A 49,995-nucleotide genomic window follows, 5' to 3' on the forward strand; every position below is an offset into this window, starting at 1 on the left:
CGAGGGCCGGGCCGTCCGCGTGGAGCAGGGCGAGGGCCTGTTCGTCGGTGAGCTTCGTCGGGTCGTCGGCGGCCTGGCTCAGCGCGTGGCGTACGTCGGTGTCGATGCGGGAGGGCACCATGCCGGGGGCGGCGGCCTCGCGCAGCGCCTCCCAGTCGCCGTACACCTCGTCGAAGTCCTCGCGGCGGTCGCCGGTGCGGCCCTCGGTGTCGATGGTGCGGTGGAGGTCTGTGCGGCCGGACGCGCCGAACTGCTCGTCGGGCTCCTGCCAGGGCAGCCCGGCCGGTGTCGCGTCCTCGCGGGCGAGCCCGGTCTCCGGGTCGGCGAGCGCGCGTACGTGCGGCAGCAGCCGAGGGTCGAGCCAGGGTTCGCCGCGCTGGATGAACTCCGGGTAGATGGTGAGGCGTTCCCGGAGCGTGAAGCCGGATTCGGCGGTCCTGGCGGCGAGTTCGTCGATGTGCGGCCAGGGGCGCTCGGGGTTGACGTGGTCGGGGGTGAGCGGTGACACGCCGCCCCAGTCGTCGATGCCCGCGCCGATGAGGAGCGCGTATTCGGCGTCGACGAGGTTGGGCGGGGCCTGGATGCGGGCGGACGGGCCGAGGATGTGCCGGGCCACGGCGATCGCGGCGGCCAGCTCCTCCAGCTCGGCGTCGGGCATGCCGCGCATCGCGGTGTCCGGCTTGGCCCGGAAGTTCTGCACGATGACTTCCTGGATGCCGTGGTAGGCGCGGGCGGTGCGGCGGAGCTCGAAGAGCGAGTCGGCGCGCTCCTCGTACGTCTCCCCGATGCCGATCAGGATGCCGGTGGTGAACGGCACGTTGGACCGTCCGGCGTCCTCCAGCACCCGCAGCCGCACGGCCGGTTCCTTGTCCGGGGAGCCGTGGTGCGGGCCGCCGGGCTCGGACCAGAGCCGGGTCGCCGTCGTCTCCAGCATCATCCCCATGGACGGGGCGACGGGCTTGAGCCGCTGGAGGTCGGTCCAGGTCAGCACGCCGGGGTTGAGGTGCGGCAGCAGGCCGGTCTCCTCCAGGACCCGGATGGCCATGGCGCGTACGTAGGCGAGGGTGTCGTCGTACCCCTCGGCCTCCAGCCACTCCCGCGCCTCGGGCCAGCGGTCCTCGGGCCGGTCCCCGAGCGTGAACAGCGCTTCCTTGCAGCCCATGGCCGCGCCCTCGCGGGCGATGGCCAGCACCTCGTCGGGCGACAGGAACATGCCGTGTCCGGCGCGGCGGAGCTTGCCGGGGACGGTGACGAAGGTGCAGTAGTGGCACTTGTCGCGGCAGAGCCGGGTGAGCGGGATGAAGACCTTCCGGGAGTACGTGATGACGCCCGGCCGACCCGCCGCTTCAAGACCGGCGTCCCGGACCCGGGCGGCGGAGGCCGCGAGGTCCGTGAGGTCGTCGCCCCGCGCCTGGAGCAGCACGGCGGCCTCGGTCACGTCGAGGGCGACACCGTCGCGGGCCCGCTTGAGGGCGCGCCGCATGGCGTTGGTGGTCGGGCGTCCGTGCTGCTGATCCGTCATGGTCCCGAGCATACGAGCGGGGCGCGCCCCCCGGACCAGGGCCTCTGTGGCGTTCGGGGCCGCCTCGCCAAGGCGGAAGCGGCTGCCGTGCTTCGAAAACAGCGTCGTGGATGGCGGTGGTGTCGCGGCGGGCGACGGCGTCGTGGGCGGCGGTGGCGTCGTGGACCCGGTGAGCGGGCGGGGGGTCTTCGACGGTGTCGCGGGACCGGCGGGCCGCGCGGTGGGTCAGCGGGGCCGCCCCGTCCGTTCGCGCACAAAACCTCGGGGCTATGGTGTGTCGTTTCGTCGTCGGACGGTCGACCCCGCCAGGTCCGGTCCGGTCCGGCGGGACAGCGCCCACGGCCTTTCTCCGTACCGCTAGGGGGACGGGGGGTCGGACAGCCGGAGGAGAGGAACGTTTCATGCGCGCTCGGAGCATCGGTGCGGCGGCCGCGACGGCACTGGCGGTGGTCGCGGCCCGCGACCTCGTCCAGAAGAAGCACGCACTCCTCAGAAACTTCCCCGTCGTCGGGCACGCCCGCTACCTGCTGGAGACGATCGGGCCGGAGCTGCGGCAGTACGTCGTGACCTCCAACGAGGAGGAGCGCCCGTTCAGCCGTGACCAGCGCACCTGGATCTACGCGTCGGCGAAGGAGGAGAACAACTACTTCGGCTTCGGCACGGACGTGGACGTCGAGCATGTACAGGGGCACGCGTACATCAAGCAGCGCACGTTCGCCGACGCGCTGCCCGATCTCCACGACCCGCAGTCCCCGCTGCCCTCGGCCAAGGTCCTGGGCGGTCCGCGCGGGCGCGCCAAGGCGTTCCGTCCGGCGAGCGTCGTCAACATATCGGCGATGAGCTTCGGTTCGCTGTCGGGTGCGGCCATCACGGCGCTGAACAAGGGCGCGGCGCTGGCCGGGACGATGCACAACACGGGCGAGGGCGGCCTCTCCCCGTACCACCGCAACGGCGGCGACCTCGTCCTCCAGATCGGGACCTCGTACTTCGGCTGCCGTGACGCGGACGGCAACTTCGACCTGGACAAGCTGAAGCAGGTCGTCGCCGGGGCCCCGGTCCGGGCGATCGAGATCAAGCTCTCCCAGGGTGCGAAGCCGGGGCTCGGCGGAATGCTGCCGGGCGCGAAGGTGACCCCCGAGATAGCCGCGATCCGCGGTATCCCGGCCGGGCAGGACTGCGCCTCGCCCTCGCGGCACACGGCGTTCCACGACGTCGACTCGATGCTCGACTTCGTGGAGCTGCTCGCCACCGAGACCGGTCTGCCGGTCGGGATCAAGAGCGCGGTGGGCGAGATGGGGTTCTGGCAGGAGCTGGCCACGCTGATGGCGCCCGGTGACCGCGGGGTCGACTTCGTCACGATCGACGGCGGCGAGGGCGGCACCGGCGCGGCGCCGCTGATCTTCAGCGACTCGGTGTCGCTGCCGTTCCGGATGGGCTTCTCCCGGGTCTACGGCACGTTCGCCGAGCACGGGCTGACCGACCGGCTCACCTTCATCGGCTCCGGCAAGCTCGGTCTGCCGGAGAACGCGGCCGTGGCCTTCGCGCTGGGCGTCGACATGATCAACGTCGGCCGCGAGGCGATGCTGTCCATCGGCTGCATCCAGGCGCAGAAGTGCCACACCGACAAGTGCCCCACCGGCATCGCCACCCAGAACCCGTGGCTGGTGCGCGGCGTGGACGCCCCCTCGAAGTCCACCCGGGCCGCCGTCTACCTGCGCACCCTGCGCAAGGAGCTGCTGAAGGTGTCGAGCGCGGTCGGCGTCGCCCACCCGTCGCTCATCACCGCCGACGACATCGAGATCATGAACGGCGACTACGAGGCCCGCACGCTGGCGAGCGTCTACGGCTACAAGAACGGCTGGGGCGAGCTCGGCACGGAGCTCGCCCAGGAGATCACCGCGCTCCTCACCGCCGACCCGACCGCCTGAACAGCAACCGGCTGAACAGCAACTGGCTGACGAGCAACCCGCTGACCAGCACCGACCGTCCAGCAACCGACTGATCACCGCCGACCGGCTGTCCACTCAAGGACAGCCGGTCGGACGGTTCAGGCGTCGGCCAGACCGGTCGCGGAGAGAATCGCCCCGACCGTCTCGTCGACGGTCAGCGCCGCGTTGTCGATCCAGATGCCTTCCTGGCCCAGCTCGGTGCGCATCGCCTCGTCCAGGGGCGACCAGTCCGTGGTCAGGGCCTTCTCCCGGGCCTGGTTGCGCTGCCGGGCCACTGCGGGGCCGGGAGCCAGGACGACGACATGGAACGGCGTGGTCCGCATCGTCGCGCGGTAGAAGTCGAGGTGGGACCGGCGGACCACGACGTCGTCGAGCACCGGCAGGAATCCCGCCCGTACGAAGCTGTCGGCCAGCAGGCACGCGTGGCGGGCCCTCAGGAGGATCTGCCGGTCGGCCTCCGGGTTCGCGGCCGGGGTGGGCCACTGGCCGCCGTTGACGATCAGTTCCTGGAGGCCGTCCACCTCGATGTGGGCCGACATCCGGAGCCGTCCGGCCAGCGCCGCCGCCACAGTCGACTTCCCGCTCCCGGGTATGCCGGTCAGGAGGACGGCCCCGGCGGCGGGCTCACGGTCGACGGACACCAGGTCCAGGCTCATTCGGTTCTCCAACGTGAGTGGTCAAGGCCCGTGGAGGATAGCCGCGGTTGACGGCGGCGCGCCGCGACAGCCGGCAGGTACGGCCAGCACGTACGGCCGACACGTACGCCGGTGAAAGAGCGGGTGTGGCCGCGCGTGTTGTGTTTCCCTGCCGGAATGACCGGAACGAACAACGAGAGCTTCCCCCTGCCCGCCGAGAGCCCGGACCCGCTCGTCCGGCCCAGGACGGACGCCGACCTGGACGCCTGCGTACGTGTCCTCGCGGAGGTCCACCGCCGTAACGGCTACCCGGTGAACTGGCCCGAGAGGCCGGACGCGTGGCTGTCGGACGGGCCCGTGCTGGGCGCGTGGGTCGCCGAACTCGGCGGCCACCTCGACGGCCGCCTCGCCGGTCACATCAGCCTGTCGCGAGAAAGCAGCGGCGATGTGGCCCCGGTGTTGTGGAGCGGGCGGAACGGGGTGGAGCGCGGCAGGGCCGCCGTCGTCGGCCGGCTGTTCGTCGCCCCGTGGGCGCGGGGGCGGCGGATCGGCGCGCTGCTGATCGACCGGGCCGTGGCGGAGGCGGACCGGCACGGGCTGCATCCGGTACTCGACGTCGTCGCGTCCGACACGGCGGCGGCGGCCCTGTACGAGCGGCTGGGCTGGGAGCTGCTGGACACCGTCGAGCAGCGGTGGAGCCCGCACCAGACGGTGACGATCCGCTGTTACGCGGCGCCCGCACGCCCGCTTCCCACCTCTCCTTCAACTCGCCCCGGTCCGCCGGGATTCCCGAATTCACGGTGACGTTCCCCTCACCCTCCACGCCTTCCCGCGACGCTCCTCGCCTGCGCATACTCCAGGGCCGCCGCATCCTGAACCGTCCGCGGCGGACGGCTGGGGGAACCGGCCGGGCGGAGGGGAGTCGGGGAGTTGTCGGAACCCATGCGGCAGGCGGAGCGGAACGAGGGGCGGTCGGGGATGGCATGGGCACTCGGTGATCTGCGGGTGGACCGTGTCGGGTTCGGCGCCATGCGCCTGACCGGCAGGACCGCCTTCGACCGGGGCTCGCACAGCGACCGGGGCCGGGCGATCCGGCTCCTGCGTCGCGCGGTCGAACTCGGCGTCGACCACATCGACACCGCGGCCTTCTACTTCTCCCCGCTGCGCTCGGCCAACGAGCTGATCAACTCGGCGCTCGCGCCGTATCCGGACGGGCTGGTCATCGCGACAAAGGTCGGCCCGGCCCGGGACGCGGACGGCGCGTGGGCCACACCGGCCCGGCCGGACCAGTTGCGCGGCCAGGTGGAGGAGAACCTCCGCCAACTGGGCCGGGACCACCTCGACCTGGTCAACCTGCGCCTCATGGGCCAGGACTCCGTCAGCGAGCACTTCGGCGCCCTGGCCGAGCTGCGCGAGGCGGGGCTCGTCCGCCACCTCGGGCTCTCCGGCGCACGCCCGGAGCACCTGGCCCAGGCGCAGGAGATCGCACCGGTGGTCTGCGTCCAGAACCGCTACGGCGTCGACACGCGCGGCGGGGAGGAGATGCTCCGGCTCTGCGCGGCGCGGGGCCTCGCGTTCGTGCCGTTCTTCTCCGTCGCCGGGGAGGGGCGCGAGGCCGGGGCCGTCGGGGCAGAGCACGACGAGGTGCGCGCCGTGGCCCGTGCGCACGGCGTCTCACCCGCGCGGGTCCGCCTGGCATGGACGCTGCACCAGGGCCCCCATGTGCTGGTCATCCCGGGAACGGGCGACCCGGAGCACCTCGCGGACAACGTGGCGGCGAGGACACTCCGCCTGTCGGAGGACGAGCTTCGGCTGCTCGACGCGATCGACCACCCCGGCCACCCCCGGCCCTCGCTGACCAGCTAAGCGCCGAAGCACGCACCGATCAGGTGAACACCGCCCGGTCAATCCTCACCACACCACCCGAGATGTCCAGAATGCGAAGCATGTGTACACGCATCCTGTGGTCGTCGCTGGGCTCCACCCGTATGGCGCACGGCGGCCCCGACAAAGGCAACGTACTGGTCGGCCGGAGCATGGACTGGTATCAGGACACGGACACGGTCTTGGCGGTGCGTCCGCGCGGGGAGGAGCGCTGGAGCACGCCCAGCACGCCCGATGACCCAGGCAACTTCACCTGGACCTCGGAGTACGGCAGCGTCGTCGCGCTCATGTACCGCAGGGCCGCGGTCGACGGGATCAACGAGGCCGGGTTTCAGGCCAGCGGGCTCTACCTCTCGGAGTCGGAGTACGGCGAGCGCGACACCTCCCGCCCCGGGATCGAGCTGTACTGGGCGATCCAGTGGCTGCTCGACCGCTTCGGCACCGTGGACGACGCGGTCAGGGAGTTCACGGACCGGAACGTGCAGCTCGTCCCGGAGACCGTCGGCGGGCGGCCGGGGACCGCGCACGTGGCGCTCGCGGACCGGAACGGCGACTCGGCGGTCATCGAATTCCGGGGCGGAAAGGCGGTCGTACGCCACGGCGAGCAGTACACGGTCATGGCCAACTCGCCATGGTTCGACGAACAGTTGGAGCTCCAGAAGCGGTACGTGGGACTCGGCGGCGACCAACCGCTGCCGGGCGGTGTCGACTCGCCGGACCGCTTCGCCCGCGCCGCGTACTACTCCGCGCGGCTCCCGGCGACCTCGGACATGCGCGAGGCCACGGCGTACATGTTCAGCGTGATCCGCAACGCCTCCGCCCCGTTCGGTACGGCGGACGAGGTGCGGCCGAACATCTCGACCACCCGCTGGCGCACCGTCGCCGACCTCACCGATGGGCGGTACTTCTACGAGTCGACGACGAGCCCAAACGTGGTGTGGGTCGAGCTGTCGCAGCTGGACTTCTCCGAGGGCCGGCCGGAGCTCCTGCTGGACGTGGCGACCGAGCCCGATCACGTCGGCAACGTGACGGGCGAGTTCACTCCGGCCCGAGCGCCGAGGTAGCCCCCGCCCCCGGCGAGTCCGTACGGGCGCGGAGCGCCGCGTCGAGTACGCGGATCAGCTCGCCGACCCGGCCACCCCCGGCCGGGGCGGTCAGGTACCGGCGCAGTACGTCGATGACGGCGGGCGTCGCGCGCCCCGCCAGCTCCTCAACGCGGCGATCCCCCATCTCCCCTTCGGCTGAGGCCAGTTCCGTCGCGTGGGCGGCGTAGGCGGCGGCGCCGAGGATGTGCTTGACCTGGGTGGCCTTGGCGAGCGGGTGCAGGTAGGCAGAGCCCGCCGCGGACATCGCCGCCCACGCCGCCTCGCGCGCCGCCGCGCTCGACGTGGCGCGGGCCGCCTTGAGTGCGCCTGCGGCCGTGTCGCGCAGGGCCTTGCCGCGTTCGCCGCCCCGGGCGAACGTCCACGCGGCGTCGATGGCGTCCCGGGGCCGGGAGTCGCCCGGCTGGTCGGCCTCGAACACCGCGAGCACGCCCTCGGCGCACAGCGCGGCGAACGCGGTGACCTCGCGGAGGTCCTGCTTGCTCAGAACGATCTCGTTCACCTCGTCAGTCACCGCCCCATCCTCGCTGAAGACGCCGACACCGCCGAATCGCGAGGCGATCCGTCCCCACCCGCACCAACCGCCCCCCGCACACGCGGAAACACAACGGCCCGCCCCCGCCTCACCCACCAGCCACCGAACGCTCCGCCTCCGCAGCCGCCACCCGCACCCCCTCACCCCCGCCCGTCTCCGCCACGACCTCCGCCCACACCGTCTTGCCGACGATCCGGGGCCGGACGCCCCAGGTGCGGGAGAGCGCCGCCACCAGATGGAGCCCGTACCCCGAACCGGCCTCCGCGTCGGGAAGACCGAGCTCAGGAATGCGTTCGCCCCGGGAGTCGGAGACCTCGACCCGGACCGAGTGCGGCAGCGCGAGCAGCCTCAGCTCGAAGTCCCGCCCGGACACGTTCCCGTGCAGCACGGCGTTGGCCGTCAGCTCGGCGACGACCAGGGCCACATCGTCGGAGAGCCCCGTCCCGAACGGCACACCCCAGGTCGCGAGCTGTTGCGCGGCCAGACGGCGAGCGAGCCTGGCCCCCCGGCGGGTGGTGCTGAAGCGCTGGACGAACTCGTTGCCCGAGAGGGTGATTTCCGCATTCATGTGACTCAGCGTGTCCGCTCGAACCCGCCCTGAACAGCGCCGACACCCCGACTCGGCTTTGTTGTCCGGGTCGGGTAGGCCCGTTGTACGGGTCCACGGCCGTAACCCTCCGCAACCCGGCCCTCTAACGGGTGACGCCACAGAGCCGGACGAACTCGATTCCCGCACGGGTGATTTACACGTTTCTCCAGATCGGCCCCGCCGCCGACTCCTACGCTGATCCGCAATGACATGACGACTCGCTGTGACGGCCCGGACCTGTCGGCTCCGGCGTACGGCGGGTCGGCCGTCACCGGTGGCGGACCAGAGAACGGTGCGGGACATGGACGAGGAAGCACGGCCCGAGCGACCGGCCGAAGAGGACGGAACGGCACACCTCTTCAAGGCGCTCGGCAAAATGATCAAGCAGATGCGGGAGAACCTGAAGATGAGCCAGCGCCAGCTGGCCGCCGACACTCACGTCAGCGAGGACCTGATCTCCTCGATGGAACGGGGGGTCCGGACACCGCAGCCCGACTTCCTCGACATCGCGGACGACGTGCTGGGCGCACAGAACGTCCTACGCGCGTCGATCGAGGAGGTACGGGAGGCGCTGGCGAAGGCCCGCACGCGACATCCCGACTGGTATCGCGGCTACGCGACACTGGAACGCGCCGCCGCCCAGATCAACGAATACAACAACCAGATGCTGTCCGGGTTGCTCCAGACCGAGGCATACGCACGGGCGCTCTTCACTCAGTGGCGGCCGCTGCTCAGCGAGGCGATCATCGAGAAGCGGATCGCCGACCGGCTCGACCGGCAGCGTATCTTCGAACGCTGGCCCTCCCCTGAACTCCACTTCATCCTGGACGAGAGTGTGCTGATGCGCCCCATCGGGGGCCGGGACGTGCACCGGGAGCAGTTGGGGAGGGTCCTGGAGATCGGCCGACTGCGGACGGTGAATCTCCAGGTGATGCCGCTGGACCGGATCGAACAGCCCAGCATCGAGGGTCCGTTCACCCTGCTCACCCAGCAGGGGCAGCAGCAGGTCGGCTACCTGGAGATTCACACCTACCCAAGGCTCATCGTCGACTCCGAAGGAGTCCGGGTACTGGCCGCCCGCTATGGAATTATGCAATCGGTGGCTCTCACGCCTGGGGAGTCCTTGATCGCGATCGAAAAGATGCGGAGAGAACTATGAGTTCCGGGCAACTGCACTGGTTCAAGAGCAGCTACAGCAGCGGCGCAGGCGGCGAGTGCGTTGAGGTCGCCTACGACTGGCACAAGAGCAGCTACAGCAGCGGCGGCGGCGGTCAGTGCGTCGAGGTCGCGAGCTGCGACGCTGCCGTCCACGTACGCGACTCGAAGAACATCCCGGGGCCCCGGCTCGACGTCGCCCCCGCCGCCTGGGAAGCCTTCGTCTCGTACGCCCGGAAGAGCTGAACGGGCAGGCTCGTACCGGGTCGTGACAGCCACGACCCGGTACGCGCGACGTCCCCGTACCCGTTCGTCCGGCAGGCCCTGGCCGCCGATTCCCAGCGACAACGTCTGGAAGGACAAGGGGCTGAGAAACCCGCCCCATCGGTGACCGTACGCGGTCACGAGCGTGAATAATCACCGTCATGGACCAGGGACTTGCCGCGTTACTGGGCGCGACGGTAGGCGTTGTCGGCACGGTCGTGGCGTCGGCGATCTCCAGCGGGTCGGCCCGGCGGCAGATGGAGGGCCAAGCCAAAGTCGAGCACTCCCAGTGGCGCAGACAACTGCGACGAGACGCCTGCAGCGCCTTTCTCGCCCCGGCCAACGAGTCTCGCAGCGCTCTGAAGATGGCGGCGCGAGCGCTTGTAGGCGATGCTCCGGATGTGGCGGAGGCTGATCGGCGGCTCCAGATCGCGCAAGATCAGTTGGCTCTGGTGCAGGCAGCCTGGGCCGGCCTTGCAGTGGAGGGGCCCGAGTCGGTGGAGCAAGCCGCCCACGCCGTCCATCTAGGGCTCCACTCGATGCATACGACTCTCCTGGCCTGGCGGGATTCCTCGGGCTCTCCCGATCACAACGTCAACTTCGTCGAGCGTCACGCCGTCGAGGTGACCATGGTCTCCGAGCGCCTCAGCAGCTTCACGTCGGCGGCTCGGGCCGCCTTGGACGACACGTGACCTCCGTCGACCAGGCATAGCTGAGGATGCGGCGGTCTACTGGCGGGCTCTCATATTCAACTGTCGACGGTTCCCCGGGGCCCAGCCTGCTGGTGACCTCGTGTGATCTCCCTGGACGTATCGGCTCCATGCCGCGCCAGCCTCGCCGCGGAGCCGGGTGGTGTGGGCTGTCGTGTTGCACGATGTGGAGCGGAGTCCGCCTGCTTGTGGCTGCGCCATCGTGACCCCTGCCGTCGCTGACGGTGGTTGTCGCGACAGCGGCCTGAGAAGCTGTCCGCGCTGAGTAGCTGTTTCTGATCCCCGGTTCTGAGTAGCCTTGGGTCCTAGGCTGGCGTGGTGTCCAAGGGCACCGGGCGGGCCGGGGAGAGTAACTGTCGGGCTTGTGGCGAACGGCTGAGGCCGGGGGCCAGGCCCGATGCGGTGTTCTGCTCGACGGCGTGTCGTGCCAGGCAGTGGCGTACGGAACGCCGGTTGCGCAAGCGACTTGCGGCCGTGCAGAGCGGTGCGGATGAGGCCGAGTGTCCCGAGTGCGGGACGCGCTGGGTCGCGGGTGTCGACCGGCGCTCGAACGCGGTCTACTGCTCGCGCCGGTGTGTGGTGAGGGCCTGGCGGCGCCGGAAGGAAACGTTCGGCGAACGGGCACAGTGACCGCATCGCGAACGCATCCTGAGGCCGACTTCGGTCAGAAACCGGTCACTTGCGGTCATTCGTTGTGATCAGCGTATTTACGGTCTGACTCTCGGTGATGAGCGGGTCGTGTCCACGTCACGGACTCCAGTTCCGTGCTGCGGCCCGCATGGGTGGTGGAATGCCATGCCGGAGGAGATCGACAAGGTCGTAAGTGTCAGTCAGCGCCGCTACGAGCAGATCGTGGCCGAGCTGCGGGAAGTGGTCGAACAGCAGACGCAGGGCTCGTTCACGATTGGGGACCGCGCTCTGGAGATCGAGCCGATGCGTGAGCGGGGTGGCCAGCAGGTCGCTCCGGGCCAGGAGTTGTTCACGGTCGGCGAGACGCTGCACCGTCTCGCCGAGGACATCGGACTGGCCTATCGGACCGTGGAAAAGGCGAGGTGGACGGCGTCTCGGTGGCCGAAGGACAAGCGGCAGAAGGGTGTGTCGTTCCGGGTCCACAGGGTCCTGGCCCAGATCGCGGATGAGGCTGAGCGGTTCGCAACCATCGCCAAACCTCCCGCGGGCAAGACGCGGTGGACGGGGGACGAGGCCAACCGCAAGGTGGGCCGCCAGGTCGAGCGTCCGGCTTCGCCGCAGGAGAAGATTACCGCGATCCACCATCTGGCCCGGGACGAGGACGTCGCCGCGGTGGTGACCAGCCACTTCCTCAAGCGTCCGACGGTGGCTGCCAAGGTCTCCGACCAGGACAAGGTGAGGGTGGTGGAGGAGTTCACCCGGGACGAGCACGTCGCCGCCCAGGTGACCACCGGTCTGCTGCGTCGGCCTGAGGTCGCGTTCAAGGCGATGAGCGATGACACCGCCCGCCACCAGGTCAATCACGCCCAGGTCGAGCGGGGCCGGCAGGCCCGCGAGCACTTCGAGGACACCAGCCCCATCGCGCCGGCGGTCCGCCACATCGACCGGACGGTGGAGTTCCTGGATCTCGTCACCGCCTGTCACTCGTTCGTGGCCGCGGCCGGCCGGGCGGTCCCAGGTCTGCGCGATCGCACCCTTGGCGAGGACGAACGCACGATCGTCCACGAGAACGTGGCCAAGGTGCGGGCGACGCTCGACTGGATCGAGACCGCCGTCGACACCGGCAAGGTCGACATGGACGGCGAGCTGGCCCGCATGCTGAGAGGCGAGTAGCCGTGCCCCGCGCCTCACGGCGCAGCCGACCGGCCCCGCCGCAGGTCAGTGAGAGGAGGAGAAGTGCGCCACCGCCGCTATCCCTCGGACATGACGGACGACGAGTGGACGCTGATCGAACCGCTGCTGCCGCCGCCGGCCTGCGACACCGCCCGCGGCGGCCGGCCGGAGAAACATCCCCGGCGCGAGATCGTCGACGCGATCCGATACGTCGTGGACACCGGCTGCAAATGGCGGGCCCTGCCTGCGGACTTCCCGCCCTGGAGGACCGTTTGGGGCTTCATGGCCCGCTGGGCGGCGGCCGGATTCATCGGCCAGATCCGTGACGCCCTGGCCCAGCGGATCCGCCGCGAAATGGGCAAAGGCCCGAGAGCCGTGGCCACGATCATCGACTCCCAGTCGGTGAAGACGGCCTCGACCGTCGGCAGGAACTCCCGCGGTTACGACGCGGGCAAAAAGATCAATGGACGCAAACGGCACATGGTGGTCGATACGCGCGGCCTGCCGCTGATGGTGATGGTCACCCCGGCCGACCTTCACGACTCCGCTGCGGCGAAGGAAGTCCTTTTCCGTCTCCGCCTGATGCACCCCGAGATCACCATCGTCTGGGCGGACCGGGCCTATGGGGGCAAGCTCGTGACCTGGGCGAAGCGGTGGCTGAATCTGACGATCAAGACCGTCAGCCGCCCGAAGGACACCTCCGGATTCGTCATCCTGCCCCGCCGCTGGGTCGTCGAACGCAGCCTGGCCTGGATGATGAACGCCCGTCGGCATGCACGGGACTACGAACGGCTCATCCAGCACTCCGAGGCATTGATCACCTGGGCCGCGATCACGCTGATGACCCGCCGCATCGCCCGAAGCCGCACGAGCCTGGACCGCCTGCCCCCCGCCCCGCCGAAGGTCACGCAATCAGCCCGACCTGCATCTCTGCACTGACTCGCGAAGAGGTGCAGACAAGCAACTCAGCCGCATCCTCCGCCGCACTGGCATGAGCCGCCTTGCTGGCAGCCGCATGTGCAGTTGGGGCCGCACTGACAGCCAGAAGCGGAGGGTTCCCCGATGGAGGGTCGTTCCTTCTGCGTGCTCTGCATGACCTGGATCTCCTTTCGACAGTCCACTGCTGGCCCGGCTGCAGCACCTCGCAACACTCTTGCACCGAACAGCGGCTGGCGGGAATTGACTAGGAAAGGGTGGTGTCCCGGCAGCGGGCGCGGCCAGGACACCGAGCACAACGACCGGTCGGCTTACAGGTACTCGAGCAGCCAGCCGACGGGGGCGTTGTCGACCATGTCGCCGGCGCTCTTCTTCACCCGCCCGATGCTGACCTTCTGGGTACCCGCGGGAAGCTTCTCGGCGAGCCGCGCGTCGCCCGCGATGATGTCCCAGTTCTTCACGACGGACCAGGTGGTGCCGTTGTGCAGCGCCACCCGCAGGCGGACGTCGGCCCAGTCCGAGCCGAAGCTGAGGTAACCGTCCCCCCAGACGGTGCCGTTGCCCTGGTTGGGGTTCGGCACAGCCAGGACGATGGCGTGCTTATAGTGGATCAGACCCCCAGACTCGTTGATCACGAAGCCGTGGGGGACCTCACCGGTCTGGAAGTGGGACTGGGTAGCCACCGGCACTCCTTTTCTGTCCGGCGGACAGGGTGCGAGCGGCACCGCAACAGCCGGACGGTCAGATACTGCGCCTGCGATCAGCGCCTTCTCACCGTGCGGCTGGGCACTCACCCTCGGAGTGCTTTATCGCGTTCAGGACGAATACGTGACCAGTAACCGATGAGCGATTTTATGTACGATTTATTCACTCGGGAGTGGTACTTCACGGTCTCTGGATCCTGGCCCGCTTCGAGGCAGGCCCTCGCAGCATGACAGCAACAAATTCCGCGAGGATTGAGAAGCAGGCTCTGAAGGGTCGCTGGCCTGGATGATGCACGCCCGCCGCCACGCGAGGGACTACGAATGCCTCGTCCAGCACTCCGAAACCCTCATCACGAGGGCAGCGATCACCTTGATGACCAGGCGTCTCACCAGGGCGAAACGCGTACACAACCGGCCATGCTGAACAGCCCTCTGAGTCTGCTCACAGGGTCTGACGCTGGTGGGGTAGACCCTCCGGCGATGTGATCTAGACCAAACGCACGAACCGCATCTCGTGTCCATCCCCGACGGGAGTGACAACTCTTTCGGTCGCAATCTCGGTAACCGAGGCGCCTCCACCGCTGGCTTGCAAGGCGGGCAGGAATTGAAACCGACTCTTTCCGGCTGGTCCCACACCCGGACAAGCACTCACGCCCCGCTCAAGAGAGCCCAGTTCGCTCAGGATGGTGCCAAATACCGGTCGAGGAAGGGTGATTGCATCATGGCGGACTGGGTGAAGGTCGCGGGAAGTCTCTCGGCCATCTCGGCGGGGTCCAGGACGACGGTGTGGGGTGTGAACGCGGCGAGCGCGATCTACCACTACACGAACTACGACGGAAGCCCCTGGATCAACATCCCGGGAGGCTTGAGTGACATCGGCGCGGCGGCGGACGGCACCGTCTGGGGGGTCAACAGCGGCAACCAGATCTACCGGTACACCGGAGACCAGAGCACGACGAACTGGCTGGGCATCAACGGCAGCCTGGTCCGCATCGACGCGGGCTCCCGGACCAACGTGTGGGGCGTCGACTCCGCCGGCAGCATCTACCGGTACACCAACCACGACGCCAACCCGTGGCTCAAGATCCCCGGCTCGCTCAGTGACATCGGCGCGGCGGCGGACGGCACCGTCTGGGGGGTCAACAGCAGCAACCGGGTCTACCGGTACACCGGGGACCAGGACCCCTCCGACCCGTGGGCGGACGTCAACGGAAGCCTGAAGCGGATCGCGGTGGGCTCCCGGACCAACGTGTGGGGCGTCGACCCGGCCGGCAGCATCTACCGGTACACCAACAACGACGCCAGCGGCGGCAACCCCTGGGTCAAGATTCCCGGCACCGCCACCGACATCGCCGCCGGCGCCGACGGCACCGCCTGGCACATCAACACCGCCGGCGAAATCTTCCGCTACACCGGCGACCAGCCCAGCTGATCCCCACCAAGCACTCCCTGCGGCCCCCTGACCGAAATCGGTCAGGGGGCCGCACACGTCGCACGAGCCACCAGACCGACACCGAGGGCTGTCCGGACTACTGCTTCGCCGCCGAAAGATCGAGCTCTGACAGACGGCCCTCAACAACCGGAAGCCGCCAAAGCGCTGGCACCTGACCGCAACAGTCAAAAACAGGTACTAGAGATAACGGACGGTGACGGTCACCGAGCCGTCGATCGCCACCTCGTCGTTCAGACTCAGCTGGCTGGTCGGCGCGATCCGGACCTGGAAACCAGGGAACCCGCTTCCGCCGTCGGAAGCGGTCCGGTCGTTGGGCGCGGCAGCCTCGACAAGCCCAGGAAGTCGGGCGGCGAGGTCAGCGGCAAGGTCGGCGGGCTCCTTTCCCAGATCTTCTGCGGCTTGGGCGAGCTGGTCCTCACCGAGAACCGTAACGATCTGCTCGGCGCTCATGGCCTCATTGGGACCGTCGCCGATCCACGACCCCACCTGCGACTCCAAGCCGGCATCGGCCAGGCTCTCCGCCGTGATCGTCAAGAACCTTGACTGCGCGTTCGCAGCGTCTTCGTTGGTCATAGCGACATGATCCCCTCCCGGCACATTGAGGAGGATCACTTTCGGAAAGCTTCTCGCTACTCGTCGTTGTCGTCGTCCATGAGGTGGTCCTGGCAGAAGACAAGCAACCCGGGCAGCTCTGTGCACCACACCTGATGACGGTTCAGCGAACGACAACAGCGTGTAGTCCGTCCCCGGCAAGGGGCCGTACCTGAGCCGGCGAGGTTCAGAAACAGGCTCTGACACGGGCTATTTGGCGGGGGCATTCGAGGTGCATCGCGACGATCAGTCAAAGGATCTTCCGGCCGTACTGTCGCCGGAGCGGGTTGCTGAGATCAACGAGGTCATCGACCGGATCACACGCTGGGCGAGGGGCCGCGAAGACATCGTCGGCCTGCTCTTGGTGGGGTCTTGCGCGCGCAACGCCGCGCGGCAGGAATCCGACATCGACATCGTCCTGCTCACCACGGAGGAGTCCCAGTATCTCCTTGAGGATGCCTGGGCCGTGGAACTCGGGCTGGGTGAACTCATCCGCACCCAGTCGTGGGGACCGGTCACAGAACGACGCTATGCCACGGCCTCCGGCATGGAAGTCGAGCTGGGGATCACCTCTCCGACGTGGGCAGAGACAGATCCTGTCGATCCGGGAACGCATCGGGTCGTCACCGACGGCGCCCGGGTGCTGCACGACCCGGCAGGCATCCTTACCGGCCTTCTCGCCGCCTGCTAACTGACCGGTGACTTTGCCGACAGGGCCCTTGATGAGCAGCCGACGCAGCAGCCGGGCGGTGCCCGTCTACGTCACCGGCTCGGCCTGCGACTGGCCGCCCGCGCCTGAGGCGTCTACTCGTCCTCCTCGGGTTCGGCGGGGCCGACGTGGCGCAGGACCGACTCGTAGTCGCCGGTGGCGACGAGGCCGTCGATGACCTTCGCCATCGCCGCCAGTCCCGGTTCGCGGACGATCAGGCCGTCCCAGTACCACCAGTAGTCGCCCTCCGGTTCGCCCGCTTCGCGGTGTAGGTCCATCAGCCGGCGAACCTGGTCGAGCGTGACCACCGTTCCGGACCAGCGCTCGCCGTCGTCGCGGACCACCCACATGTCCACGTCGCAGACCTCGTCCAGGTCCTCTCCGGCGCTTGGCACGAAGACGATCTCGTACCCGTCCCGTTTGAAGCGGTAGAAGGGGCCGTCCCGCATGCTCGGTCTCCATCCACAGGCTGTGCATAACCACGGATCGTTGCCCACCGGGACCCGGTGAACCGGGTCGCGGTAAGCCGGGACCCGGCGATCCACGACGTAAAAAGCTTTTAAGGCCTTTGTCTTGAGGACGTTGAAAAAACCCAACCCACCCCGTCTGTAACCTGCGGGCCCCTATGTCACCCACTTGGGTGACTTTGGCCAACTGGGCTGGATTTTGGTGCGGCTTGCGGGCATATGCTCGCGCCAGCACCACCACCCCACACCACATACGTCGGCCCCCGACCGGGACTAGCACTCCCAACCGAGGGCCTGACCATCAAGGAAGAATCGAGCTTCCCCAATGGGTACCCAGCAGGCTAGCGCGCCCGCGCGCCCCGTGTCCGCCGTACGCGGCGTCGAACACGTCAACACCCGGCACACCAGCCGGTTCACCGTCATCGGCAACCACCTCGCCCAGCACCGCGAGCTCTCCCTCCTCGCGATCGGGCTGGCCACCCACATCCAGTCCCTGCCCAACGGCGCCCGCATCACCATCAAGCACCTCGCCGAACGCTTCCCCGAAGGCGAAACCCGCATCGCCAAGGCATTACGCGAACTCGAAACCCACGGCTACCTCAGCCGCAAAACCGAACACCTCCCCAACGGCCAGATCGTCACCCGCACCCGCTCCTACAACCAGCCCAGGACGCAGAAGCCGTCCCCCGCGCCTGTGCCTGCGGTCCAGGCCGCCCCCGCACCCGAGCCCGCACCCGAGCCCGTGCCCGTACCCGTGCCCGAAGTCGCGCTCCCCCGGCCCCGCGAGCCCCACGAGTCCCGTACGCCCTGCACACCCCGTGCGCCCCGTACGCCCCACGAGCCCCGCCCCAAGTACACCCACGCCGCCATCGACCTCCTCTCCGACCTCCACCACCACGCGCCCCAAGTCACCCTCTCCCAGAACGACATCACCCACCTCGCCCCCATCGCGGCCACCTGGTTCGAGAACGGCTCGACGCCCAGCGCCCTGCGCCAGGCCCTCACCGCCGACCTGCCGCACCCCCTCAAGTACCCGGCGAAGCTCCTGCGCCACCGCCTCACCGTCCTGCTGCCGTCCCCGCCCACGCAGGTGCGGCTCGTCGACCCGCTCCAGAACTGCGACGCCTGCGACCGCGCCTTCCGCGCCCCCACCCCCGGCCGCTGCCGCGAGTGCGCCTGAGCCGGGGCGGGTGGACAGAACACTTTGGTCCGGGACAAAAGGTCGCGCACCGGTCACACGTACCCCCGCATGCTGCTTGAGCAAGCACGACGGCCATCAGCAGGAAAGGGGAAAGTCATCACAAGGAACCTGCGGAGGATCGCGGCTGCGGCCGCGGCATCTCTGAGCTTGGCGGCGGTGGGCCTCACGCTCGCACCGTCCGCGTCGGCCTCGACCAGCCAGTGCCCGCGCGAGTACGTGTGCGTGTGGAACAACTCCAGCTTCTCCGGCGCCCCGACGTGGAAGTCGAAGAGCAACCTGTCGAACCTCACGTCGTACAACGGCCTGTCCATCATGAACAACGGCGTGTCCTACCCCGGCGCGGACCACATCCGCTACAAGGTCACCTGGTCGAACGGCCAGTACGCGTCGGGCTGCCTCCACTACCCGTCGGACCCCAACACCATGACGGTCTCCGGCGGCAGGGTGACGCTGAACTACGCCAACTGGGGCGGGGAGTGCTGACCGGCTGAACCGGCACCGCGCGGCGGGCGGATGCCCCTTCGGAGGAGCGCGACCTCCGGGGGCATTCGCCTGCCCGTGAACGGCTCAGGAGGCGAACGGCTCGATCTCGCCCGCGAAAACGATGATCTGGTCGATGAGGCTCCGTCGCAGATGGACGACGTCCGTTCCCGCCAGGCGGGGGCCTCCGTCAGGCGTGGTGAAGACCCACTGGTACCGGGCCCACTCGTCCGGCATGTCCACCGCCGAGCAGCGCACCATCGTGCCGGTCCCCGCCGGGTGGCGCCGGATGTCCAGCACGAACCGCTCGACCGCCGCGATGCCTTCGCTGCGACCCAACGGCCCCCAGAAGACCACGTCCGAGGTCAGGGCCTGGGAGAGCAGGTCGGTCACATAGCTGTCGTCCGAGGCGTTGAACGCGGAGATGAACGTATCGATCGCGGAGCATGCGGTCTCATCCTGCATACCCCAGTAATACCAGGAGTCCCGGCTCTGGCTCTGGTCCCCGGGGATAGATCGAGTGTGAGGACGGCTCGCCGGCCCCGTGGCCCTGCGAGGAACCCCCACGCGTGGACGGGCTCCGTACCGAAGTCGGAATCCCGCCGTTCGCCGAGTACATCGCCCAGTCCTCGACCACCTGAGCAGCCACTCCGGCGCCCGGCATCCGGCGCCCCGCATACCGTTGAAGGTTGAACTTAACGTCTGAATACCGCCGGACCCGAAGGACGAGCCGGTCTTGGATTGAGCATGTCCAAGACCGGAACAAGGAGTTCTACGGAGATGACGATGAACGGTGCGACGACGCTCGACGACAAGGTGGCGCTGGTGACCGGCGGCAGCCGGGGGATCGGTGCGGCGGTCGCGCTGCGGCTGGCCGAGGACGGCGCGGACGTGGCGCTGACCTACCAGGGCTCGGCCGGGTTGGCCGAGGAAGTGGTTGCCAAGATCACCGCGATGGGGCGGAACGGCTGGGCCGTCCGGGCGGACAGCGCGGACCCGGAGGCGGTGCGCGGCGCGGTGGCGGCGGTCGCCGAACGGTCCTCGCGGCTGGACATCCTGGTGAACAACGCGGGCGTCGGCGCCGTCGGCCCCATCGAGGATGTGGCATTCGACCAGATCGACCGGGTGCTGGCGGTGAACGTGCGCGCGCCCTACCTCTACGCCCAGGCGGCGCTTCCGCACATGGCCGAGGGCGGACGGATCGTGAGCATCGGAAGCTGCATCGCCCAGCGCGTGGCCTTCCCCGGAAGCACGCTCTACGCGACCAGCAAGGCCGCCCTGATCGGCTTCACCAAGAGCATGGCCCGGGAACTCGGCCCGCGCGGGATCACCGTCAACCTGGTCCACCCGGGCCCGATCGACACCGACATGAACCCGGGCGACGGCGACTCCGCCGACTTCCAGCGCGGCTTCACCTCGATCGGCCGCTACGGCACGGCGACGGAGGTCGCGGACGCCGTCTCGTACCTGGTCGGCGAGAGCGCCCGATACGTCACGGGCGCGGAGCTGGCGGTGGACGGCGGCTTCGCGGTCTGACCCCGCACGGTCCGCCCTCGACCATTCACACCTCCACCTTGATCATGGATCATGACCAGGCAGCCAGAATAGCCACACTTGTCCTATATTCTGGGGTCATCAATTCACCATAGATCAACCTCGTGACGAGTGAGGAGGCTGCCAGTGCCGGCCAGGCAGATCCCCAGCACCTCGACGTTGCTGGCGTTCGAGGCTGCGGCACGGCATGGCAGCTTCTCGCTCGCCGCCAAGGAACTGGTCGTCACCGAGGGGGCGATCAGTCGCCAGGTCGCGCGGCTGGAAGCGCTCCTGGGGGTGCCGCTGTTCCGTCGCGGCGGGAACCGCGTCGAGCTGACGGCGCACGGCGCGCGTTACGCCGAGGAGCTGGGGCGGCTGCTCGGGTCGTTGGAACAGTCGACGCTCCAGGTGATGACGACACCGCCGCAGCGGCGCGTGCTGGAGCTTGCGACGATCGGAACCTTCGCCACCAAGTGGCTGATTCCGCGACTTCCGTCGTTCCTGCGGGAGCACCCGGACGTGGTGGTGAACCTCAGCACGCGCAACGATCCGTTCGTGCTGAACGGCAGCGGTTTCGATGCCGCGATCACCTTCGCCCATCCGGCGTGGGCGACAGCCGCATCACGGCACTTGTTCCGGAGTCCCCTCATCCCGGTATGCCGACCTGGTCTTGCGCCATCGGGTCACGGCGCGGACTCCTCGGTGCCGCCCGGAATGCCGCCGCTGCCATCGCTGCCATCACTGTCGTTGCTGCCATCGCTGTCGTCGCTGCCATCGCTGTCGTCGCTGCCGTTGCTGCACAAGACCACGACGCCCGAGAGCTGGCGCGACTACTCACGCGAGTTCGGGATCGACCTTCAGGACGCGGTGGCAGGGAGCCGATTCGAGCAGTTCTCCATGCTGATCGAGGCGGCACGCGCGGGTCTCGGCGTGGCGCTCGTTCCGTATCTCTACGTCGCCGACGAACTGCGAACCGGGAAGCTCGTTACCCTCGGTCCGCCTGGGCGGCAGGCAGTCAAGGACTTCATCCTCGTCACCAACTCGCGGAATGTGCGGAACTCCCAGAGCCCCCAGGGATCCCAAAGCTCCTGGAACTCCCGCGCGGAACTGCTCGACGAGTTCTCCGATTGGCTGGTGGAGGAGGCGAAGCCGGACACCCCGCCCGACGCACCGGAAGCCGCCGACGCTCAGTCCTCGTCCGTGATCGAATAGCCGCTGCTCGACCGCTCGACCCGAGCGAATCCCCGATCGTTGAGATGCGCGCCAGCAACGAGAAGGCGCTCGGAGCTGGCCATCTCGAAGACCTTGGAACGTGTCTCGGCGGCATGGACCGGATCGTTGTCCAGCGTGACCGACGCATCGGGCCGTGTCACCTGGATCGTCGGGAAGTGAACGGTGTCGCCCCAGAAGAGCGCACTCTGGTCCTCGGAGTCGATCAGGTAGCCGGTGTGGCCGCTGGTGTGGCCGGGAAGCGGAATCGCCGAAACGCCGGGCAGGACCTCGCCCCCCTTGATCGTGCGCAGCGCGGCGCCGTAGGCGTCGAGGGCCCTGCGGGCGATCTGGAAGTTGCCGCGGGCGCGTTCGTTGGCACGCGCGAGGTTGCCGTCGTCCTGCCAGAAGGCCAGCTCCCGGTGGTGGATCAGCAGTTCCGCGTGGGGGAAGACAGTCTCTCCCGACCCGTCGAGGAGACCGCCGATGTGGTCCGGGTGCGCGTGCGTGAGAAGGATCGTGTCGACGTCCGAGGGCCGCACCCCTGCCAGCCGCAATCCGGCCTTCAGGCGGCCACCCCAGTGCTTGACGCCGCCCGCCCCGGCGTCCACGAGCGCGGTGCGGCCGGCGCCGCGTACCAGGTAGCCGTTGATGTGCATGGGCGACCGATCGTCCAACCCACCTCGCCGTTGCAGCTCGGATGCCTGGTGGCGATCGATGTTCAGGAGAAGGTCCATACTCGCGGTGAGGTACCCGTCACTGATGGCGGTGACCGTGTAGTCGCCGATCTTCTTGGCGGGGAAGGGAAAGTCCATCATTGTCAATTCTCAATCTCTCTCGGGATGCGTCAGCCGCGTGCGCGAATGCGTTGCTTCAGGGCCTTTGGGTATTCAACTGATGAGTCATCGGCGCGTAGATATGGACACCGTCCGGCAACTGCGAAGGGGGCGGGAATTCAGCGCTTTCCGCCGTGGCCAGCCAACGCATTTCCGGGTTCTTTTCCATCGCCACGGCATGCAGGGCGTACGGCACGAGCCCCAGCCGCGTCAGCGCCTCTGGACCGGTCGAGCTCAGCACCAGGTACTCGCCCGCGACCACGTCGGGCGCCCGGTCGAGTCCGTCGGAGAGGTTGCGGTGCCAGTCGGTGATATCGGGCTGCCAGCGAGCGAAGTTCCCGCCGCCCTTCTCCCGGTACTCGTCCCCGTTCAGCACCTCAAGGCCGTCGATGGTGTGAACGGCGAGATAGACGGGACACCCGGCACTGATCGCCTTGAATCGCTGCGAGGTACGGAACCCCGTGACGGATATGAGCGCCGGCAGCTTGAGGTCGGAGTAGAAATCGTTCCACTCGCCTTCCCGTGTCGGCTCCATAAAGCTGCACTCAACGGTGTAGATCATCTGGAACACCCTTAGCTATGACCGATGGTCAAAATCATAGATCGGGTGATGACGCCGAATACCGAAATGAGCCGGACATTTCTGCACCCCAGTATGACTTCAGGTAATGGAGAGGAACGTCAGGCCCTGGGCAGCGATCTGCTTCTCCCCCGGCTGCCGGACCACCACGCGCCACGCGCCACCACGCGTCACGCGTCACGCGTCACGCCTCGGACTCGCCCGCCGCGCGCGCGTCCGGAACCGGCGTTGTCAGAGGCTCCCGATAGCGTGCCCCGGCCAGCTCCGACGCATCTTGGGGAGAACCGCCGTGGACATCCTGCTCATCGCCGGCCTGTGGCTCGACGCATCCGCCTGGGACGACGTCGTACCCGAACTCACCGCGCTCGGCCACCGTCCCATCCCGGTCGCCCTCCCGGGCCAGGGTGACGGCGCCGACTCCGCGACGCTCGACGACCAGGTGGCGGCCGTGCTCGCAGCCGTCGACGCGGCACCCGGCAAGCCGCTGGTGGTGGGGCACTCTGCAGCCACCACCCTGGCCTGGATGGCCGCCGACGCGCGACCGGAGAAGGTGGCCGGGGTCGCCCTGATCGGCGGCTTCCCCGCCCCCGACGGACGGGCCTACGCCGACTTCCTGCCGATCGAGGACGGCGCCCTGCCCTTCCCCGGCTGGGCCCCCTTCGAGGGACCGGACGCCGCCGACCTGGACCAGGAGGCCCGGGACCGCTTCGCGTCCGCCGCGATCCCCGTGCCCGAGGCGGTCGCCCGAGGCGTGGTGCGCCTGGCCGACGAGCGCCGCTTCGACGTCCCCGTCGTGGTCGTATGCCCCGAGTTCACCCCGGCCCAGGCCGAGAAGTGGATCGCCGCCGGAGAAAGCCCCGAACTCGCCCGCGCCACCCACCTCACGTACGCGGACATCGACTCCGGCCACTGGCCCATGACCACCCGCCCCCGCGACCTCGCCCACCTCCTGGCGGAAGCGGCCGGGGCGTAGGCCCTGTTCCAGGCAGTGTCCTGACGATCACGAGCGGAGCCGGACGACGAGGGCGGCTGCGGTGCCGGTGCCGGTGCTGGTGCTGGTGCCGAGGCAGACATAGCCGCCCTTGCCGAACCTGGTTGCAACCGCGCGGCACGCGGATCCCCTCCCTTCCCACTCTCCGTCAACAGCCGGGCGAAGACAAGACTGCAATTTTTGCCGTCAAACCAGGAGAATTTCTCCCGAGCGGAGGTGTGCGCCGCTCTCCACCGGGAGGACACTCATGTCAGACGTCTGGGATCCACACGGCAGCCTGCGGCGCGCGCTGTGGATCGGCGGCGCGCAGTGGTCCGGCAAGAGCACCGCTGCCGAACTCATCGCGAATACATACGGGTTGACGGTGTATCACTACGACTATCACGACGCCCGCGGCCACCAGGATCGCCGGATCGCGCGTCGTGTCGCCCTGGGTGAGCCCGTGGAAGATCCCACCCCCGACCATGTCTGGTTGGACCGGGGCCCGGAGGAGATGGCCGCCGAGACGCTGGCCGGCTTCCCGGTCCGCTTCGAGTGGGCGTTGGACGACCTGCGCGCACTGTTCACCGGCCGACCGGCGATCGCCGAGGGATGGGGGCTGCGACCGGAGCTGGTCGCGCCGCTGCTCGACTCACTCCGGCGCATGGTCGTCCTCGTCCCCACCGAGGACTTCCGCCAGCACCAGATCCGGAACCTCCCGCGCGCGGGAACCCTCAACGTCCCGGTCACCGACCCGGCCCGCTCCCAGGCCAACCGTGTCGCCCGTGACCGGCTGATCGCCGAGGACGCGGCGCAGAACGCCCGCCGCCTCGGCATCCGCGTCATCGAAGTCGACGGGACGCTCGACGCGGTGGCTGTGGCGGCGGAGGTGGCCGAGCATTTCGCCCCTTACCTCGGCGTGGCGACGGCCGCGTGATCGCTCGGTGTCCCCTACTGGTTGGCGGACGCAGTCGCCAGGCGGACCGTCACCGCGCTCAGCCACAGCAGACCGAGTCCGGCGCCCGCGGTGAACGCCAGGACCGATGCGGCCGAGGCCATGAATCCGGCGAGGACCGCCACCGGGACGATGCGGGACGCGATGGCCCAGCCCCGCAGGCCCCGGGCCGCCAGCGGGCGGGCCAGGACGAAGAACGCGGCGCACAGGGCGAGGTAGCCGACCATCCCGGAGGCCATGTGGACGGTGCCGTGGCCGGTCATCACGGTCACGTCGGGTGTCCCGACCGGGAAGCCCGCCCCGGCGTCCGCCGGGAACGCCGCTGCCGCCCAGAAGGAGGCGCCGAAGACGCCGACCAGAGCCGGCCCCCATGTCGCACCGGGGCCGCCGCGCAGGGCCCGTCTCAGTCCGGCTGCCCCGGCGACCAGGAGTGCACCGGTCAGCAGGAAGCTCACCGTCTGGATCCAGCCCGCCTCGCCGAGGGCGAGCTGACTGATCGCGTTCCGGGTGAAGTCGAAGCCGTCCCGCACAGCTCCCTGGGCGAGTCCGGCCGCCAGGAACAGCGGCCCCGCCACCACGGCACCGGCTGCGGACCACCGTGCGGCGGAACGCGAAGCGGGCGCGACGGAGGGGACGCGGCGGGGAGCGGTGAGCGTGTCAGTCATGGTGGGGGCCTTCCTCGCTTCGGTGCAGTCGCTTGTATGACCGATGGCGAGGCGAGAATTCATCGCTGGCGACCATGTGCGCTGGACCACTTGCACCCTGGTGGAGGCGGCGAGGACACGGCACCCGAATCGGGTGACCTGGCGCTGAAGTCGTGCTTTGCTGAACCGGTTTGACGGCCCGAGGGGTCGACGCTGCACACCGCACACCGCACGGAACCACGAGGAAAGAGGAAAGCCGACGATGATACCGACGCCCGCCAGGACCCGTTCATGGCCCCTGTCCCGGTGGTCCGCCGCCGCGCGCTCCTCCGCGCGGCCCTCCGCCCCGGGGCGGCGTGCGGCCGGTGGGCTGCTCGCCGTCGCCGCCTGCGTGGCCGCGCTACTCGCGCCCGCGCAGACCGCCGCCGCGGCGACCGTCCCCACCAGCCCGGTCTTCAACAAGCCGACCGGCACCACCGCCGAGCAGCAGGCCATCCGCGCCCAGGTCCGCTCCGTGATCGCGAACGCGGACAGCGGCTCGGTCCTGCGGCTCGCGATGTACCACCTGTGGGACGAGACGGTCGCCACGGAACTCGGCGCCGCGAAGGCCCGGGGCGTCAACGTCAAGGTCGTCCTCGACGAGAGCACCCTGGAGTACCGGGCCTCCTACGACCTCCTGGCGAGCAGCCTCGGCACCAGCACCTCCGCCGCCTCCTGGGTGACCCTGTGCGCCAAGGGCCGCTCGTGTCTCAGTACTGAACAGACGGGCATCAACCACAACAAGTTCCTGCTCGCGAGCAGTGTCGGCGGCGGCGCCCAGAAGAACGTCGTCGTCCAGCTCACGTCGAACCTGACGCCGTCCAACTACAGCCGATACTGGAACAGTTCGGTGACCGTCGCCGACAACACCGCCCTGTACGACGGTTACGTCGACTACTTCACCCGGCTCCCGGCCCAGAACCGCACCGCCTGGTCCTACACGTACGGCAACGCGGGCGACTACAAGTACTACTTCTTCCCCCGCGCGGGCAGCGACTCGACCACGGACACCGTGGTCAACGCGATGGACAACATCACCTGCCGCTGGACCGACTCCACGGGCACCGCACGCCGCACCACCGTCCACGCCGCGATGCTGAAGATCACCCGGCAGGGCGTCGCGGACAAGCTGCGGGCGCTGGCGGGCCAGGGCTGCCTGGTCGACCTGGTCTACAGCGAGAGCGACTCCGGTACCTGGACCGCCCTGCACGGCGTCTCCGGCATCACGAACCGTTGCTACCAGCACGACGACGACGCCGACCCCGCGACGCCCAACCGGATCGTGCACTCGAAGAACTGGATGGTCGACGGCATGTACGCGGGCACCGCCCAGAAGGTGATGTTCACCGGCAGCCACAACTGGAGCGGCCCGGCCCTGCGCAACAACGACGAGGCCATGCTGCGCATCACCACACCGGCGGTATTCGACGCGTTCGAGGCCAACTTCCAGGCCACGCGGTCCGCCGCCGTGCCCGGCACCAGCGACAACGTGGCCGCCTGCAAGAGCTGACGGGGACCTGACCGGGTCTCATCGGACCGCGCCGGTCGCAGCCGTGATCGAGGGGCTGCGACCGGCACCGGCGCCACCGCGCTCAGAAGACGTCGAACTCGTTGCCCTCGGGATCCTGCATGGCGACGGCGTAGAACCCCGAATCCGGCTCGTCCTTGGTCTGCAGCACGGTGGCACCGGCCCCGACCAGCCGTTGCACCGTCTCGTCGACCCGCCGCATACGAACATCCAGCGCCACGTCACGGCCGCCGCTGACCTTCAGGTCGAAGTGCCACCGGTTCTTGCCGGTCTTCGGCTCCGGCACCTTCTGGAACCACACCCTCGGCCCACGCCCCGCAGGATCGATGATCGACTCCGGGACGTCCCCCGCCCCGGGCGGCAACTCCTCCTCGGGCACCCCCATCGCCGACCAGTAGGCCCGCCACGTGACATGCCCGCCCGGCGGTGGCTCCGGAACGTAGCCCAAAGCCTCGGTCCAGAAGGCCACCATCCGCTGCGGATCGGCGCAGTCGATCGTCATCTGCAGGGTCATCTCCATGCCGGGAGCATCGCATGCACCTCTGACAACCGGCCCGCCCCCGCCGCCAAGCAGCCGCACACCTCCCTCAAGGTCGTTGACCGTTCCCTTGAGCAAACACATTGGCACGTCAAACCCCCTTAATCATCGGGAGGGTTGGCTTGAATTCCGTTGCTATCGCCATCGACGTGTTGGTAGGGATGAAGGCTGGGCGCACGAGGGGATAGGCGTGACTGGGCTGGATGGGGGCATCAAGCCGAGCGGAGCATGGCGGTTACCATCCCGCTCCACGCCCCGGTCTTCCCCTGAGGAGTCCCTATGGCCTTTCTGATGCGCGCCCCGCGTCACTGCGGATCCTGGTCTTGGGATCTCGACGAAACAATGCCCGCAGGTTTCGATTCGGCACTGACTGTGGCAATACAGATGATTGACATTCTGAATCGCTTCGACCTGTTCTCCCCAGTGACACTCGAATATAAGTGGTACATGCCGAGGTCGGGGCCTACCGGAGTGGGGACTTGCCTGACAATAGCTGACTCCCCGGACAAGTCTTCACTTCATGAAAAAGTGCAGGGAAGCCGCCCCGCGGCATTTCCGGAAGCCGAAGTCGGAATTCTTCACTTTACCGGCTCCGGAGCCTGGTCCGATGCCAAGGGAAACCTACGCCGGGAGCCTCTTCTGGTTGACGTCTCGGTCAACCCTTCACTCTTCAGTCTTGTTGCCGAAATCTCTGTTCACCACGACATCTGGAGCTGGTTCGACTTCTCCGGCCATCCACATCCTGAGGTATACAGCCGAAACGCACCAAGGCTGGCGGATGCGTTGCGGGAGATCACCTCGACCCTGGGCGTGGAGCCGGAAGTGGGCGAGCCGACGTACTTCGGCCACGCCCTCGGCTACGGCATCTCTACTCCGGACGCCGACAAGAACGGTCTGGGACTCGATGTGACCGATCGCCTCTGAGTCATCGCCGGAACTACTTCCGCCCCATGCCGTCCACGATTTACTCCTCAAGCCGTCCAGGAAGCGCTGGATTTGTACAACGGAGTCCATCAATGACATACAACCTGCTCACGGTCGACTCTTTGCCCGCGTCACTGATCGCTCTTGCTCTCTCATCATGTCTGCAGGTGGAATCGCACTCCGTCGATGTCGCCCATATCGACGGAGATCAGGAGAGTCGCGACTGGGACGCTCTCGTCCTCTGCGACTACGCCCGCGCCCTCGGGGACGTGTCGCTCTCCCTGGATGTCTTCGTCCAGGATTCCGCCTCCCACAGGCCGACAGAGCCGGAGTTCGCCTCGTCATTCGCGGCAGCCGCGCAAACCCTGGTTCTCTATCCCGCCGAAGAGAACATCCCCAGCGCGTACTGGCTGGTGACCCCGACCGGTTCGACAACCCGAGCCCGCCTTCTTCATTCGGACGACGACCAGCCCCACTACTCTCTCGATGCCGTCGAGGCCCCCGTCTCCCAACTCCCCGACGTTCACGTCATGCCGCTTCCAGAAATCGCCCGCGAACAACACGTCGCCACGCCTGCAGCCTCGGAATTCATTCAAGAAATGACCCGCCTGCGTGATTCAAAAGAAGGGGCAATGGGATTCGAGTTATCCGACGAACCGGGATCACCTTCGTACAACGCCCGATCTTTCCTTGCCGAGTGGGAAAGAATGGTGCGGCGAATGGAGTCGGGCTGGCATCCGACCGGAAAATATCCGATCGACCTTTACTCCGAGGCCCTACTCTCGCGAGATCGAATCGACACAATTTCTGAGCAACTCCCCGAACCCGTTGCCGCCCTCTTGCGCAGTTCCGTGCAGGAAGTCGACAAGAAATTCAAGGAACTCACCGTCCGGGACGACCGGTGGGCATCCGAATCGGGTCTCTCTCATTCCCCCACGGATCTCAGCGAATCCAAGTGGTGGCGGAGAAGGAAACCTCGCAATTCGCCATGGGAAGGAAGTGAGCAGGATTGAGGAGTTGGTGAACATCCATCTCCGACTCCTCACTCAACGATGGCTTTCGCCGCCCCGGGGGCACGCCTAGGGGTGGCCGGTGAAGAAGGTGATCAGGGCCGGGGCCAGGTCCTTCGGGGCGATGGTGTGCTCCTCGCCCGGGAAGACCTGGAGGGTGAAGTTGTCGCCCGTGCCGGCGAGTTCACGGGCGCCGGTCAGGATGTGCGGGGCGCCCGCGTCGCCGCTGCCGACGAGGACGGGGACGGTCACCGACGCCCAGCGGTCGAGCGGGAGGGGGCGGCCGGACATGGTGTCGCCCATGACCCTGCCGTCGTAGGGAAGGGTGCGGGCGACCGCCGCCATGCCCGCCCAGAACGGGGCCTGACGCATGCCCGCGACGGCCTCTTCGGGCAGGTTGATCGCCGCCGTCATGAAGTAGGCCGCGGCGTCCCCGTACGCCTCGCGGGCCACGAGGTCCGTCAGGTGTTCCACGTAGTCGGCGGGCAGCGGCGGGCGGCTGTCGTCGGTGATGAACGGCGGCTCGTACAGCGCCAGGCGCGGTACGGCGCTGCCGGAGGCGGTGGCCTCCAGGGCGAGGACGGCGCCCGAGGACATCCCGAAGAGCATGGCCGCCCCGCCGCCCGGCCCCTCGATCACGGCGTTCAGGTCCTCGATCTCGCGCCGCACCTCGTACGTCGCGCCGTCCCCGCTGTCGCCACGGCCCCGGCGGTCGTAGGTGATCACCGTGAAGTGCCCGGCCAGCAGGGCGGCCAGCTCGGCCGAGTCCGCGCGGGTCATGAAGGCACCGCCGACGAGCACCACCGCGGGGCCCGAGCCCTGCCGCTCGAAGGCGATGGCCGTGCCGTCGGCCGAGAACACCTGATCCATGCGTAACCCCCATCGACAAGCGGCGCGTGAGCACTTTCCCGCACCACGGAACTGGACGGTACAGTACCCATGTGAGTACTGGCCGGTCCAGTACCCTCCCGGGAACGGCGGACTGGAACGACGGACGCACGAGAGAAGGAGCCGACGATGGACAGCCGGTCAGCGCGCAAGCACCAGGCGATCCTGGACGCCGCGACCACCGTGTTCCTCGACAAGGGGTACTCGGGGGCGAGCATGGACGACATCGCGAGACTGGCGGCGGTGTCCAAGCAGACCGTCTACAAGCACTTCGCCGACAAGGAGAAGCTGTTCGCGGAGATCGTGCTGGCCACCACCCATCGCGTCGACGCCATGGTCGACCTGGTGGCCGACATCCCCGTCGAGGCCGACGCCCTGGACGAGAACCTGACCCGTCTGGCCCGTCAGTTCCTGACCGCCCTCACCCAGCCCCAGGTGATCCAGCTGCGGCGCCTGATCATCGCCAACGCCGACACGTTCCCCGAGCTGGGCGCGGCCTGGTACGAGCAGGGCTTCGAGCGGGTCCTGGCCACCCTCGCGGCCACCTTCCGCAACCTCACCGACGAGGGGCTGCTCAAGGCCGACGACGCGATGCTGGCCGCCCACCACTTCGCCGGGCTGCTGCTGTGGATCCCGGTGAACCGGGCCATGTTCCAGGGCGCTGCCCGGAGCGGCGAGGCCGATGCGGCCGGCGACACCGGAGAGGCATCTGAGGCCACTGAGGCCGAGGTCGACCGGCTGGCCGCCGCCGGGGTCCGCGCCTTCCTCGCCGCGTACGCCTGAGCGCCCGGCCCGTCCGTTACGGCAATGCCCCGGGCTCGTACGTGTCCAGCCAGGCCGGGAAGTCGGTCAGGGACGGGAGGATGACGTCCGCACCCTCCGCCAGGAGCTCCCGGGCGTCGCAGGGGCCCGTGGGGACGCCGACCGAGAGGGCTCCGGCGGTACGGGCGCCGCGCACGTCGCCGATGTGGTCGCCGACGTAGACATGCGCGCCGTGCTCGCGCAGGGCACGGGCCTTGGCCTCGGCCCACAGGCTGCCGATGACCGCGTCGGGTTCGATGCCGAGGTGGGTGAGGTGGAGTTCGGCGTTGGGGCCGTTCTTGGCGGTGACGACCACCGCGCGGCCGCCCCGGGCCCGGATCGAGTCGACCGCCTCGCGGGCGCCCGGGAGCGCCCGGGTCGGGGCTATCGCGTACGTGGGGTAGAGCGCCCGGTAGCGGTCGGCGACGGCGGGCACGTCCTCGGCCGGGAACCAGTTCCGCAGCTCGTCCTCGACCGGCGGCCCCAGCCTGCTCACCACCAGATCGGCGTCGATCGGCGTGCCCGTCTCGGCGGAGAGCGCGAGGTAGGTGGCCTTGATGCCGGGGCGGGAGTCGATGAGGGTCATGTCGAGATCGAACCCGACCGTGAGGGAGTGAGAGGGGGGCGCGGGGTGTGAGGACATGACGTCCATTGTTCCCGAGCGCCCGGAGCCGGGCGCGGGCGTCGGGCACGGGGAGGCCGGAAGCCGGGCGCGGGGGGCCGGGAGCCGGGCGCAGGGCAGCGGGGAGTCGGGCTCGGAGGGCGGGTACGGAGGAGGGCGGGGTACGGGAGGCGGGTGGGGGCCTTCGGCCCCGAAACGGCGATGCTTAGACTTAGCCAAGGCTTACCTTTGCAATGTTCTCAGCCGTTTGTTCCTTGCCACTTCGTCCCTCGTAACTCCGTTCCTCGCCCCGCACCTCCGATTCTCGTCACGTGATTGGGTCCGATGTCAGCCGCCGCTCCACGCCGCTCCAGACGCGCTCTCGCGACGGCGGCGGCCGTCGTGGCGCTGCTGGTGGCGGTCCTCCTCAGCCTGGCCGTGGGGGCCCGTTCCATACCCCCGGCCGAGGTCTTCGACGCCCTGCTGCACGGCGGGCACTCCGACAACGCCGAAGTCGTACGCAACATGCGCGTGCCGCGCACCCTGATCGGCCTGATGGTCGGGGTCGGGCTGGCCCTCGCCGGGACGGTGCTCCAGGGCATCACCCGCAACCCCATCGCCGACCCCGGCATCCTCGGGATCAGCCAGGGCGCCTCGGTGGGGGTGGTGCTGGCCATCGCGTTCGCCGGGGTCCACACGCTGACCGGGTACGTGTGGTTCGCCTTCGCGGGCGCGGCCATCGCCTCCGTCGCGGTGTACGCCATCGCGTCGAGCGGGCGCGGCGGTGCCACGCCGGTGAAACTCGCGCTCGGCGGGGCCGCGATCAACGCGCTGCTGGTCTCGGTGACCTCGGCGGTGCTGACGACGAAGGCGTCCGCGCTCGACGAGTTCCGCTTCTGGCAGGTCGGCTCGCTCGGCGGGCGCGAGGCCGTGGTGGCGGGTCAGATCTGGCCGTTCCTGCTGGTCGGGGCGGTGCTCGTGCTGTCCGTCGCACGCGGTCTGGACGCGCTGGCGCTCGGCGAGGACGTCGCCAAGGGGCTCGGGCAGAACGTCGCGACGGTCCGGATCCTCGGCGGCGTCGGCGCCACCGTGCTGACCGGGGTCGGGGTCGCGGCGGCCGGGCCGATCGCGTTCATCGGCCTCGCCGTCCCGCACATCGCCCGCGCCGTCGTCGGCACCGACCACCGCTGGGTGCTGCCGATGGCCGCGCTGATCGGGCCCGTGATGCTGCTGGTCGCCGATGTGATCGGCCGCGTCGTCTTCCCGCCGAGCGAGGTCCCGGCGGGCGTGATGACGGCGCTGATCGGCGTTCCGTTCCTGGTCACCCTCGTACGCCGGAAGGCGGTGCCCGCATGAGCGTCGGAACCGAGGCGGGGGCGCGAGCGGGGGCCCCGGTACGGGTGCGGCCCGCCGGGTACCACGTCGTACGGATCGGGGCGCGGGGCCGGTTCCTGCTGCACCGGCGGGCCGCGCTGGTCGCCGGTGCGCTCGTGGTGGCGCTCGCCGTCGTCTGCGTCGCCTACCTCTGCGTCGGCGAGAACTTCGTGGCACCCGGCGAGGTACTGAAGGTGCTGCTGGGGCAGCCGTCCTCGAACGAGCTGGTCGTCGGCACGCTGCGGCTGCCCCGGATGGTGACCGGGCTGCTGGTCGGCGTCGCCTTCGGGATCGCCGGGGCGCTGATCCAGACCGTCGCCCGCAACCCGCTGGCCAGCCCCGACATCATCGGGATCAGCCAGGGCGCGAGCGCGCTCACGGTCGGCGCGATGACCTTCGGCATCACCTCGTACACCGTGCTGCCGTACCTCTCCGTGCTCGGCGGGGTGGTGGCGGCGGCGCTGGTGTACGTCTTCGCCTGGCGCGGCGGGCTGCACGCCACCCGCTTCGTCCTCATCGGCATCGGCTTCGCGATCGCGCTGCGCTCGGTCACCACCCTGTTCCTGACGAAGGGCGACTACCTGGTCGCCCAGCAGGCCAAGATCTGGATGACCGGCTCGCTCAACGGCCGGGGCTGGGCCGAGGCCACACCGCTGCTGTGGACGCTGCTGGTCCTGCTCCCCGCCGTGCTGTGGGCGGCCCGCGCGCAGCGCACCGTCTCCATGGACGACGACACCGCGACCGCGCTCGGGGTGCGGCTCGGGCGGGTACGTCTGGGGCTGGTCGCGCTCGGCGTCGTCCTGGCGTCGGTGGCGACCGGGACGGCCGGGCCGGTGGACTTCGTGGCGCTGCTCGCCCCGCAGATCGCCCGCCGGATGACCCGTACCGCGCAGATCCCGCTGCTCTGCTCGGCGCTGCTGGGCGCGGTCATCGTGGTGTGCGCGGACCTGCTGGCGCGCAGGCTCTTCTCGCCCGTCGAACTTCCGGTGGGCGTACTGACGGCGGCGGTCGGCGCCCCGTATCTGATCTGGCTGATCATCCGAGGCCAGGGTGGCGGTCGCGGCCGCAGTGGAGGAACGGCATGACTTCGACCCGTACGACGTCCGGGACCCCGGACCCGTCCCCGGCCCCGTCCGCGGACCTTGCCACGGCCCCGGCCCCGGTGGGCGGGGGGCGGCTCACCGCACGGGGGCTGACGCTCTCGTACGAGGAGCGCACCGTCGTCCACGAGCTGGACCTGACCGTGCCGGACGGGCAGGTCACCGTGATCGTCGGCCCGAACGCCTGCGGCAAGTCGACCACCCTGCGCGCGCTCGGCCGGCTCCTCAAGCCGCGCGGCGGAGCGGTCCTCCTCGACGGCACCGAGCTGTCGAGCATCCCCACCCGGAAGATCGCCCAGGCCATCGGGCTGCTGCCGCAGACCCCGGTGGCCCCCGAGGCGATCACCGTCAGCGATCTCGTCGCGCGCGGGCGCCAGCCGCACCAGCACTGGTGGCAGCAGTGGTCGGACGAGGACGAGCGGGCGGTGACGGAGGCGATGGAGCGCACCGACATCACCGCGCTCGGCGAGCGGTCCGTGGACGAGCTGTCCGGCGGCCAGCGCCAGCGGGTGTGGATCGCGATGGCGCTCGCCCAGGAGACCGATCTGCTGCTGCTCGACGAGCCGACCACGTACCTGGACATCGCGCACCAGGTGGAGGTGCTGGACCTGGTGCGCCGGCTCACCGCCCCGGCGGCGGACGGCAGCCGGGGCCGGACCGTGGTCACCGTGCTCCACGACCTCAACCAGGCCGCCCGGTACGCGGACCACCTGGTCGCCATGAAGGCGGGCCGGATCGTCGCCGAGGGCCGCCCGGCGGACGTCGTCACGGCCGGGCTCGTCCGGGAGGTCTTCGGGCTGGAGGCGGTGATCGTCCCGGATCCGGTGACCGGTTCGCCGCTCGTGGTGCCGGGCGCGCCCTGGCAGCCCGGCCGGGCGGACGACTGAGACGCCGGAGCCGGCCCCGTGGACGACGACCGGGCCCCGGGTCGGCCCCGTGGAGCCCCGGGCCGGACCCGTGGACGAGTGACCAGTTCGAAGGCACGACAAGAAAGCACGACAAGAAAGCAGGGCAGCCCATGACCGCCACCCCCCTCACCCGCCGTCGCGGTCTCGCGCTCGGCGGACTCGCGCTGGCCGGTGCGCTCACCCTCTCCGCCTGCGGCTTCTCGGAGTCCGGCGGGAGCGCCAGCGGCTCCAACGACTCCGGGTCCGACGCGGCCAAAACCCACACCGTGAAGACGGCCATGGGCGACGTCGAGGTCCCCGTGCACCCGAAGCGCGTCGTCGTCCTGGACACCGGCGAGCTGGACTCCGCGCTCACCCTCGGGGTGCGGCCGGTCGGCGCGACGCACTCGGCGTCGGAGGACGGCTTCCCGTCGTACCTTCCCGCGAGCGCCACGAAGGGCATCAAGGAGGTCGGTGAGATCGCCAACCCCAACCTGGAGACCGTCGCCTCGCTGAAGCCGGACCTGATCCTCACCAGCAAGGTCCGCGACGGCGACCGCTACGAGCAGCTGCGCGCCATCGCCCCGACCGTGATGACCGAGTCCACCGGCACGGCCTGGAAGGAGAACTTCCAGCTCCACGCGGAGGCGCTCGGCAAGCAGGCCGAGGCGGAGAAGGCCGTCGCCGCCTACGACGACCATGTGGCGAAGGTGACCGAGGCGATCGGCGGGAAGAAAAAGGCCGCCGCGACCGAGGTGAACTTCGTCCGTTTCGTCGAGGGCGCCGACATCCGGATCTACGGCAAGAAGAACTACATCGGCTCGATCCTCGCCGACCTCGGGGTGGGCCGCCCCGCGATCACCGACAAGGCCAAGGACGGCTTCTCCTACGACGTGTCGCCGGAGAAGATCGACCTGGCCGACGCGGACGTCGTCTTCACGTCGACGTACGGCGACCCGGCGAAGGCCGGCACCGACAAGACGATGGACAGCGGGCTGTGGAAGAACCTGCGGGCATCGAAGAACGGCAAGGTCTTCAAGGTCGACGACCGGCTCTGGATCGCGGGCATCGGCTACACCGCGGCCGACAAGATCCTCGACGAGTTCGAGGCGAAGATGAAGTGACGACGGTCGGCCGGGGCCCCGCGCCTCCCGCCGCTACGACCGTGGCCTCCGCGCGCGCCAGATCAGATAGAGCGCGGAGGCGACGGCCGCTCCCCGGACCGCCCACGGCCAGGTCTCGTCGATCGCGGCGTTGAGCTGCCCGGCAGCGACGGGCTCGCCCCAGCGGCCCTCGGTCCGGCCCCACAGCCAGAGCAGCGCGCCCGCCGCGACCGTGCCCGGCAGCCCCATCGCGGCCCACTTCGCCTCCGCGCGGGAGAGCGTGCGCGAGCTGTACGCGAGGAGCCAGCCGCCGCCCAGGGCCAGCCAGGAACCGGTCACGGCGCCCGCCACCAGGATCACCGCCGCGAGGAAGAGCAACGGGTGGGTGATACGGCGGCCGCCCTCCCGCTCCTCGCGCGGGGCGCGGCGGACGAGCCGCAGCAGGCGGCGCGACTTCCCGGCGGGCCGTCCGTCGCCCCCGGCCCCCGCTTCCTCCCCGGGCTCCTCCCCTGTCTCCTCCACGTTCTCCGCGTCCTGCTCCGCCGCTTCCGTGCCGGGTTCGGAGGGCGCGAGCGGCTGGCGGAACATGGCCGGGATCTCCACCCCGCCACTGAACCCGGGTACGTCGACGCCCCGGCCGAACGGCACCGGATCGACACGCCACCAGTCGGGCTCACCCCGGGAGGGCCCCAGCTCGTCCGTACCGGCCCGGTGCGGCGGCAGGGGGCCCTCGTCGGTCATCGGCTCCGGCGGCGCGCCGGGGCCCGCCGCCGGGGCGGGCACGTCCGCGAGGGTGTTCCCGGGCACGTCCTCGGGGGCGCTCCGGGGGGTGTTCTCGGGGATGTCCTTGCGGAACAGCCCGCGGCGGGGGCGGGGCACGGCGGGGCGGGGCTCCGGGACCACCGGTGTTGCTGGGACCACCTGGGATTCTGGGGCTGATGAGGCTGATGAGGCTGCTGGGGATGCTGGGGATGCTGGGGCCTCGGGGTGTCCCGGCCCGCCGCTGTCGTCGGGGGACGCGCCGCGGGTCGAGGCCGCGGCGGCCACCAGTTCGTCCGGGGAGCCGAGGCGGCCGATGATGCGGCGGACCGCCGCCGGGCTGTCCCCGGACGCCTTCCCGCGCTGCCGGTCGATCTCGCCCCGGAGCCCCGCGACCAGCTTCATCCGGTCCGCGGAGGACATCTGGCGCTGCTGTGCCAGGTCCCCGACCCGGCTCAGATAGTCGTAGACCAGCTGGTCGCTCTCGATGCCCACGTACGCGTCCCCTCCTGAAGCCTGCACCGAAGGTAGCGCCCTCGGGCCCGTCCGGAGCGGCTACCGTGGGGCGGATGGGGACGATCACACCACCACGGACGCTCGCCGAAGCGCTCCGCGCCCGGGACGACGCGTCGCTGGCCGCACTGCTGCGGGCCCGCCCCGACCTGCTCAACCCGGTGCCGGGCGACATCACCCAGCTCGCGACCCGGGCCGGTACCCGCGCCTCCGTCGTCCGCGCGCTGGAACGGCTGGACCGGTTCGCCCTCCAGACCGCCGAGGCGCTCGCGGTGGGCGCCGAGCCCGTCCCGTACGCGACCCTGCTCGCCCTGCTCACCGGCGACACACCGGACGGCGAACCGGGCGACGCCGAGGACTACGAACCGGGCGACGCGCCGGACGGCGAACCAGGCCGGGCCGCTGAACGCGCCGCCGGCCAGTCTCCTGGGCGCGCCCCCGGCCAGGCTGCTGAGCGCGCCCCGGGCCCCGGGGCGGCCACCGTGGCCACCGCCGGGACAATCGCCCGCGCCCTCCCCCGCGCCCTGGCCACCCTGCGCGAACAGGCCCTGGTCTGGGGCGATGACGACCGGCTGCGGCTGGTCCGTACGGCGCGCGAACTCCTCTCCCCGTCCCCGCAGCACCCCTCCCCCACCGGTCTCGGGCCGACCGTCGCCGAGGCGACCTCCGGCATGTCCCCGGGCCGCCTCCAGGAGATCCTGGCCGCCGCCGGGCTGCCCGCCACCCACGACCCGGTCTCCGCCGTGCAGGCCCTGACCGGGCTCTTCACCGACCGGGCCGCGATGGGCGCGCTGCTCGACACCGCCCCGGCCGAGTCCCTGGCCGTGCTGGACCGGCTGGTGTGGGGGCCGCCGTACGGGGAGGTCACCCCGAACCCCGCCCCGCCGGTGACCTGGCTGCGCGACCGGGGACTGCTGCTGCCCGTGTCGGCCCGCACGGTGGTGCTCCCCCGCGAGGCCGCCCTGCACCTGCGGGCCGGACGCGCCCACCGGGTGCCGGAACCGGAGCCGCCCGTCGTGACGGCCGCCGCCCACCGCGATCCACAGGCTGTGGACAACGCGGCGGCCGCCCAGGCGTTCCTCGCGGTGAGCACCGTCGAGGAGCTGGTGAAGAGCTGGGACGGCGGCGGACCGCCGATACTGCGGGCCGGCGGGCTCAGCGTCCGCGAGCTGAAACGCACCGCCACCACCCTGGACGTCCCCGAACGGACCGCCGCCTTCTGGGCCGAACTGGCTTACTCAGCAGGGCTGTTGGCCTCCGACGGCGAGGCCGACGAACGGTACGCGCCGACGCCCGCGTACGACGACTGGGCCGCCCTGCCCGCCCAGGAACGCTGGGCGGAACTGGCCACCGCCTGGCTGGCCGCCACCCGCGTCCCCGGACTCGTCGGCGGCCAGGACGCCAAGGGGCGGACGATGGCCGCGCTCGGGCCGGGGCTCGACCGCTCCGCCGCCCCCGAGGTCCGCCGCCGGGTCCTCGCCCTCCTCGCCGGGCTGGAGCCCGGCACCGCGCCCGCCCCGGAGACCGTCCTCGCCCGGCTCCGCTGGGAACGCCCGCTGCGCGGCGCCGCCTCCGCCCCCGCCTCCTCCGTTTCCTCCGCCTCCTCCGCCTCCTCCGCCTCCGACGGCGGCACCGCCGACCTGCGGTCCCGGGTCGCCCTGTGGACGCTCGACGAGTCGGAACTGCTCGGCATCACCGGCCGGGGTGCGCTCGCCGCCCCCACCCGGGCCCTGCTGGACGACGGCCCCGCCGAAGCCGCCGCGCGCCTCGCCCCGCTCCTGCCCGAACCGCTCGACCACGTACTGCTCCAGGCCGACCTGACGGCCGTCGCCCCCGGACCGCTGGAACGCCCGCTGGCCGAGGCGCTCTCCGTCCTCGCCGACATCGAGTCGAAGGGCGGCGCGACGGTCTACCGCTTCACCCCCGGCTCGGTGCGCCGCGCCCTGGACGCCGGGCAGTCCGCGGCCGACCTGCACGCCTTCCTCGCCACCCACAGCCGTACGCCCGTACCGCAGCCGCTCAGCTACCTCATCGACGACATCGCCCGCCGCCACGGCCACCTGCGGATCGGCGCCGCCTCCTCGTACGTGCGCTGCGACGACGAGGCCGTACTGAACGAGATCCTCGCCGACAAGCGCTCCGCCACGCTGCGGCTGCGCCGCCTCGCCCCGACGGTCCTGGCCGCGCAGGCCGACCCGGCCTCACTGCTCGACGGGTTGCGCGAGATGGGGTACGCCCCGGCCGCGGAGTCCACCGAGGGCGACGTCCTGATCACCCGCGCCGGTGCCCGCCGCACCCCGCCCCGCACCGCCCCGGCGCCGGTGCCCGAGGGCCCGCCGGTACCGGACGCCACCCTGCTCGACGCGGCGGTCCGGGCCATCCGCGCCGGGGACACGGCCGCCACGGTCGCCCGCAAGGACACCCCGGAATCCCCCGCCACCCCCGGCGCCCTGCCCCGCACCACCTCCGCCGAGACCCTCGCCACCGTCCAGGCCGCCGTACTGACCGGCTCGGCGCTCTGGATCGGCTACGTGAACGCGGACGGCGCCGCCAGCCAGCGGGTCATCGCCCCGGTCCGCGTCGAAGGCGGCTTCGTCACCGCGTACGACCACACCGCCGACGAGATCCGCACCTACCCCCTCCACCGCATCACCGGCGTCGCCGAACTCGCGGACGACGCCACGGCGTGACGATGTGGCCGCGTGACCGCATGACGAACTGACGGCCTGACGACCTGACGACCTGACAAACGCAGCCGCGCGCTCCTCCGCTCCCGCGTGCCGGCCGCTCCGACTCTCGTACGCCAGATGCTTGCGACTCCCTTCGTCTCTCCTGTCCTCTCCCTCCGCCTTCTTCCTCCGGCGTTCCTCCCGCCGTGTCGCGTCAGCGAGGGCGGCGGGCGTTGAGGTGGGCCGCCCGGCGGGTCAGGTGGTCGCGTTCGGCGAGGTTGGTCGCCCGGTGGGCGGCCTCGGCGTACAGCCGGGCCGCGGTCTCCCGGTCGCCGACGCGCTCGTGGAGGTAGGCCGCGGCGGCGGTGTGGCGGGGCAGGTCGGCGTCCAGTTCCGCGAGGGCGGCCAGTCCGGCGTGCGGCCCGTCCGCCTCGCCGACGGCCACCGCGCGGTTGAGCCGGACGACCGGGCTGCCGGTCAGACGGACCAGCTCGTCGTACCACTCGACGATCTGCGGCCAGTCCGTCTCCCCGGCGCTCGGCGCGTCGGCGTGCAGGGCCGCGACGGCGGCCTGGGCCTGGTACTCGCCCAGCCGGTCCCGGGCGAGGGCGCCCTGGAGGATCGCGATGCCCTCGGCGATCGCCCCGGTGTCCCACCGGCTCCGGTCCTGCTCGGCCAGCGATACCAGGCTGCCGTCCGGGGTGGTCCGGGCGGCCCGCCGGGCGTGGTGGAGCAGCATCAGGGCGAGCAGCCCCGCCGCCTCCGGGTGGTCGACCCGGGCCGCGAGCTGCCGGGTGAGCCGGATGGCCTCGGCGGCCAGGTCGATGTCGCCGGAGTAGCCCTCGTTGAAGACCAGGTAGAGGACGCGCAGCACGGTGGCGACGTCGCCGGGCCGGTCGAACCGCACCCCGGACACGGTGCGCTTGGCCCGGCTGATGCGCTGCGCCATCGTCGCCTCGGGCACCAGATAGGCCCTGGCGATCTGCCGGGTGGTGAGCCCGCCGACGGCGCGCAGGGTGAGCGCCACCGCGGACGAGGACGTCAGCGACGGATGGGCGCACAGGAAGTAGAGCTGGAGGGTGTCGTCGGCCGAGGGCGCGGGCCCGGCCGACGGTTCCTCGTCGACGAGGTCCTCGCGTCTGCGGCGGGCGGTGTCCGCCCGTACCGCGTCGAGGAAGCGCCGCCAGGCGACGGTGACCAGCCAGCCCTTCGGGTCGCGGGGCGGTGCGTCGGGCCAGACGCGGACCGCCTCGACCAGCGCGTCCTGCACGGCGTCCTCGGCCGCCGCGAAGTCGGCTCCGCGGCGGACGAGGATCGCGAGCACGCCGGGGGTGAGGCCGCGGATCAGCGCCTCGTCCATGGGTCGGGTCACTCCGTGATGGTCGGCGGCTCGGTCAGGAGCGGGCGCAGTTCCAGCCACTCGTGGATCGGCCGGCCGCCCGCGCCGGGCGCGGCGGACAGCTCCCCGGCCAGTTCGACGGCGCGCTCATGGCTGTCGACATCGATGACCATCCAGCCGGCGATCAGGTCCTTGGTCTCGGCGAACGGTCCGTCGGTGACGGGCGGGCGCCCCTCTCCGTCGTACCGGACCCACTCCCCCTCGGGGGCGAGCGCCAGGCCCTCGACGAACTCGCCGGTCTTCTCCAGCCGGGCCGCGAAGTCGTTCATGTACTGGACGTGCGCCGTGATCTCCTCCGGGGTCCACTGGTCCATCGGTACGCAGTTGACCGCGTCCGGGGCGCCCCGGTAGTGCTTCAGCATCAGGTACTTGGCCATGGTGTCTCTCCTCGTCGGTGCGGCCGGGTGTGGTCGCGTTCGTCCCGGGGACGGAGCCGGGTCCGGGTTCTCGACATCCCCGCGGACATCTTTCAGAAGTTTCTTCGAGGTCCGGCCCCGGGCAGGGCTCCGGACCGTACGCCGGGCCCGTTTCCGCTCCGATGCGGCACACTGGACGTTTGGCCTCATCCCTGGCCGCACCCCGTAGAAAGGGCCGACGCGCGTGACCGGACCCCTCATCGTCCAGAGCGACAAGACGCTGCTCCTCGAAGTCGACCACGACCAGGCCGACGCCTGCCGCCGGGCCATCGCCCCGTTCGCCGAGCTGGAGCGGGCGCCGGAGCACATCCACACCTACCGGCTGACCCCGCTCGGGCTGTGGAACGCGCGGGCCGCCGGGCACGACGCCGAGCAGGTCGTCGACGCCCTCGTGCAGTACTCGCGCTATCCGGTGCCGCACGCGCTGCTCGTCGACATCGCCGAGACGATGGCCCGGTACGGCCGCCTCACCCTCTCCAAGCACCCGGTGCACGGGCTGGTGCTGACCTCGACCGACCGGCCGGTGCTGGAGGAGGTGCTGCGCTCGAAGAAGGTGCAGCCGCTGGTGGGGGCGCGGATCGACCCGGACACCGTGGCGGTGCACCCCTCCGAGCGCGGGCAGATCAAGCAGACGCTGCTGAAGCTGGGCTGGCCCGCCGAGGACCTCGCCGGTTACGTCGACGGCGAGGCGCACCCGATCGAGCTGGCCGAGGACGGCTGGTCGCTGCGGCCGTACCAGCGGCAGGCCGTGGAGGGCTTCTGGCACGGCGGCTCGGGTGTCGTCGTACTGCCCTGTGGGGCGGGGAAGACGCTGGTCGGGGCGGGTGCGATGGCGCAGGCCAAGGCGACCACGCTGATCCTGGTGACGAACACGGTCTCGGCCCGGCAGTGGAAGCACGAGCTGGTGAAGCGGACCTCGCTGACCGAGGACGAGATCGGCGAGTACAGCGGGACCCGCAAGGAGATCCGGCCGGTCACGATCGCCACGTACCAGGTGCTGACGACCCGCAGGAAGGGGATCTATCCGCACCTGGAGCTGTTCGACTCCCGGGACTGGGGGCTGGTGATCTACGACGAGGTGCATCTGCTGCCCGCTCCGGTCTTCAAGTTCACCGCCGACCTCCAGGCGCGGCGGCGGCTCGGCCTGACCGCGACGCTGGTGCGCGAGGACGGCCGCGAGTCGGACGTCTTCTCGCTGATCGGGCCGAAGCGGTTCGACGCCCCGTGGAAGGAGATCGAGGCGCAGGGTTACATCGCACCGGCCGACTGCGTCGAGGTGCGGGTCAATCTGACGGACTCCGAGCGTCTCGCGTACGCGACCGCCGAGACCGAGGAGAAGTACCGGTACTGCGCGACGACGGCGACGAAGCGGAAGGTGACCGAGGCGCTGGTGCGGCGGCACCGCGGCGAGCAGACCCTGGTCATCGGGCAGTACATCGACCAGCTCGACGAGTTGGGCGAGCATCTGGACGCCCCGGTGATCAAGGGCGAGACGAGCAACGCCCAGCGCGAGAAGCTCTTCGACGCGTTCCGGTCCGGTGAGATCAGCGTGCTGGTGGTGTCGAAGGTCGCGAACTTCTCGATCGACCTGCCCGAAGCGACCGTGGCCATCCAGGTCTCCGGCACGTTCGGCTCCCGCCAGGAAGAGGCACAGCGGCTGGGCCGGGTACTGCGGCCGAAGGCTGACGGGCACGAGGCGCGGTTCTACTCGGTGGTCGCGCGTGACACGGTCGACCAGGACTTCGCGGCACACCGCCAGCGCTTCCTGGCCGAGCAGGGGTACGCGTACCGGATCGTCGACGCGGACGAGCTGCTGGCCGAGGGCTGAGCCCGCGGCTCAGCGGGCGTGGTGGTGGCGGCCGGTCTCTCTGCCGTGGTGCCGGGGGTCGGTCTCGTCGGCGTACTCACCGAGGACGACCACGTCGAAGGCGGCGCGGACGAAGACCTTGACGGCGCGTACCGCGTCGCCGACGCGGTGGGTACGGAGGTGACCGGTGGCCGCGGTCGCGCCGTGCGCGGGGCCGGTCCTGCGGGGGTTCAGGCTGACGGTGCTCATGTGTTCCATGGTGCTGCGCCGGGGCCGACAGGGGTATCGGCCCGGGGGTGGAAATCAGCGTCGTCCCAGGTAGGCCCCTGGGTGCACCCGTCTCCACCCCGTCCCCTACGGGGCTGACCCACAAACGGCGTACGCGCCCGCGCCACGGCGCTCCGGCGACTGCGGAGCGCCGTGCCGGGGTGGTGTTCAGCGCAGCCCGAAGCGGCCGGCCCAGGCGGTCACATCGTCGGTCGTCACGTTGCCGCCGCACACCACCAGGCCGATCCGGGCGCCCTCACCGACGCGCTCCAGGACCCGGCGCGCCGCGGGCAGCAGGCATCCGGCGGCGGGCTCGGCCCAGACCTTCGCGTGGTCGGCCAGATCGAGGGTGCCCCGCACGGCCTCGGCGTCCGTCACCGTGAGCACGTCCGTGACCAGCGCCGAGACGTGCTCGTAGGTGAGCTGTGAGGCACTGGGAGCGCTCAGTGTCGAAACGATCGAGGACAGTTCGACCGGCACCGGCCCGCCGGACACCAGGGCCTCCGACATGGCTCGCGCACCCTCGGTCTCCACGCCCCAGATCCGTACCCCGGGGCGGCGCGCGTGCAGCGCGGCGGCGACCCCGGAGATCAGTCCCCCGCCGCCGATGCTGACGAGTACGTCGGTGAGTTCCCCGGCGTCCTCCGCGAATTCCAGGCCGACCGTGCCCTGGGCGGCGACGACGACGGGGTCGTCGAAGGGATGGACCGGGGTGAGTCCCTTGGTCCGAAAGTCGTCCAGGAGGGCGAACGCCTCGTCCATGGTGTCGGCGAGGACGACGCTCGCCCCCGCGGCCTCCGCGACGGCCACGGCGCGGCCCGGAGCGGACCGCGGCATGACGACGGTCGCTTCGATGCCCAGCGCTCCGGCCATGACCGCGGTCGCGATGCCGTGGTTGCCGCCGCTCACCGCCACGACCCCGGCGGCGCGCTCCGCCTCACCGAGCGCCAGCAGCTTGGCCGTCGCGCCCCGGGCCTTGAAGGAGCCGGTGCGCTGGAGGAGTTCCAGTTTCACGGTGACGTCCGCGCCCAGGAACGCGGACAGGCCGGGGCTCGGCACCGTGGGGGTCCGTATCACGTGCCCGGTGATCCGCTCGGCTGCGGCTTCCACGTCCGCGACATCAATCAGCACATTCGCCTCCGTCACACGATCCGAGCCGCGACAGCCGGGGATCCGTGTCGTCCACGGCACGGGGCGGCGGCCACGCGGCCCCGCTCCCGCGCGGGTGGGATCGTCCGGGCGGCAGTTCGATCACCCTACGCCGTCCGTTCCCCGGTCGGCACGGGTCGCGGGACCGGGCACCGGCCTCCGCCGGGGCGCCCGCGGGGGACGGTGGCGCTCCGGTCGAAATGCGTTGGCCCCGGCCCGGCCCGGTCGATACAATCGCCGGTCTGCCCGCCTCCCGCACCGTGGTACCGGCGGCCCGCGAGGGCCCGCGCCGGCAGCCGGGGGAGCGCCGCCGACCGGACGGAAACCGGTCGACACCCCGACGCGCGCCCGTCGCGCGTATCCGTGATCGATCCCTCAGCGGACCGTACGGCCCGCGCAGTGAGCGGGTCGGCGCGGTCCGCCGTCCTGCGTTGAAAAGCCGGAGGCGACACCGTGCCCGCGCACGAACTCGAGAACGACAGCACCACCGATCCGCTGGCCCGCGAGCGCGCCCATCTCACCGCGTCCCGCGCCGCGCTGCGCGCGATGCGGGAGGACGCCCAGGCCCTCGACATCCGCGACGTGACCGCGAACTGGGTCAACGCGGCCGTCCTCCAGGCCCAGATCGACGAGCGGATCAAGTCCCTCGCCGACCTCGCCCACACCCCGCTCTTCTTCGGGCGGCTGGACTATCTGCACCGGGTCGGCGGGGAGCGGGCGGAAGGCGCGGAGGGCGAGCAGTTCTACATCGGCCGCCGCCATGTGCACGACGCGGGCGGCGACCCGATGGTCATCGACTGGCGCGCCCCCGTCTCGCAGCCCTTCTACCGGGCGTCCCGCAAGGACCCGCAGGACGTCGGGCAGCGCCGCCGCTTCGGCTACACCGGCGGCGAGCTGACCGCGTACGAGGACGAGCACCTGACCGACCCGGGCGAGGCCGAGCAGACCAGCCGGCTGCTCCAGGCGGAGATCGAGCGTCCGCGCGTGGGCCCGATGCGGGACATCGTCGCGACGATCCAGCCCGAGCAGGACGAGATCGTCCGCAGCGGGCTCGGCGGGACGGTGTGTGTGCAGGGCGGTCCCGGTACCGGGAAGACGGCCGTGGGCCTGCACCGGGTGGCGTACCTGCTGTACGCGCACCGGGAGCGCCTGGCCCGTACCGGGACGCTGGTGATCGGGCCGAACCGGTCCTTCCTCCAGTACATCGAGCAGGTGCTGCCCGCCCTCGGCGAGCTGGCGGTGGAGCAGTCGACGGTGGACGACCTGGTGGCGCCCGCCGGTATCGAGGTACGCGGTACGGACACGGCCGAGGCGGCGGTCGTCAAGGGCGACGCCCGGATGGCGGAGGTGCTGCGGCGGGCGATCCGTTCGCATGTGACGCCGCCCGAGGAGCCGGTCGTGGTGGTGCGCGGTTCGCGGCGCTGGCGGGTGCCCGCGTACGAGATCGCCGAGATGGTCGAGGAGCTGCTGGCCCGGGACATGCGGTACGGGGCGGCGCACGAGGCGCTGCCGCAGCGGATCGCGCACGCCGTGCTGGTCCGGATGGAGGAGGCGGGCGAGGCCCCCGACGACCGGGTGCAGAACGCGGTGGCCCGCAACGCCGCGGTGAAGGCGGCGGTGAAGGCGGTCTGGCCCGCCGTGGACCCGGCGAAGCTGGTGCTGCGGCTGCTCGGCGACGCGGAGTTCCTGGCCGCGCACGCCGAGGGGCTGCTCGACGCGGACGAGCAGAAGGCGATCCTGTGGACGAAGCCCGCGCGGAGCGTGAAGTCGGCGAAGTGGTCGGCGGCGGACGCGGTGCTGATCGACGAGGCGAACGACCTGGTGACGCGGACGCACTCGCTGGGACACGTGGTGCTCGACGAGGCGCAGGACCTGTCGCCGATGCAGTACCGGGCGGTGGGCCGGCGCTGCACGACCGGTTCGGCGACGGTGCTGGGCGATCTGGCGCAGGGCACGACGCCGTGGTCGACGGCGAGTTGGGCGCAGGCACTGCACCATCTGGGGAAGCCGGACGCGGTGGTGGAGGAGCTGACGGCGGGGTTCCGTGTGCCGCGCGAGGTGATCGCGTACGCCTCCCGGCTGCTGCCGGTGATCTCGCCGGGGCTGGCGGCGGTGGAGTCGGTGCGTGAGTCGCCCGGTTCGCTGGAGGTGCGGGCGGTGGACGGCGCGGACGGGCTGGACGCGGCGGTGGTCGCGGCGTGCGAGGAGTCGCTGGCCCAGGAGGGGTCGATCGGCCTGATCGCGGCGGACGCCCGGATTCCGGCGCTGGCGCGGGCGTTGGAGGCCGCGGGGCACGCGTACCTCTCCCCGGGCGAGGAGACGACCGCCGCGTCCCGGCTGACGCTGGTGCCCGCGTCGCTGGCGAAGGGCCTGGAGTACGACTACGTGGTCCTGGACGAGCCGGCCGCGGTGGTGGACGGCGAGGCGGACACCCGGACGGGGCTGCGCCGGCTGTACGTGGCGCTGACCCGTGCGGTGTCGGGGCTGACCGTGGTCCACGCGGCGGACCTGCCCGGGGAGCTGTCGGCGCCCGCGGCCGCCTGAGCGTGCGGGGTGGGGAGGCCGCGGCTCCCCGCCCCCGCTCGCGCCCCTGTTACGCGTCGAGGACCGTGCGCCACTCGCGTACGGCTGCCGCGTCCACCGGGCCGGACCAGCCGAGCGGGCGGGCGGCGCCGCCGATGTGCACGGCGTCGATCCCGGCGACCAGCAGCTCGGGAAGGTGTTCCAGGCGCAGGCCGCCGCCCACCAGGATCTGCGGCTCGTAGCCGGGCTGCCCCTTGCGGGCCGCCTCGGCCAGCAGGGTCGGGATGCCCTCGTCGACGCCCTTCGCCGAGCCGGCGGTGAGGTACGTGTCCAGGCCGGGCATGTCCGCGAGGCGCTTGCGCAGCGCGTCCCGGTCGGCGGCCCGGTCGATCGCCCGGTGGAAGGTCCAGGGGCAGCCGTCCAGCTCGGCGATGAGCCGCTCGACGGCGACCAGGTCCGGGCGCCCCTGGTCGTCGAGGAAGCCGAAGACGAACTCCTCGGCGCCCGCCGCGCGCAGCTCGTGCGCCTTGGCCACGAGCACCTCGATGTCACCGGCCGCGAAGCCGTCCGCCACCCTGAGCATCACCCGCAACGGGATGTCCACCGCCGCCCGGATCTCCGCGAAGGTCGCACAGGACGGGGTCAGGCCGTCCGCCGCCATGTCGGTGACCAGCTCAAGCCGGTCCGCACCACCCGCCTGGGCCGCGACCGCGTCCTCCGCGTCGAGAGCGATCACCTCCAGGACTGCACGGTTGCTCATGGGATCCCAATCCTCCAGGAGACAGCAATAGGTCTAGTCCAATGTCCACCCTACGGGCCGGTAGGCCGGGGGCGCAGCCTCAATGCCAGGTGAAGATACGTGAGCTCGACCGCACATCCGGTGACCGAACGCACACGTTCCGGGCTCGCACGGCATATCCACCCTTGCGCTTTATAGGGGAGGGGGGTATACATGAGTCAGCAGGGCATACCCCCTAGGGGTATCAACGTCACGGTCAGGAGGACAACGTGTCCGCGCACATCGCCACACCAGGCACCGACACCGGCACCGCCGCAGAGGTCGAGCTCGCGATCGGCGGCATGACCTGCGCCTCCTGCGCGGCCCGGATCGAGAAGAAGCTCAACCGGATGGACGGCGTCACCGCCACCGTCAACTACGCCACCGAGAAGGCCAAGGTCAGCTACCGGGGCGAGGACGTCTCCGTACAGGACCTGATCGCCACCGTCGAGAAGACCGGCTACACCGCGCAGGAGCCCGCTCCCCCGGCCTCCACCGCCGCGGCGGACGCGGCCGAGGGCGACACGGCGGGGGCGGACGAGCTGCGGCCGCTGCGCCAGCGGCTGCTGACCGCCGTCGCGCTCGCGGTGCCGGTGATCGCGATGTCGATGATCCCGGCGCTCCAGTTCGACTACTGGCAGTGGCTCTCCCTGACGTTGACCGCCCCGGTCGTCACGTACGCCGCCTGGCCGTTCCACAAGGCCGCGTTCACCAATGCCCGGCACGGCGCGGCCACGATGGACACGCTGATCTCGGTCGGTACGTCGGCCGCGTTCCTCTGGTCGCTGTGGGCGCTGTTCTTCGGTACGGCGGGCATGGTCGGCATGACGCACCCGTTCGAGCTGACGATCGGCCGGACCGACGGCTCCGGGAACATCTACCTGGAGGCCGCCGCCGGGGTCACCGCGTTCATCCTGGCCGGGCGCTACTTCGAGGCCCGCTCCAAGCGGAAGGCGGGCGCGGCCCTCAAGGCGCTGCTCGAACTCGGCGCCAAGGAGGTCACCGTGATCCGCGGCGGCCGCGAGGTGACCGTACCGACGGCCGAACTCCAGGTCGGCGACCGCTTCCTGGTCCGGCCCGGCGAGAAGATCGCCACGGACGGCACCGTCGTCGAGGGCGCCTCGGCCGTCGACGCCTCCATGCTGACCGGCGAGTCCGTACCCGTGGAGGTCGGTGTCGGCGACCCGGTCACCGGCGCCACGCTCAACGCGGGCGGCCGGCTCGTCGTCGAGGCGACCCGGGTCGGCGCCGACACCCAGCTCGCCCGGATGGCCAAGCTCGTCGAGGACGCCCAGAACGGCAAGGCGGCGGCCCAGCGCCTCGCCGACCGGATCTCCGCCGTCTTCGTCCCCGTCGTGATCGCACTGGCGCTCGGCACGCTCGGCTTCTGGCTGGGCAACGGCGCGGGCCTGACGGCCGCGTTCACCGCCGCCGTGGCCGTGCTGATCATCGCCTGCCCCTGCGCCCTGGGCCTCGCCACCCCGACCGCCCTCATGGTCGGCACC

At 70.5% G+C, this 49,995-nt stretch carries 48 protein-coding genes and 2 pseudogenes (1 of these 50 cut by a window edge); 30 read left to right on the forward strand and 20 right to left on the reverse strand.

Going from position 1 to position 49,995, the window contains the following annotated elements; all coding sequences use genetic code 11:
* Positions 1-1,522 carry the 5' portion of a bifunctional FO biosynthesis protein CofGH gene (locus ACWC97_RS23160; protein WP_450651299.1) on the reverse strand. The gene continues 1,061 nt to the left of window position 1, outside the view, so 1,522 of the gene's 2,583 nt are visible here — the first part of the coding sequence; its start codon is at positions 1,520-1,522; its stop codon lies off the left edge, out of view.
* Positions 1,523-1,923: 401 nt separating this feature from the next.
* On the opposite strand from ACWC97_RS23160, the gene ACWC97_RS23165 reads away from it, so the two are divergent.
* Entirely contained in the window at positions 1,924-3,450 is a 1,527-nt protein-coding gene (locus tag ACWC97_RS23165; protein WP_385207296.1) for an FMN-binding glutamate synthase family protein, read from the forward strand.
* A 119-nt stretch (positions 3,451-3,569) separates the two neighbouring features.
* On the opposite strand, the gene ACWC97_RS23170 is transcribed toward ACWC97_RS23165, so the two are convergent.
* The gene (locus ACWC97_RS23170; RefSeq protein WP_450651302.1) at positions 3,570-4,127 is read right to left on the reverse strand and encodes an AAA family ATPase; all 558 of its coding nucleotides are present in this window, start codon (positions 4,125-4,127) and stop codon (positions 3,570-3,572) included.
* A gap of 156 nt (positions 4,128-4,283) precedes the next feature.
* Here ACWC97_RS23170 and ACWC97_RS23175 point away from each other — a divergent pair, with 156 nt between their 5' ends.
* The 3 genes from ACWC97_RS23175 to ACWC97_RS23185 all read left to right on the forward strand — a co-directional run bounded on the left by ACWC97_RS23175 (position 4,284) and on the right by ACWC97_RS23185 (position 7,054).
* Positions 4,284-4,910, forward strand: a complete 627-nt coding sequence (locus ACWC97_RS23175; protein ID WP_450651304.1) for a GNAT family N-acetyltransferase — start codon at positions 4,284-4,286, stop codon at positions 4,908-4,910.
* 174 nt (positions 4,911-5,084) lie between these two features.
* Positions 5,085-5,972 carry an aldo/keto reductase gene (locus tag ACWC97_RS23180; RefSeq protein ID WP_450651306.1) on the forward strand — a complete coding sequence of 296 codons (888 nt, stop codon included), beginning with the start codon at positions 5,085-5,087 and terminating at the stop codon, positions 5,970-5,972.
* 80 nt (positions 5,973-6,052) lie between these two features.
* Positions 6,053-7,054 carry a linear amide C-N hydrolase gene (locus ACWC97_RS23185; RefSeq protein ID WP_450651308.1) on the forward strand — a complete coding sequence of 334 codons (1,002 nt, stop codon included), beginning with the start codon at positions 6,053-6,055 and terminating at the stop codon, positions 7,052-7,054.
* Here the strand turns inward: ACWC97_RS23185 and ACWC97_RS23190 are convergent.
* On the reverse strand, positions 7,029-7,607 hold the full coding sequence (locus ACWC97_RS23190; protein WP_450651310.1) for a putative immunity protein: 579 nt from the start codon (positions 7,605-7,607) through the stop codon (positions 7,029-7,031). The genes ACWC97_RS23185 and ACWC97_RS23190 overlap by 26 nt on opposite strands.
* Before the next feature lie 109 nt (positions 7,608-7,716).
* Positions 7,717-8,196, reverse strand: a complete 480-nt coding sequence (locus tag ACWC97_RS23195; RefSeq protein WP_450651312.1) for an ATP-binding protein — start codon at positions 8,194-8,196, stop codon at positions 7,717-7,719.
* Between the two features lie 322 nt (positions 8,197-8,518).
* Here ACWC97_RS23195 and ACWC97_RS23200 point away from each other — a divergent pair, with 322 nt between their 5' ends.
* The 5 genes and pseudogenes from ACWC97_RS23200 to ACWC97_RS23220 form a co-directional block, all read left to right on the forward strand.
* On the forward strand, positions 8,519-9,376 hold the full coding sequence (locus ACWC97_RS23200) for a helix-turn-helix domain-containing protein (RefSeq protein ID WP_352278081.1): 858 nt from the start codon (positions 8,519-8,521) through the stop codon (positions 9,374-9,376).
* The gene (locus tag ACWC97_RS23205) at positions 9,373-9,618 is read left to right on the forward strand and encodes a DUF397 domain-containing protein (RefSeq protein WP_352278080.1); all 246 of its coding nucleotides are present in this window, start codon (positions 9,373-9,375) and stop codon (positions 9,616-9,618) included. The genes ACWC97_RS23200 and ACWC97_RS23205 overlap by 4 nt, the downstream gene beginning before the upstream one ends.
* 179 nt (positions 9,619-9,797) lie before the next feature.
* A complete protein-coding gene (locus ACWC97_RS23210) occupies positions 9,798-10,328 on the forward strand; it encodes a hypothetical protein (protein ID WP_450651314.1) in 531 nt (176 codons plus the stop codon).
* 813 nt (positions 10,329-11,141) lie between these two features.
* On the forward strand, positions 11,142-12,149 hold the full coding sequence (locus ACWC97_RS23215) for a DUF6192 family protein (RefSeq protein WP_450651316.1): 1,008 nt from the start codon (positions 11,142-11,144) through the stop codon (positions 12,147-12,149).
* A gap of 63 nt (positions 12,150-12,212) precedes the next feature.
* A pseudogene (locus ACWC97_RS23220) lies at positions 12,213-13,076 on the forward strand (IS5 family transposase); the annotation flags it as partial.
* 320 nt (positions 13,077-13,396) lie between these two features.
* On the opposite strand, the gene ACWC97_RS23225 reads toward ACWC97_RS23220, so the two are convergent.
* Positions 13,397-13,768 carry a hypothetical protein gene (locus ACWC97_RS23225; RefSeq protein ID WP_450651318.1) on the reverse strand — a complete coding sequence of 124 codons (372 nt, stop codon included), beginning with the start codon at positions 13,766-13,768 and terminating at the stop codon, positions 13,397-13,399.
* A gap of 289 nt (positions 13,769-14,057) precedes the next feature.
* Here ACWC97_RS23225 and ACWC97_RS23230 point away from each other — a divergent pair.
* Positions 14,058-14,183 (forward strand): annotated as a pseudogene (locus ACWC97_RS23230) (IS5-like element IS4811 family transposase); the annotation flags it as partial.
* Positions 14,184-14,510: 327 nt separating this feature from the next.
* Positions 14,511-15,221, forward strand: a complete 711-nt coding sequence (locus ACWC97_RS23235) for a tectonin domain-containing protein (RefSeq protein WP_450651320.1) — start codon at positions 14,511-14,513, stop codon at positions 15,219-15,221.
* A 198-nt stretch (positions 15,222-15,419) separates the two neighbouring features.
* Here the strand turns inward: ACWC97_RS23235 and ACWC97_RS23240 are convergent, their stop codons facing one another.
* Positions 15,420-15,815, reverse strand: coding sequence for a YidB family protein (locus ACWC97_RS23240; RefSeq protein WP_450651322.1), 396 nt, complete (start codon positions 15,813-15,815; stop codon positions 15,420-15,422).
* A gap of 250 nt (positions 15,816-16,065) precedes the next feature.
* Here ACWC97_RS23240 and ACWC97_RS23245 point away from each other — a divergent pair, with 250 nt between their 5' ends.
* Entirely contained in the window at positions 16,066-16,524 is a 459-nt protein-coding gene (locus ACWC97_RS23245; protein ID WP_450651323.1) for a nucleotidyltransferase domain-containing protein, read from the forward strand.
* Between the two features lie 113 nt (positions 16,525-16,637).
* Here ACWC97_RS23245 and ACWC97_RS23250 read toward each other — a convergent pair whose 3' ends face one another.
* Positions 16,638-16,991 carry a hypothetical protein gene (locus ACWC97_RS23250; protein WP_450651324.1) on the reverse strand — a complete coding sequence of 118 codons (354 nt, stop codon included), beginning with the start codon at positions 16,989-16,991 and terminating at the stop codon, positions 16,638-16,640.
* Positions 16,992-17,370: 379 nt separating this feature from the next.
* Between ACWC97_RS23250 and ACWC97_RS23255 the strand changes: the two genes are divergently transcribed.
* Complete coding sequence (locus tag ACWC97_RS23255) at positions 17,371-18,189, forward strand: helix-turn-helix domain-containing protein (RefSeq protein WP_450651326.1); 819 nt, start codon at positions 17,371-17,373, stop codon at positions 18,187-18,189.
* Between the two features lie 177 nt (positions 18,190-18,366).
* Positions 18,367-18,693, forward strand: a complete 327-nt coding sequence (locus tag ACWC97_RS23260) for a peptidase inhibitor family I36 protein (RefSeq protein WP_450651328.1) — start codon at positions 18,367-18,369, stop codon at positions 18,691-18,693.
* 84 nt (positions 18,694-18,777) lie between these two features.
* On the opposite strand, the gene ACWC97_RS23265 is transcribed toward ACWC97_RS23260, so the two are convergent.
* Positions 18,778-19,155, reverse strand: coding sequence for a nuclear transport factor 2 family protein (locus ACWC97_RS23265; RefSeq protein WP_352278075.1), 378 nt, complete (start codon positions 19,153-19,155; stop codon positions 18,778-18,780).
* 315 nt (positions 19,156-19,470) lie between these two features.
* On the opposite strand from ACWC97_RS23265, the gene ACWC97_RS23270 reads away from it, so the two are divergent.
* Complete coding sequence (locus ACWC97_RS23270) at positions 19,471-20,226, forward strand: SDR family NAD(P)-dependent oxidoreductase (RefSeq protein WP_352278073.1); 756 nt, start codon at positions 19,471-19,473, stop codon at positions 20,224-20,226.
* A 144-nt stretch (positions 20,227-20,370) separates the two neighbouring features.
* Positions 20,371-21,435, forward strand: coding sequence for a LysR substrate-binding domain-containing protein (locus ACWC97_RS23275; RefSeq protein ID WP_450651330.1), 1,065 nt, complete (start codon positions 20,371-20,373; stop codon positions 21,433-21,435).
* Here ACWC97_RS23275 and ACWC97_RS23280 read toward each other — a convergent pair.
* Positions 21,411-22,247, reverse strand: coding sequence for an MBL fold metallo-hydrolase (locus tag ACWC97_RS23280; RefSeq protein ID WP_450651332.1), 837 nt, complete (start codon positions 22,245-22,247; stop codon positions 21,411-21,413). The genes ACWC97_RS23275 and ACWC97_RS23280 overlap by 25 nt on opposite strands.
* 58 nt (positions 22,248-22,305) lie before the next feature.
* Positions 22,306-22,830, reverse strand: coding sequence for a hypothetical protein (locus ACWC97_RS23285; RefSeq protein WP_450651334.1), 525 nt, complete (start codon positions 22,828-22,830; stop codon positions 22,306-22,308).
* Positions 22,831-23,137: 307 nt separating this feature from the next.
* Between ACWC97_RS23285 and ACWC97_RS23290 the strand changes: the two genes are divergently transcribed.
* Together ACWC97_RS23290 and ACWC97_RS23295 are read left to right on the forward strand one after the other, a co-directional pair.
* The gene (locus ACWC97_RS23290; RefSeq protein WP_450651336.1) at positions 23,138-23,821 is read left to right on the forward strand and encodes an alpha/beta fold hydrolase; all 684 of its coding nucleotides are present in this window, start codon (positions 23,138-23,140) and stop codon (positions 23,819-23,821) included.
* Positions 23,822-24,086: 265 nt separating this feature from the next.
* Positions 24,087-24,755, forward strand: a complete 669-nt coding sequence (locus tag ACWC97_RS23295; protein ID WP_450651338.1) for a hypothetical protein — start codon at positions 24,087-24,089, stop codon at positions 24,753-24,755.
* 14 nt (positions 24,756-24,769) lie between these two features.
* On the opposite strand, the gene ACWC97_RS23300 is transcribed toward ACWC97_RS23295, so the two are convergent.
* Positions 24,770-25,438, reverse strand: a complete 669-nt coding sequence (locus tag ACWC97_RS23300) for a DUF998 domain-containing protein (RefSeq protein ID WP_352278063.1) — start codon at positions 25,436-25,438, stop codon at positions 24,770-24,772.
* 241 nt (positions 25,439-25,679) lie between these two features.
* On the opposite strand from ACWC97_RS23300, the gene ACWC97_RS23305 reads away from it, so the two are divergent.
* Positions 25,680-26,966, forward strand: coding sequence for a phospholipase D-like domain-containing protein (locus tag ACWC97_RS23305; protein WP_450651340.1), 1,287 nt, complete (start codon positions 25,680-25,682; stop codon positions 26,964-26,966).
* An 82-nt stretch (positions 26,967-27,048) separates the two neighbouring features.
* Here ACWC97_RS23305 and ACWC97_RS23310 read toward each other — a convergent pair whose 3' ends face one another.
* Positions 27,049-27,504 (reverse strand): VOC family protein, encoded by a 456-nt coding sequence (locus ACWC97_RS23310; RefSeq protein ID WP_352278059.1) that lies wholly within the window; start codon positions 27,502-27,504, stop codon positions 27,049-27,051.
* Positions 27,505-27,801: 297 nt separating this feature from the next.
* On the opposite strand from ACWC97_RS23310, the gene ACWC97_RS23315 reads away from it, so the two are divergent.
* The gene (locus ACWC97_RS23315) at positions 27,802-28,446 is read left to right on the forward strand and encodes a hypothetical protein (protein WP_450651342.1); all 645 of its coding nucleotides are present in this window, start codon (positions 27,802-27,804) and stop codon (positions 28,444-28,446) included.
* A gap of 92 nt (positions 28,447-28,538) precedes the next feature.
* Entirely contained in the window at positions 28,539-29,459 is a 921-nt protein-coding gene (locus ACWC97_RS23320) for a hypothetical protein (RefSeq protein ID WP_450651343.1), read from the forward strand.
* Between the two features lie 66 nt (positions 29,460-29,525).
* On the opposite strand, the gene ACWC97_RS23325 is transcribed toward ACWC97_RS23320, so the two are convergent.
* Positions 29,526-30,326: an alpha/beta fold hydrolase gene (locus tag ACWC97_RS23325; RefSeq protein WP_450651344.1), complete on the reverse strand. Its 801-nt coding sequence runs from the start codon at positions 30,324-30,326 to the stop codon at positions 29,526-29,528.
* Positions 30,327-30,473: 147 nt separating this feature from the next.
* On the opposite strand from ACWC97_RS23325, the gene ACWC97_RS23330 reads away from it, so the two are divergent.
* Entirely contained in the window at positions 30,474-31,127 is a 654-nt protein-coding gene (locus ACWC97_RS23330) for a TetR/AcrR family transcriptional regulator (protein WP_450651345.1), read from the forward strand.
* Between the two features lie 16 nt (positions 31,128-31,143).
* Here the strand turns inward: ACWC97_RS23330 and ACWC97_RS23335 are convergent, their stop codons facing one another.
* A complete protein-coding gene (locus ACWC97_RS23335; RefSeq protein ID WP_450651347.1) occupies positions 31,144-31,788 on the reverse strand; it encodes an HAD family hydrolase in 645 nt (214 codons plus the stop codon).
* 303 nt (positions 31,789-32,091) lie between these two features.
* Between ACWC97_RS23335 and ACWC97_RS23340 the strand changes: the two genes are divergently transcribed.
* From ACWC97_RS23340 to ACWC97_RS23355, 4 genes are all read left to right on the forward strand, one after another.
* Entirely contained in the window at positions 32,092-33,102 is a 1,011-nt protein-coding gene (locus ACWC97_RS23340; protein ID WP_352278048.1) for a FecCD family ABC transporter permease, read from the forward strand.
* Positions 33,099-34,205, forward strand: coding sequence for a FecCD family ABC transporter permease (locus ACWC97_RS23345; RefSeq protein WP_352278046.1), 1,107 nt, complete (start codon positions 33,099-33,101; stop codon positions 34,203-34,205). The genes ACWC97_RS23340 and ACWC97_RS23345 overlap by 4 nt, the downstream gene beginning before the upstream one ends.
* Positions 34,202-35,107: an ABC transporter ATP-binding protein gene (locus ACWC97_RS23350; RefSeq protein ID WP_450651349.1), complete on the forward strand. Its 906-nt coding sequence runs from the start codon at positions 34,202-34,204 to the stop codon at positions 35,105-35,107. The genes ACWC97_RS23345 and ACWC97_RS23350 overlap by 4 nt, the downstream gene beginning before the upstream one ends.
* A 131-nt stretch (positions 35,108-35,238) precedes the next feature.
* Positions 35,239-36,231 (forward strand): ABC transporter substrate-binding protein, encoded by a 993-nt coding sequence (locus tag ACWC97_RS23355; RefSeq protein ID WP_450651350.1) that lies wholly within the window; start codon positions 35,239-35,241, stop codon positions 36,229-36,231.
* Positions 36,232-36,264: 33 nt separating this feature from the next.
* On the opposite strand, the gene ACWC97_RS23360 is transcribed toward ACWC97_RS23355, so the two are convergent.
* Positions 36,265-37,464, reverse strand: coding sequence for a hypothetical protein (locus tag ACWC97_RS23360; protein WP_450651352.1), 1,200 nt, complete (start codon positions 37,462-37,464; stop codon positions 36,265-36,267).
* A 74-nt stretch (positions 37,465-37,538) separates the two neighbouring features.
* On the opposite strand from ACWC97_RS23360, the gene ACWC97_RS23365 reads away from it, so the two are divergent.
* Positions 37,539-40,172 (forward strand): helicase-associated domain-containing protein, encoded by a 2,634-nt coding sequence (locus ACWC97_RS23365; protein WP_450651354.1) that lies wholly within the window; start codon positions 37,539-37,541, stop codon positions 40,170-40,172.
* Between the two features lie 193 nt (positions 40,173-40,365).
* On the opposite strand, the gene ACWC97_RS23370 is transcribed toward ACWC97_RS23365, so the two are convergent.
* Together ACWC97_RS23370 and ACWC97_RS23375 are read right to left on the reverse strand one after the other, a co-directional pair.
* Entirely contained in the window at positions 40,366-41,511 is a 1,146-nt protein-coding gene (locus ACWC97_RS23370) for an RNA polymerase sigma factor (RefSeq protein WP_450651376.1), read from the reverse strand.
* 8 nt (positions 41,512-41,519) lie between these two features.
* A complete protein-coding gene (locus ACWC97_RS23375) occupies positions 41,520-41,927 on the reverse strand; it encodes a YciI family protein (protein ID WP_450651356.1) in 408 nt (135 codons plus the stop codon).
* A gap of 223 nt (positions 41,928-42,150) precedes the next feature.
* Here ACWC97_RS23375 and ACWC97_RS23380 point away from each other — a divergent pair, with 223 nt between their 5' ends.
* Positions 42,151-43,794: a DNA repair helicase XPB gene (locus ACWC97_RS23380; protein ID WP_352278037.1), complete on the forward strand. Its 1,644-nt coding sequence runs from the start codon at positions 42,151-42,153 to the stop codon at positions 43,792-43,794.
* Positions 43,795-43,803: 9 nt separating this feature from the next.
* Here the strand turns inward: ACWC97_RS23380 and ACWC97_RS23385 are convergent, their stop codons facing one another.
* Positions 43,804-44,022: a hypothetical protein gene (locus ACWC97_RS23385; protein WP_385207402.1), complete on the reverse strand. Its 219-nt coding sequence runs from the start codon at positions 44,020-44,022 to the stop codon at positions 43,804-43,806.
* Between the two features lie 186 nt (positions 44,023-44,208).
* Positions 44,209-45,168: a threonine ammonia-lyase gene (locus tag ACWC97_RS23390; RefSeq protein WP_352278231.1), complete on the reverse strand. Its 960-nt coding sequence runs from the start codon at positions 45,166-45,168 to the stop codon at positions 44,209-44,211.
* A gap of 474 nt (positions 45,169-45,642) precedes the next feature.
* Between ACWC97_RS23390 and ACWC97_RS23395 the strand changes: the two genes are divergently transcribed.
* Entirely contained in the window at positions 45,643-47,733 is a 2,091-nt protein-coding gene (locus ACWC97_RS23395) for a HelD family protein (RefSeq protein ID WP_352278034.1), read from the forward strand.
* A gap of 49 nt (positions 47,734-47,782) precedes the next feature.
* On the opposite strand, the gene ACWC97_RS23400 is transcribed toward ACWC97_RS23395, so the two are convergent.
* On the reverse strand, positions 47,783-48,472 hold the full coding sequence (locus tag ACWC97_RS23400) for a copper homeostasis protein CutC (RefSeq protein ID WP_450651359.1): 690 nt from the start codon (positions 48,470-48,472) through the stop codon (positions 47,783-47,785).
* Positions 48,473-48,720: 248 nt separating this feature from the next.
* Here ACWC97_RS23400 and ACWC97_RS23405 point away from each other — a divergent pair.
* Positions 48,721-49,995, forward strand: a 1,275-nt coding sequence (locus ACWC97_RS23405; protein WP_352278030.1) for a heavy metal translocating P-type ATPase, incomplete at its 3' end; no start/stop codon positions are given.

This window comes from Streptomyces sp. NPDC001108 (assembly GCF_053598535.1).

Bases quoted from the DNA above. Each gene is read 5' to 3' on its own strand.
- ACWC97_RS23235 (WP_450651320.1), top strand. From the start codon at position 14,511: ATGGCGGACTGGGTGAAGGTCGCGGGAAGTCTCTCGGCCATCTCGGCG.
- ACWC97_RS23345 (WP_352278046.1), top strand. From the start codon at position 33,099: ATGAGCGTCGGAACCGAGGCGGGGGCGCGAGCGGGGGCCCCGGTACGG.
- ACWC97_RS23185 (WP_450651308.1), top strand. From the start codon at position 6,053: ATGTGTACACGCATCCTGTGGTCGTCGCTGGGCTCCACCCGTATGGCG.
- ACWC97_RS23300 (WP_352278063.1), bottom strand. From the start codon at position 25,438: ATGACTGACACGCTCACCGCTCCCCGCCGCGTCCCCTCCGTCGCGCCC.
- ACWC97_RS23315 (WP_450651342.1), top strand. From the start codon at position 27,802: ATGGCCTTTCTGATGCGCGCCCCGCGTCACTGCGGATCCTGGTCTTGG.
- ACWC97_RS23240 (WP_450651322.1), bottom strand. From the start codon at position 15,815: ATGACCAACGAAGACGCTGCGAACGCGCAGTCAAGGTTCTTGACGATC.
- ACWC97_RS23310 (WP_352278059.1), bottom strand. From the start codon at position 27,504: ATGGAGATGACCCTGCAGATGACGATCGACTGCGCCGATCCGCAGCGG.
- ACWC97_RS23205 (WP_352278080.1), top strand. From the start codon at position 9,373: ATGAGTTCCGGGCAACTGCACTGGTTCAAGAGCAGCTACAGCAGCGGC.
- ACWC97_RS23385 (WP_385207402.1), bottom strand. From the start codon at position 44,022: ATGAGCACCGTCAGCCTGAACCCCCGCAGGACCGGCCCCGCGCACGGC.
- ACWC97_RS23375 (WP_450651356.1), bottom strand. From the start codon at position 41,927: ATGGCCAAGTACCTGATGCTGAAGCACTACCGGGGCGCCCCGGACGCG.
- ACWC97_RS23170 (WP_450651302.1), bottom strand. From the start codon at position 4,127: ATGAGCCTGGACCTGGTGTCCGTCGACCGTGAGCCCGCCGCCGGGGCC.
- ACWC97_RS23270 (WP_352278073.1), top strand. From the start codon at position 19,471: ATGACGATGAACGGTGCGACGACGCTCGACGACAAGGTGGCGCTGGTG.
- ACWC97_RS23180 (WP_450651306.1), top strand. From the start codon at position 5,085: ATGGCATGGGCACTCGGTGATCTGCGGGTGGACCGTGTCGGGTTCGGC.
- ACWC97_RS23325 (WP_450651344.1), bottom strand. From the start codon at position 30,326: ATGGATCAGGTGTTCTCGGCCGACGGCACGGCCATCGCCTTCGAGCGG.
- ACWC97_RS23295 (WP_450651338.1), top strand. From the start codon at position 24,087: ATGTCAGACGTCTGGGATCCACACGGCAGCCTGCGGCGCGCGCTGTGG.
- ACWC97_RS23250 (WP_450651324.1), bottom strand. From the start codon at position 16,991: ATGCGGGACGGCCCCTTCTACCGCTTCAAACGGGACGGGTACGAGATC.
- ACWC97_RS23355 (WP_450651350.1), top strand. From the start codon at position 35,239: ATGACCGCCACCCCCCTCACCCGCCGTCGCGGTCTCGCGCTCGGCGGA.
- ACWC97_RS23215 (WP_450651316.1), top strand. From the start codon at position 11,142: ATGCCGGAGGAGATCGACAAGGTCGTAAGTGTCAGTCAGCGCCGCTAC.
- ACWC97_RS23370 (WP_450651376.1), bottom strand. From the start codon at position 41,511: ATGGACGAGGCGCTGATCCGCGGCCTCACCCCCGGCGTGCTCGCGATC.
- ACWC97_RS23330 (WP_450651345.1), top strand. From the start codon at position 30,474: ATGGACAGCCGGTCAGCGCGCAAGCACCAGGCGATCCTGGACGCCGCG.
- ACWC97_RS23305 (WP_450651340.1), top strand. From the start codon at position 25,680: ATGATACCGACGCCCGCCAGGACCCGTTCATGGCCCCTGTCCCGGTGG.
- ACWC97_RS23175 (WP_450651304.1), top strand. From the start codon at position 4,284: ATGACCGGAACGAACAACGAGAGCTTCCCCCTGCCCGCCGAGAGCCCG.
- ACWC97_RS23165 (WP_385207296.1), top strand. From the start codon at position 1,924: ATGCGCGCTCGGAGCATCGGTGCGGCGGCCGCGACGGCACTGGCGGTG.
- ACWC97_RS23285 (WP_450651334.1), bottom strand. From the start codon at position 22,830: ATGATCTACACCGTTGAGTGCAGCTTTATGGAGCCGACACGGGAAGGC.
- ACWC97_RS23195 (WP_450651312.1), bottom strand. From the start codon at position 8,196: ATGAATGCGGAAATCACCCTCTCGGGCAACGAGTTCGTCCAGCGCTTC.
- ACWC97_RS23335 (WP_450651347.1), bottom strand. From the start codon at position 31,788: ATGTCCTCACACCCCGCGCCCCCCTCTCACTCCCTCACGGTCGGGTTC.
- ACWC97_RS23320 (WP_450651343.1), top strand. From the start codon at position 28,539: ATGACATACAACCTGCTCACGGTCGACTCTTTGCCCGCGTCACTGATC.
- ACWC97_RS23365 (WP_450651354.1), top strand. From the start codon at position 37,539: ATGGGGACGATCACACCACCACGGACGCTCGCCGAAGCGCTCCGCGCC.
- ACWC97_RS23280 (WP_450651332.1), bottom strand. From the start codon at position 22,247: ATGGACTTTCCCTTCCCCGCCAAGAAGATCGGCGACTACACGGTCACC.
- ACWC97_RS23340 (WP_352278048.1), top strand. From the start codon at position 32,092: ATGTCAGCCGCCGCTCCACGCCGCTCCAGACGCGCTCTCGCGACGGCG.
- ACWC97_RS23400 (WP_450651359.1), bottom strand. From the start codon at position 48,472: ATGAGCAACCGTGCAGTCCTGGAGGTGATCGCTCTCGACGCGGAGGAC.
- ACWC97_RS23265 (WP_352278075.1), bottom strand. From the start codon at position 19,155: ATGCAGGATGAGACCGCATGCTCCGCGATCGATACGTTCATCTCCGCG.
- ACWC97_RS23210 (WP_450651314.1), top strand. From the start codon at position 9,798: ATGGACCAGGGACTTGCCGCGTTACTGGGCGCGACGGTAGGCGTTGTC.
- ACWC97_RS23350 (WP_450651349.1), top strand. From the start codon at position 34,202: ATGACTTCGACCCGTACGACGTCCGGGACCCCGGACCCGTCCCCGGCC.
- ACWC97_RS23200 (WP_352278081.1), top strand. From the start codon at position 8,519: ATGGACGAGGAAGCACGGCCCGAGCGACCGGCCGAAGAGGACGGAACG.